Source organism: Bradyrhizobium sp. CCBAU 25360 (assembly GCF_028128695.1).
GTDB classification, from domain to species: Bacteria; Pseudomonadota; Alphaproteobacteria; order Rhizobiales; family Xanthobacteraceae; genus Bradyrhizobium; species Bradyrhizobium ottawaense.
On the sequence record NZ_LBJA01000001.1, the window covers coordinates 1 to 57,671 of the forward strand.

Consider the following 57,671-nt stretch of genomic DNA (forward strand, 5'->3'; position numbering starts at 1 on the left):
AATGGCGCAGCGGCTGGAGGCAGCCTTGCGTCGCCCGGCCGGCGAGACGGTCGCGCCTCCGGTTGCGCCCGAACCGCCTGCGCCGCCGCCACCCCGCGCCGCCCGCAGCGAGCCGCCGGCACCACCGGCCCCGCCCGCAAAGCCTGCCGCGGAAAAGACCAGCTTTGAGAATCTCGAAGACGAGATGGCCTCTCTGCTCGGCCGTCCGAAGCCGTCTTCGTGAGGCTGCCGTCCCTCCCGCGTAGAGTTGTTTTCCTTTCTGTCCTGATCGGCGCGGCATCGGCAGCGATGCCGGCGCATGCGCAGGACATCAGCATCAATCTCGGCGGCGGCGCTGGCGGCGGCGGCGTCACCGAGCGCGCGATCCAGCTGATCGCGCTGCTCACCGTGCTGTCGATCGCGCCGTCGATCCTGATCATGATGACGTCGTTCACGCGCATCGTGGTGGTGCTGTCGCTGCTGCGCACCGCGTTGGGCACGGCGACCGCGCCGCCGAACTCGGTGATCATCGCGCTGGCGATGTTCCTCACCTTCTTCGTGATGGGGCCGGTCCTGCAAAAATCCTACGACGACGGCATCCGCCCGCTGGTCGCCAACCAGATCGGCGTCGAGGACGCGCTGCAGCGCGCCTCCGTTCCCTTGCGCGGCTTCATGCAGAAGAACGTGCGCGAGAAGGACCTCAAGCTGTTCCTGGATCTCTCGGGCGAGGCGCCGCCGGCCACCCCCGACGACCTCGCACTGCGCATCCTCGTCCCCGCCTTCATGATCTCCGAGCTGAAGCGCGCCTTCGAGATCGGCTTCCTGCTGTTCCTGCCCTTCCTGATCATCGACCTCGTCGTTGCCTCGGTGCTGATGTCGATGGGCATGATGATGCTGCCCCCGGCAACGATCTCGCTGCCGTTCAAGCTGATCTTCTTCGTGCTGGTCGACGGCTGGTCGCTGGTGGCGGGGAGCCTGGTGCAGAGTTACGGAGGGTGAGGCAGGCATCGGGCGATGCGCCCCCTCCGCCCTCAGCGACCGCCTCCGCTCCCTCTCGTCATCGACGAGAACGTGGAGCCGTCGCGGGCCGCGCTTGGCGCGGCAGCCTTCCTACCGCGTCATCTTGATCTGACGCACGACGGGGATCGTCGGCAGCGAGCCGGTGTGGTCGACTTGTTCCTTGGCCTGCGGTGAGCCAGGGGCGCGGGCGGTGGCGTCGGGGAAGCGCTGCTTCATCTCGCGCAGGAAGCCGTCGAGCGTGTCGACGCTGGCAGCCAGCTTGGCGATCTCGGCGAATTCGGCACTGGAGGCCGCGGCCGGCTTGCTGGCGATGTCGAAGGCGAGACGGTCGGCGCTTTCGCTCATCAGCGGCGCGTATTTCTCGCGGAAGCGCGACAGGCCGATCGAGTCGTCGGCGAGCGCATAGCCGACGGCGGCGCGGATGATGTCGCTCTTCTCCACCGCGTTGAGCGGCTTGAAGTCGCGGAAGCGCTCGCCGTAATAGAGCTCGATCTGCTCGGCGGACTCGCGCCAGCGCCGTGCCGCCCAGAAGATGTCGGAACGCAGGCGCAGCACCTCGCGCCCGGAGACGTTGGAGACGATGTCGAGCGCGAGATCGTGACGGCCGACGTCGCTCTGCGCGCGCGCCTCCAGCAGCAGGCGCTGCTGCCTGAGCTCGCCGGAGAGGTCGCTGATGCGGCTCGCGCGCAGCGCGGTGATCGCCATGTCGGGCTTGCGGTTGGCGAGATAGATCATGGACAGGCGCGCGGCGACCTGGGCGCGCGCAGCGCCTTCGAGGCGGTGATCGACCTGGTACTGCAGCAGCTCGGCGGCCTGGTCGAGCAGGTCGATCGAGGCGAGACGGTCGGCGAGACGGCGGATCAGCTCGTCGCCGCGCCGGCCGATCGGCGTCAGCTCGCGGAATTCGTAGAACATCCCGAGCGCCTCGACCGGCGGCAGCTCGTCGCCCTTCGGTCCCAGGAAGATCTTGGTGAACAGGTCCGAGGCGAGATCCTGCGCCTGGCGCGAGGCTTCGGCGTTCGGCTGCAGCCTGGTCGCGGTGCGCGCCGCGGTGAGCGCATCGCGGTAGCGCCCGTTCTCGGCAAACATCTGCGACAGCATCTGCAGCGTCTTGACCTCGATCGCGTCGCCGCGCCAGGTCATGGACAGCGTCTCGAGCTCGCGCAGCGCGTCTTCCTTGCTGATCTCGTCGCGCTTCTGCCGCAGCGCGACCTCGAGCTGCTTGGCCTCGGCCGCAGCCGGCCGATCGGCCGAGGCGGCCGCGAACCTGTAGTCGTCGAGCGCGTCCTTGTCGTGGCCGAGCGCCTCGGCGAGCCGGCCGCGCAGCACGGCGAAGCCGGGCGCGGCCTCGGGCGAGACGCCGACCACCTCGAGCTCGCTGCGGCGCTTGGAGGCGCCGGCGTAGTCCTTCACCTCGAGTGAGGCGCGCATCGCGTCCATCGTCACGATGCGCTGGATGTCGAGCGGCAGCGAGGCAATGGCGAATTCGACGTTCTTGAATTTTTCGCGCGCGTCAGCCCATTTGCCCTGGCGAGCATAGGCGAGCGCCTTCCAGAGCTGGGAATCGTGGCTGTTGCCGATCACGGGATTGGCGAGGTCCTTCAGGCCCTGCGCCGGCCGGCCGATCAGGATGCTGGCGATCGCATGCATGATCAGCGCGCCGCTCTCCTCCTTGTTGAGCGGGTCGCTCAGCATCAGCTCGGTCACGGCCTTGGCCTCGTGATACATCGCGCGCGACATGTAGAACTGCGCGAGATCGAGCCGCGGCAGGGAACGCAGCGCCGGTTCGACGGCCGAGATCGCCGTCATCAGCTCGGCCTGGCGCGCCATGAAGTTGTCCGACTGGCCCTTGCGCCAGCCTTCGGGGCTGAAGATCGGGCGCACCGCGGTCGGCGCGCGCTCGGCCGAGATGTCGACCGGCGACAGCGTCAGTCCGCCCTTCTTGCCGAGGATCACCTTGTCGGCGCCGACCTCGACGCCGACCTCGTCGGAGTTCGGCCGGATCGCGATGCCGTGCGCGGATTCCAGCAGCGAGAGATCGACGAGATCCTGCCGCTTGATGAAGCCGCGCACCGGCCGCTGCGCGGTGACGACATAGAGCGCGTCGCCGGCATCGGGGTCGGTGAGCTTGTGCAGCAGGCCGGGATTGGCGAAGGGGATGGCGATGTTGGCGAACGCGGGGTCGGTGATGTTGCGCGACATCATCAGCGGCAGCGGCGTCGACTGGATCTTGTCGGCGAGCGTCAGCAGCCAGTTGGTCTCCTTGCCGACCTCCTCGCTCGCCAGCGAGTAGACCAGCGGGCGGGTGAGACGGATCCGCACCGCCTGCCCCTTGTCGAGCGGGATGCGGCCGACCTCGCCGATCATCGCCCCGCCCCTGGCGCGGATCGCCTCGACGTCGATCGGCTTCGGCGTATCGAACACCAGCCACACCGTGTCGCCGCGGCGGAACGCGGCCGCCGGTGTTGCGACCTGAATTGGGAACGTCACGCGCAGGCCGTCGCTGTCGCGGCGCGCATCGACGCTGGCGATCGTGGGCTGCGGCGCGGCCGGCGCCTCAACGGGCGCAGCCTTGGCGGCTTCCTTGGCGGCTTCCTTGACGGCCTCTTTGGGCGCTTCGGCAGGCGCCGGCTTGGCAGGCGCGGCCGCCGCTTCGGAAACCGGCGGCGCGGGCTTCGCAGTTTCCTTCGCAGTTTCCTTGGCAGTTTCCTTGGGCGCTTCCGGAGCGTGCACAGCCTCAGTCGCGGCAGCCGGCGCCGGTTTCGGCGCTTCAGCGGGCGGCATCGCGGCGGGCGCTTCGGGCTTCACCTCGGGCTTGACCTCGATCTTGGCTTCGCGCGCGATCGTCTCGGAGGTCGGCGGCGCGATCTCGCGATGGGCGTCCTTCGGCTTCTCGGCCGCGGGCTTGTCGGGGGCCGGTCCGTGACCGACAGGCTTCATCTGCGCGATCGCCGCCTCGGGCGTCGCGGCAGTCTTGCCCTTGTCGGGCTGAAAAGAGACGTCGACGACGTAGTTCTTCTCGTCGCGGAACGAATGCACGTCGGAATCGCCGATCAGCGCGATCTCGACATTGGTCTGATCGATGTCGGCCTTCTGCTTGATCGAGGCGACGTTCGGCGGCGCCGCGACGACCGCGTCCGCCAGATCGAAGTTGAGGTTGGCGTTGAAAGCGAGCGTGAGCTTCTGCTCGTTGAGCACGGAGGAGACGCCGACGCCGTCGGGCATCTCGAACACGAAGCGCACGAAGGTCGGCTGCACCGAGGCCCGCACGCGGATCTGCGGACGCTTCTTGGTCTCCGCCGCGGCGCGCTGCGCGCGCAACGCGCGCTCGGCCACGCGGGCGCGCTCGGCGAGCTCCTTGACCACGTCCATCGGCAGGCTCGGCGGCGGTCCCTTCCAGCCCTCCGGCAACAGGTCGACGAAAGTGCGCTCGCCGGCATTCATGGTGTTGACGGTGACGCGCCGCGCCAGCGACAGGCGGATGGCACCGCCGTCAGGATCGCGGCGCGCGGAGTTGACGTAATCGGGCGCGCCTTCGGGAACGCGGTCGACGGGAACGTCGACCGCCCGGTCGAACCGGATGATGAGGATGGAGCCTGCGGTCGTCACCTCGGAGGGAACGTCCTCGCCGAGCTTGATGACGAGACGGGCAAAGCCGCCACCGGCCGAAAAGCTCGCCTCGCCCCTGATCGGATCGGCCGCCCGGGCAGGCGCACCGAGACCGGTCAGCAGGCAGGCCGCCAGCACGCCCGCTGTTCGGACATGACGCAACAGCCCCGACGCCAAGGCGCGGGCTCGCGTCACAAATCCAGCGGCAGCCTTTCGCGCCATTGGCGGCATTTCTTCCGGTTCGGCGGTCCATGCCGGCATTAAGGCCGGCCCATGCCGTCGACTGTAGGTCTCGCCAATTAAGGACTTGTTAATGCTATATCTTGATTTGCTTTGGAGGCAGCACGCCGTGCCGCATCGAGCGTGGGCGGATCCGCCGCGTCTGAATTTGAGACGCCGATGGTTAAGGCCTCGTTAACACCTGCAAAACGGTGCCGTCGCGGTTGACCTGTCCCTTCACGGGCACCCCATAGCGGTCAAAGGCTTGGTCGATTCCAGCGTCGATTTTTCTGGCCGCCGAGATATCGCTATGGCTACCATCTGTGTCGCCGAGCTTGAATTTGGCAATCCCTCGGCCGTAGAGCGCGCTCGCAAGCTTGGGCGCGAACCGCAGCGCTGAGTTGTAGTCATGCATCGCCGCGGAGAATTGCCCCATTTTCAGATTTATGAGAGCGCGCGAATCGTATGTTGCCGCGTTGTTTGCTCCCGATCGAAGCGCAATATCGCAGTCTTCCAGCGCAGCCTGCAAAGCGCCAAGGACGGCTCGGGTCCAACAGCGTCCGCTCCGCACCGCCTCCAGCTTCGGATCAAGGCGAATTGCCTCGTCATAGTCCCGCGCTGCGCGGTCGTACGCGTTCCCTTGCAGGTGGGCCGCCGCACGGTTGGCAAAAGCGGAGCCGTAGTTCGGGTTGAGCCTGAGCGCCTCGTCAAACGCGCCGATCGCCAGATCGCGCGCCCCCGTTCTCAGATAGGCCACGCCGAGGTTGTTGAACGCTTTCGCATAATTCGGGTCAAGCCTGGTCGCTTCAACGAAATCCTTGATCGCGCGTTCGTAGTCGGCTTTGGCGCTATAGGCATTCCCCCTGTTGTTGTAGGCGACAACGAAGCCGTTCACCGCTCCCTCGCCCGCATCGATAAACGCCGTGCAGCCATCGATCCGAGCTTCGGGTGACACGCGGTCTGAGCCGTTACACAGTTCAACATTCTTGAGGGAGCTGCCCTTCTTCTGCGCCCAGCCCGACGAACTGGACAGCACAAGGACAAGAATGAGCATCACGGCCTTGATGAAACTGGCTCTTGCAATCATTTCCACACCAAGTGTCCGGCTCCGACAGCGAACGAAGCGCCAATCCTGGTCTCCCTGCCCGGCCGGCACTGCGGCATCACGGCGGCTTCGGGCCTAGCAAGTTTCTCAGCATCCCCGGCAGATGTTGAGCCTCCGATTGCTGGTTCGATCGGGCTCCGGCGCCGCCGATGTCGGCGGTTTCTTCAAGAGCTTACTCTTGCCCTCTTCGATCAGGGTCGAAATTTTGACCGACCCATCGTCCGAAATCTCGACATGCGGCGTCGTGCCTCGGATCCCCAGCGTGGCGACGGGAGTATCGACCTTCATGTCGCCGGTCTTCGCGACACCGCCCGCAACAAAAGTGAACGTTCCCCTGGCGAGATTGAATAGGGTCGCATTGGACTTGCCGGCCGGCTCATACACATAGTGATCCAACACCATGCGGGCGTTGCTCGATAAATTGAACGAGCTGCCGTCGGTAAAATTGATGCCGACGCGGCCGTCGGCCCCCGTCTGCACCACGTCACCAAGATATACGGGATCACCCGTGTTGGCCCGGCCAGGGTCACTCGAGACATTCGCCTGAACGACCACGGCGCCCGCATGTTCGATCGTGACCGAGCCTGTGGCCACCACCACCTTCCCAATCGGTTTCGATGACGAGGCAGCGACGGCGGGCTTGGCGGAATCGATTTGCGCTCGAGCCTCACTCGGCAAGAAATTGGCAAGGGCCAAAACCAGGCCGGTCGTCAAAGCGGCTATCGCAGGTCTGCACATGATCCCCCCTTTCTGAGAAGATCTCGTCGCTATCGGCGGCCCATTCTTGAACCGCGCAGCGCTGCCAGAATAACTATAATTGTTGTTTAATTTTATTAACTAGCCTAATTTATCTCCAGCGCTACACGAGCGCCACAAATTAAATACGTCTCGTTTGTCAATTTAATCACATTGGCGGGAGGGGGCACGGCGGGAATGGCGGTACGCGTCGCTCTCTCCCGCGCAATGCATCTCTCTCGATCGACTTGATTTTTTCGGCGGGCAAGCCTTCGGGGCTGCCAGCGCCCAGGAAATTTTGTCCCTTGGCGAGGGCCCCAGCAAGGTTTTGGCAGCACGCCGAGCCTGAATCGATCACCCGGGCGAGGTCTAGCCATGTTAGTTGCATCCGGCATCCAGGTTGACAGCGGGGCCGCCATGGCCCTGCCCGTCGAACTCATCGGCCATATTCAAAGAGTGATCGGTTGCTGTGCGCTTACGCGAGCGAGCTGCGTCGCCACACAGGCCGTAGCTGGTGCGCCCATCTACCGGGGCGACGTGCTGGAGACCGACGCCGACGGGCAGATCACAATCTGCTTCATCGACGGTACTTTCTTCAACATCGCCTGCAGCACTCACGTTGTGCTGAGCGAGTTTGTCTTCGACGTCGAAGGCATGCCACCTGCAGCCTTGTTCGACGTGACCCGAGGGAGCTTCAGTTTCGTACCGGGCCGGCTGGCGGAAACCGGGGCGCTCCAGCTGAATACGCCCATTGCAGGCATTCGCGCCCGGGGCCACGCGGGCGGTTTCGGGATGCTGACACTTGCAGCATTGACCTTCTCGGCCGCGCAGCATGCCGAGGCCGCGGACCCGGATGTCACATTCCTGGATGACGACTCCATTACCTACAAGGACCTTGCGCACGGCGCATTTGAGCTCGTGACCAAGGAGCGGGTCCCGCGACGCATCATCGTCGAAGATCCCGGCGAGACGATCGTCATCAAGAAGGTGGGATCCACCATCAGCGTCAATCACGTCGCGAACACGGCGGCTCGCATGGAGGAGTTGCGCGCCGCCCAACAGGATGTGCTCGCCAATCTAGGAGAACAAGGGCCCCGTGGCTCGAGCACGCCTTTCTTCGTCAAACCCCAGCCACTGCAGCCGATCAATTTCATTCAGCCGGATGCGCCCACGCTGCAGATCTTGCCGACGACGTTGCCACTCATCACTTTCGCGCTGGTGGACCCTGTACCGCCGACTCTCAGCACCGGGGCTGGGCCAATCGAGCTCGATACGGTCGTGTTTGACACATTCACGGCGACGACGGGAACCTTCAGTGCCAGTAGCACCAGCGGCGGCGGCAATCTGACCTTCGGCATCATCGGGGCCAGCGCCGGCAGTACGGTTCTGGATGGAGTGACGTACGATCTGTCGAAGACAAGTTCCTACGGGATTCTCTACGTCAACAGCACGAGCGGCGCTTATACGTTCGTGCCCGACAATGCCGCAATCAACGCGCTGAAGGCGCCTACGACCGACGGTTTCGTTATCACCGTCTCCGACGGACTCACCTCCGTCACCCAGACCTTCACGATCACCATCAACGGTGTCAATGACGCTGCAATCATCTCCGGCACCACGACCGGTTCGATCATCGAGGCTGGCGGCATCGCCAACGGAACGCCCGGCACGCCGCTTGCGACCGGCACCCTCACCGACATCGATGTCGACGATCCGCCCAATACGTTCACCGCCGTGAGTTCGCCAACCGCGAGCGCCGGTGGCTATGGCACCTTCACGATGACGGCGGCCGGCGTGTGGACCTACACCTTGGACAATGCCAACCTCGCAGTGCAGGCACTCAATGCCGGCGAGACGCTGACCGACAGCTTTACGGTGACCTCGATCGGAGGCACCCCACAGGTGGTGACGATCACCATCCACGGGACCAGTGACGCTGCGATCATTTCCGGCGCGACGACCGGCGACGTGATCGAGGCCGGCGACGTCGCCAACGCAAACCCCGGCACACCCACCGCGACCGGCACCCTCACCGACGCCGACGTCGACACGACCGCCAATGCTTTCACGGCCGTCGGATCGCCGACGGTGAGCGCCGCCGGCTATGGCACCTTCACCATGACGGCAGCGGGCGTGTGGACCTACACGCTCGACAATGCCAACGGCGCGGTGCAGGGGCTCAATACCGGCGAGACACTGACCGACACGTTCACAGTGACCACTCTGGACGGAACGGCCCAAGTGGTAACGATCACCATCCATGGCGCCAACGATGCAGCCGTCGTTTCCGGCACCACGACCGCCTCGGTGACCGAGGCCGGAGGCGTTGCCAACGCGACACCCGGCAGCCCGAGCACAACGGGCACGCTCTTTGCCTCCGACGTCGACAATCCGTCCAATACCTTCAGCGCGGTGAGTTCGCCCAAGGCAAGCACGAATGGTTATGGCACCTTTACGATAACCGCCGCCGGCGTGTGGACCTACACCTTGGACAACGCCAGCGGCGCGGTGCAGGCGCTCAATGTCGGCGGCACGCTCACCGACAGTTTCACCGTCAACGCCCTCGACGGTACGCCGCAGGTGGTGACGATCACCATTCAGGGCAGCAACGACGCCGCCCTTATTTCCGGCACCACGACCGGCTCAGTGACAGAGGCAGGAACTTTCTCGCCCGGCATTCCCGTCACGACCGGCACGCTCACCGATACGGACGTCGACAACGCTCCGAACACGTTCACCGCAGTCTCTTCGCCGGCTGCTAGCGACGGCGGATACGGCACCTTCACGATGACCGCAGCCGGCGTATGGACTTACACCCTCGATAACAACAACACCGTGGTTCAGGCGCTCGAGGCCGGCGAAACCCTGACGGACACCTTCTCGATAACTGCCATCGACGGTACGACGCAGACGGTGACCGTCGCCATTCATGGTGCCAGCGACGCAGACCCGAACGATTTCGATAACCTGGCCACCGGATCTGCCGTGATCTCAGATCCCCCCAACGTGTATGGAACGCCGGGGAGCGAAACGATTGCCGGTGGCGGCAACACAGGTCAGATCATCTACGCGGGGGCCAGCAGCGACACGGTCAATGGGACCGGAAAGGCCGACGTTCTCTATGGCGGCTCGGGCAATGACACGATCAAAGGCAATGATGGGGATGACACCATCTACGGCGGCTCGGGCAGCGATACCATCAACGGCAACAACGGCGCCGACACCATAACGGGCGGATTTGGTGCGGACCAGCTCACCGGCAGCAATGGGAACGACCGTTTCGCTTACTTGTTCGTAGCCGACTCCAACGCAAGCCAGTTCGACACCATCACCGACTTTGCATCGGGAGCGGACAAGATCGACTTGACTGCCATGGGCGCGCTTGGGTTCGCCATATTGGCCTTGAGCTCGACCAGCACGGCCGTGCCGGCACATACGATCGCCTGGCTCTATGACAGCGCGGCGAATGAAACGATCGTGTACGTCAATTCAACGGACCAGACCCTGCACGTCGGCGATTCCAGTCTGCTCGAAATCCATTTGCAGGGCATCGCAACCATCGACGCGTCGGACTTCATCACGGCGCCGGCAGCGGCACCTGTGACGGCGGCTGCCGGCGAGCTGCTCGACCCCATCGCAACCTCGCAGGGTGACGCGACCGCCGTGATGACGATCACTTCCGAAGGCTTGTCCGAGTCCGGCAGCGGCGACGGCACGCTTCTCGCTGCGGGAAGTTCGACAATCCAATCGACCGAGGCGACCACCAGCCTCGATTCGAACTGGGACCAGATCGGACAGACCGGATATTCCAGCTTGTCCAGTTCAGACGAAGTGCAAACGCTCGCGACCGAAACGCCCCGCGGCGACGCGGCAACTCCCTCAGCCGGCGGACTGTCTGTGATCGTGCAACACGTGGTCCCGCTCACCGAGGCCAGCTTTGTCTTCACCAACCCGGCCGGGCTCGACGCAGCCTCATTGGCTGGCAAGAATGGCGCGATTGCCGCAAGCGGCCAGGTGCCCGACATCGCCATGCTGAATTTTGCCCATGGCGCTGCCGGACAGCACGCCGGTAGCGGGCTTGCGCTCGGAAGCGACGCTGGGAATGACGGCGTCTCATCACCAAGAGGCGCCGCCCAGGCGGCTCATTCCCACGAAGCGGCAGACACTTCGCTCAACCCCAGCCTTCTGAAGTCATCGACCGGCGGTGCCAACCATTCGCTCTCAAGCGGGGCGGACCAGCACAACCCGTCCGGGGGAGCGTCTGGATCAAAGCCTGCCGATCCGCAGCAGCTCGGCGACTCGTTCCAGTTCCGGGATGACGCGTCGCAGGGCTCGCTGCATAGCGCGATGCTGGATCAGCTCTCGGACTTCGTCGGTCATCACGGGCACGCTGGGGAATTCCATGGATCCGAGCCGGCATTCATGCCTGAAACATCGCCGTCCGATGTCGATCCACCTTTCTCGGCAGGTACCGTTCACGGCCATGTGTCGCACGATCTGATCGTGTGACGGCCTTAAGCCGATTGCGGCTTCAATGTTGCTTGCCGGCACCTTCCGGTGCCGAGGAGCTGTCTTCGTCGAGAGAAGATTCATCATCGTTGCCGTCGTCGCCTTCTGGCGGCTCTGCATGCTGATGGCTGAGGGCGGATGTCCACGCCGATGTCATCGCCGCTATGAGCAGCCGGTTGAGGGCCTCGATGACGCGTTCTGCTGCGGACGAGTAGTTCATGGCCTCCTCCTGCGCTGCCGATTGCGACTGGCCAAAGCGTAGGACCGGGCCTTGGGCGCCACTGTACGCCACTTCACACCTGCGCGCGTCAACTCATCGCAGTCTCAGAAGATGCCGCCAGCTTCGACTGCATCCGCCGCGGGAGCTTGATCTGCCGCCTTGAGGAGTTGCTGAGCGCGCGCACTCACAACCTTCGGAGCGTTGCGGTTCGCGCGCGACTCTGAATCAGATGTGACCTCGGCGATGCGAATCGCATTGGTTAGCTTTGGGGGTAATCAATGAGCGGAGAAGCCGGTTGCATTGTGTGTAGCAGGGCAAGAGCGGTCGTAGCGATCGTTCCGATCGCCAGAGGATATGCCCTGAAAATATATGAGTGCTCCTGTTGCCATAGCACCCTGCAGCTCGTGACTCGCGTCACGAAGGCAGCGCTAATCAAGCAGCAGGTCGATACTCTTCCTCGGCTGGAGAAGCAGGCGCCTGTTCGCAGGGTGCAACAGGTCTTCGCGAACTAGACCCGCAAGGCCTCTCGCTGGGCGCCGGTCGAACTGGCCACGCGACAACGCGCCAGGTCGCGATAGCCCTCTTCGCCTCGCGCCCTCAATTCGGCTTTTGCGTCGGCTTGCCGTCGATCTTGGGCAGCTCGCCGGCCGAGGCCGACTGATCGCCGCCGCCATTGGCACGGCGGGCCATCTCGACCGTCAGCTTCTCGGCGGCCTCCGGCGACATCAGTCCCATGATGTCCGACATCTTCCGCGGCGCGATCGCCGAGGCGATCTCGATCAGCACGCCCATCTCCAGCCGGTCGAACACCCGTGCGGCGTCCTTGGGCTTCATGCCCTCGTACATGGTCACGAGGCCCTTCATGCGCTGGGCTTCGGCGGCCTTCTGCTCGGCCTGCGTCGCGGAGATGCGGGTTTCCACCGCCTTCATCTCCTCAACCTTGCCTTCGATGCGCTTCTCGGCCGACTTGAGCAGGCTCTCGCGGATGTCGATCTCGCGCTGGCGGGCCTCGATCTCCTGGCGGCGCGCCTGCAACCGCTCGAGGATCGCGCGCTCGGAGGCCGAGACCTGCGGCTGGGCTTCGTCGACCTTGACCACGGTGCCTTCCGGCTTGGTCTCCGGCGCGGCTGGCTTGGGCGCCTCCTTCGGCGCGCCATGGGTCGAGCCGGTGATGATCTCCGGCTCCTCGCGGCCGGTCGGGAAGTTCAGATTCTCCTGCGCCCAGGATTTCCTGGTCTGGTTCGGCTTGTAGTCGAACACATAGCCGCCATTGATCACGAGACCCGCCACCTTCAGCGTGGCGAGGCCTGCGACGGCAACCAGGACGACCGGGATGACGCGGATGTTACGAAAGGACTTCATACCCCTGACTTCATGCGGCAAGGCCGTTGGATCGTCGGCGCTCGGAGAAGGCTTCGGCCGCAGCCGCCACCGCCTTCGCCGTCGATGGCTTGGCTGCGGGGGCGACGACCGTTTCCGGACCGGTCATGGGGCGCGCGGCGATCGCGATCTTGGACAGCCGGCGCACCACGTTGTCGGCCTCGCCGAGCTGCTTGTAGAGCTGGTCCGACATCTGCGTCGCCGCGGCGAGCTGGCTGCCGAGATTCTCGTTGACGTCGCGCACCGCCAGCTTCAGCCCGCCGATCGCGCGCTCGGCGATCTCGGTCGCGGTGATCAGCTCGCCGATCACCGCCTTCAGCGAATGCTCGTCCGCCTTCAGCCGCGTCAGCCGCTTGTTGAGCATGACGCAATAAACGATCGTCAGCATCAGCAGGATAGCCACCAGCGTCTCGATCGCCATTCCCAGGGAGTGGTTCATGGGGCCTCCATCATCTTGTTCTGCTCGTCCACCTTCTCGAACATCGCAAGTGTCGTACTTGGCTTGCGCAAGGGTTTCGTCACGCGAATCGCGACGCGGTCGCCGACCCGGCCCATCCTCCCCTCGGTCAGCGTGACGTCGCCGCAGCGCACGGTGACGTTGGCGTCGGCGCGCATGTCCAGCGGCAGGGTGTCGCCGACCTTGAGCCGCATCAGCTGCTTGAGCGGGATGTCGGCCTCGTAGAGCACGGCATCGACGGCGATCTCGGCCTGCACGATCTCGGTGGCGAAATGGCCTTCCCAGACCGGGTCGCGGCCGAACTTTTCGCCCATGAACATCTGGAGCAGGACGCCCCGGATCGGCTCGATGGTCGCATAAGGCAGCAGCAGCTCGATGTTGCCGCCGCGGTCTTCCATGTCGATGCGCAGGCGCACCAGGATCGCGGCATTGGCGGGACGGCTGATCGCGGCGAAACGCGGGTTGGTCTCGAGCCGGTCGATCGTGAAGGTCACCGGCGACAGCGGCCGGAACGCCTGCTCGGCGTCGGCGAGCACCACCTCGACCAGCCGCTTGACCAGCTCGGTCTCGATCGTGGTGTAGGGCCGGCCCTCGATGCGGAGCTGGCTGGTGCCGCGGCGGCCACCGAGCAGCACGTCGATCATCGAATAGATCAGGTTGGAATCGACCGTCGCCATGCCGAAGTTTTCCCATTCCTCGGCCTTGAAGACGGTGAGGACGGCGGGCAGCGGGATCGAGTTCATGTAGTCGCCGAAACGCACCGAGGTGATGCGGTCGAGCGAGACTTCGACGTTGTCGGAGGTGAAATTGCGCAGGGACGTCGTCATCAGCCGCACCAGGCGGTCGAAGACGATTTCGAGCATCGGCAGACGCTCGTAGGAGACCATCGCCGAATCGATGATCGCGCGGATGCCGGAATGGTCGTCGAGGGTGACGTCGCCGACGGTGAAGCCGAGGAGATTGTCGATCTCCTCCTGCGACAGCACCCGCTCGCCGGAATTCTTGCCGCTGCCGAGATCGCGGCTGCCGTCCTCGACCATGGCGGCCCATTGCAGGGCCATGGTCTCCGACAGCTCGTTCTCGGCCGCAGCCTTCGCGGCCTCGGCGGGATCCTCCGAATCGAGCGATGCCTCCCATTGGGCGGCAATCGCATCCTGGTCCATTTGCTCGTTGCCGGCCATGACGCTAGCCCATCACCTTCCGCAGCGTCCTCACTGGATCACGACTTCCTTGAACAGCACCGCGCTGACCTGGACCGGAGCGACCGCCGCGTTGACGCGCTTGGTCAGCTCCTCCTTGAGGCGGAAGATGCCGGCGGAACCGTTGAGGTCGGAGGGGCGCAGCTCGCGCACATAGGTCTGGAAGATGTCGGTGACGCGCGGCATCGTCGGCTTGATCGCCTCGATCTGCTTCTCTTCCTTCAGCTCCAGCACGATCTTCAGCCGCAGATATTGCACGCGCTCGCCGGGCGCACCGGCGAGGTTGACCATGATGTCGGGAACGTCGACGAAGGACGGCGGCTTCGGCGGAGGCGCGGCCTCGGCATGATGCTCGTCGTCGCCGTGCCGGAAGAAGAAGAACCAGGTCGCAGCACCGCCGCCGAGAACGGCGAGCAGGCCGACGGCCATGATGATGAGCTTCAGCTTGTTCTTCGGCGGAGCGGCTTCCGCGCCCTCAGTGGCTGCGCCGCCTTCCGCTTCATTCTCTGCCATGGTCGCCGCGCCCGGATCTCTCAAAGGGGTCGAAAGAGCGAAGCCTTAAGACAAGGACGCGATACAAATGCCCCGGCGCAATGCGCTCCTCTTCATGGCAAACGCTACGGTAATAATGGTTAACGGAATCTTTCGATTGGGCCTCCACTAGGAAAAATCTGCCGGGCAGACATGGCTAACAGAACCTTTCTGCCGCCCTCCAGCGCCCCTTCAAAATCAGCAAACCACTGAAATTACGAAGTTTTCCAGGTTGGCACGGCTTTCGCTGAGAAAGGACCGAGACCCGACGGTTTGGGAGAACCCGACGGTCTCGTTCACGGGGTCCGCCAAGGCGCTTGGGAGAGCGAAATGGCAGATCCGCTCAGGGGAGATTTCCGATGCAGAACGCGCTTCTGATCGGCTTGTCACGGCAGATGACGTTGGAACGGCAGATGGATGTCATCGCCAACAACGTCGCCAATGCCAACACCAACGGCTTCAAGGCCGACCATTCGCTGTTCGAGGAGTACCTCAATTCGAACGCGCGTGAGGACAATTTCATCGGCGCGGACCGCCGGGTCTCCTATGTGCAGGACCGCGGCACCTACCGCGACATCGGCCAGGGCCCGATGGAGCCGACCAACAACCCGCTCGACATGGCGATCGACGGCAACGCCTATTTCGCGGTGCAGGCCAATGGCGGCGAGATGTTCACCCGCGACGGCAAGTTCTCGCTCAACGCCACTGGCCAGCTCGTCACCCCCGACGGCAATCTGGTGCTCGGCACCGGCGGCCCGATCACCTTCCAGCCGACCGATCACGACATCAACGTCGCGCCCGACGGCACCATCACGGTGCTCGAGGGCACCGCCAAGACCGACTCGATCCGCGGCAAGATCCGCATGGCCTCGTTCGACGATCCGACCAAGCTGACCAAGCTCGGCGCCAATCTCTATGCCGCCGGCTCCGCCACCCTGCAACCCGATGCCAAATCCAGCAGCGTGCGCCAGGGCTATGTCGAGAAGTCGAACGTGAATTCGGTCGGCGAGATGACCCGCATGGTCGAAGTCATGCGCAGCTACACCGCCATCGCCAATCTGCTCCAGCAGCAGAGCGACCTCCACAAATCGGCGATCGAGAAGCTCGCCGACGTTCCGGCCTGATTGAGGGAGAACTGACATGCAGGCGCTTCACACCGCAGCGACCGGAATGGCGGCACAGGAACTCAACGTTCAGGTGATCTCCAACAACATCGCCAACCTGCGCACCACCGGCTTCAAGAAGCAGACCGCGGCGTTCCAGGACCTGATCTACGAGCACGTCCGCCGCGTCGGCGCGCAGGCCTCGGACCAGGGCACCATCCTGCCCGTCGGCGTCGACATCGGCGGCGGCGTCAAGACCGTCGGCACGCCGCGCAGCATGACGCAGGGCACGCTGTCGCAGACCGGCAACGATCTCGACCTCGCGATGTCCGGCGAGGGCTTCTTCAAGATCCTGATGCCCGACGGCACCTACCAGTACACCCGCGACGGCACCTTCCAGATGGACAATCAGGGCCGCGTCGTCACCGCCCAGGGCAACCCGGTGCAGCCGAGCATCACGATCCCGCAAAACGCGTCCGGCATCAGCGTGAGCGAGCAGGGCCAGGTCTCGGTGACGCTGCCGGGCTCGTCGACCTCTTCGATCGTCGGCCAGATCGGCGTGACCCGCTTCATCAACAAGGCGGGCCTGCAGCCGGTCGGCAGCAACCAGTTCACCGAGACCCCGTCGTCCGGCCCGCCGCAGGACGGCACCGCGAACTCCGAGGGCTACGGCAAGATCACCCAGGGCAGCCTCGAGCAGGCCAATGTCGACGTCGTCTCGGAGATGAGCGACCTGATCGCCGCCCAGCGCGCCTACGAGATGAACGCCAAGGTGATCAGCGCCGCCGATCAGATGATGCAATCGACCACAGCGCTGTTCCGCTGAGGCAATGACGATGATCCGCGCCACCCTCGCCACCATCTCCGCCCTGCTCGCGCTGGCCCTGCCGGCAGCGGCCGCGGACGATTTCATCGCCTCGCCGACACTGCGCGCGAGCGTCACCGTGACCTCGGACGTGGTGCGGGTCGGCGATCTCATCGACAATGCCGGATCGGCCGCGCTGATCCCGGTCTACCGCTCGCCCGATCTCGGCACCACCGGCACGCTGACGGTCGCGCAGGTGCTGTCAGTGCTCCGCGCAAAGCAGGTGATCGGCGTGATGACCGGCGACCTCAAGGAGGTCCAGGTCACCCGCCTTGCCCGCACGCTCGCGAACAAGGATCTCGAAACCGCCGTCGCCTCGGCGCTCGAGCGCCGCTTCGGCCTCGGGGACGCCGCCAACATCACCGTCACCTTCGACCGCGGCGTCGCCGAGATGCGGCTGGATGCCTCCAATTCCGGCGCGCTCCAGCCGGTCGCAACCCGCTACGACGCCCGCAGCGGCCGGTTCGACATCGCCTTCGAGATCGCCAACGACAGCAATCCGACCGCGACCAAGCTGCGCTTCACCGGGACCGCGATCGAGACGGTGGAAGTGGCCGTGCTGACGCGCGACATCGATCGTGCCGATACGCTGAAGTCCTCCGACGTCGCGCTGGAGCGCCGGCCGAAGGCCGAGGTCACCGGCGAGCCGGCCTCGCGCGAGCGCAGCGTCGGCATGCAGCTGCGCCGCGCGATGCGGGCGGGCACGCCGCTTCGGGCCGCCGACATCGTCAAGCCCGACTTCGTGGTGCGCGACCAGGCCGTGACCGTCATCTTCCAGGCGCCCGGCCTCTATCTCACCACGCGCGGCAAGGCGGTCGAGAGCGGCGCCGAGGGCGACACCGTCAGCGTGCTCAATCTGCAATCCAAGCGCACGCTGACCGGGGTGGTCACCGGCCGCGGCCAGGTGACGATCCAGGGCGCGAGCCAGTCCGTGCCGATGGCGCCCGCGGTCGAGCAGACCTCCTCGCTCAAGCGCGATGAAGCGCCGGCCCCTGTCGACGCCGCAGCCCTCCTCCGGAACCTGGTGCAGGCCCCCGCGTCGCCGGCCCAGATCGCACAAGCCCAGATCCCGCAAGCTCGCGTCTCGCAAGCTCAAGCCAAGTAAGAGTTCGTCATGTCCGCTTTCAGTTCGGCTTTCCGCCTTCGTCGCATCGCGATCTCTGCCCTCCTGCTGGCCTCTTGCGCGCTGGGCGGTTGCTCCTCGATCGACCGCCTGTCGCAGATCGGCGAGCAGCCGAAATTGTCCGCGATCGACAATCCGACGGCGCAGCCGGGCTACAAGCCGGTGCAGATGCCGATGCCGAAGCCGGAAGTCGCCTCCTACAATCCGAACTCGCTGTGGCGCAACGGCAGCCGCGCGTTCTTCAAGGACCAGCGCGCCCGCCAGGTCGGCGACCTCCTCACCGTGGCCGTCAACATCACCGACAAGGCCAACATCGCCAACGAGACCCAGCGCAGCCGCACCAATTCGGAAGACTCAGGCATCACCGATTTCATCGGCGCGAAGACGCTCGGCGCGCAGGCCCAGAAGGTGCTGCCCGGCCGCATCCTCACCGCCGACTCCACCGCGTCCAGCGACGGCAAGGGCTCGGTCAACCGCACGGAAGCCTTGCAGACCAACGTCGCCGCGGTCGTCACCCAGGTGCTGCCGAACGGCAACCTCGTGGTTGAGGGCAAGCAGGAGATCCGCGTCAACTTCGAGATCCGCGAGCTCGTGGTCGCGGGCATCGTCCGCCCCGAAGACATCCAGAGCGACAACACCATCGATTCCACCAAGATCGCCCAGGCCCGCATCGCCTATGGCGGCCGCGGCCAGATCATGGACGTGCAACAGCCGCGCTACGGCCAGCAGGTGATGGACGTTCTGCTGCCCTTCTAACCCTCTTCAAGAGCTCCCACATCGTGTTCGCGAACCTAGGCGCGAACGACGATGTACTACGCGGCCTCCGGTAGCTCCCCTGCCGGAGGCCGCATGTATTTTGGGGATGGAAGCAGCTGCGCGTCGGATGGTCCCATAAGAGCGATGTCCCATCCACGTCATTGCGAGGAGCCCTTCGCGACGAAGCAATCCAGACTGCCTCCGTGGAAAGACTCTGGATTGCTTCCGCCTTCGCTCAGGCTTCGGCGGACAAGTCGCTGCGCTCGCAACAATGGCGGTGAACGCTAGCGTCACCTCACGCCGCATCGGCGACGGCGCGTATTTCCAGATGCACACCGGTCTCCTTCTGGAGCGCGTGGATCACCGCCATCAGGTTCTCGGCCGTAGGATTGCCGCGCGGCCCAACCATCCGCATCAGGCTCTTTTGCGGACGGTCGAGCACCTCGCTGAGCCGCTCGAAACCGATGGTGGCATTGATGTAGGTCCGCAGCGCGGTGCGGCCATAGTCGACATCCCCCTGCAACAGGCCCTGCATCGCCTCCAGGAACAGCGCCTCGCGAAAGGCGGGATCGCGCTCGGCCATCGCGCGGACGGTGTCACGAAAACTCCGGGTCAATGGCATCACCTATTCCCCTGTCCTGCTCTTGACTTGTAATCCCGCCATCGTCGCAGCGCCGCATCGATGTCGTTTTGCTGTCTCTGCTTGGTGCCGCCTCCCAACAGAATGACCAGCAAATTGCCATTCCAGCCGAAATACACCCGATAGCCAGGGCCGCGATTGATCTTCAGCTCGGCGGCCCCCTCCCCAATGGACTTGACGTTCGATGTGTTGCCGTCGGCCAACCGCTCGATCGCGACCGCAATCATCACACGTGCCTGCGGATCAAGTCGTTCGAGCCAATCGCGGAACGGGCTACGATCGTTGACGATATATTCTTCGATCCTGATCATTTGGTACCACACACGTTACCAATTTTCAATTTCAGAATTTTCGGATTTTAGAAATTCTTGTTGACACGCTCCGACCACCTCATTATGTTCCCGTTTCGTTCCATTCCACAAGAGGGCGTATCGCGATCGTCACGAAGCGCGGGATGGAATGCGGTGGCCGCGACGGCGTCGGCGCGCGATGTTCGCTGCAGGGCGGGAAACCGTGAGCAGCGACAGGCGCGGTACGACACGGCGCTGACAACGTCTTACGCTTGGTCTCGATGGCGAGCGCACGCCAGCCATCGAGGGGCCGGCGAAGATGTGCGCGGACGGAGAAGTCGTGTGGTCCTGACGCCCGGGGTCTGTGCGTCAAGCCTTGCGGTGATGTGGCGGCCAACCGGTGCGCGCATCGATCATCCCGCAAGGCGACGGGGGCAATAGTGCATCGCTCCCCGAGGAGAGCACGAAGGACACCGTTCAAACCATCGCGCAGGGAAGGCTGGGATGTCCCGGCGTCACCTGTGATCCACCCGTGCGCGTTTGATCCGCACACGGGATTGCGGGTGCCAGCCGGCGCCCGGCCTTCCCTGCGCCTTCTTGATCTTCAGGAGGGCAAGCCGACAACAAAGCTCGGGCCGAAGATGCCGCGAGGATGCGGAGGCGTGTCCGCGATTGCGATCTTAATGGAAAAGCCGAGATTGTTGCCGGACACTCATCCCTCGCCTGTCCGGACAAGACGCAGCGCGTCAGCGATGCGGCGCAGAGCCGGGACCCAGATAGCCGCGCAACACGCTGCTGCATAGGCCCCGGCTCTGCCGCGCACCGCTCCCTGGACGATGCTTCGCATCGCCAGGGCTGCGCTGCGCTGCGTCCGGGCACGGAGATCGCAACGCACCCTCAGGTAAACTTCACCTCTACCGCCCCCAGCCCGTCCAGTTCCATCCGCACCTTGTCGCCGGCCTTCAGCCACAGCGTCTTGACCAGGCTACCGGTGAGCACGAACTGTCCCGCGTGTAGACCCTTGCCTTCGGCGGCGAGATGGTTGGCGAGCCAGGCGAGCGCGTTGTGGGGATGACCGAGCACGTCGGCGCCGGTGCCGTGGCTGACCTCCTCGCCATTGAGGATGGCGCGACCCTTGACCGCCTTCAGGTCCGGCACCGACGAGCGCGGAACCGCCGGGGCCAGCACGCAGCCGGCCGCGAAGAAATCGTCGGCGATCAGCGTCGGGGCACCCATCGCCTCCCACTTCACGTAGCGGTCGTCGACGATCTCGATGGCGGGATGATAGGCCTCGACCGCTTCGCCGACCCATTCGGCCGTAAACGGCGCCTCGCCGGCGGCAAGGTCGCGCTTCAACCGCACCGCGATCTCGCATTCGACCCCGACCCGGACATAGTTGGAGGCGGCGAGCTTGGCGCCGGTGTCGTGCACGCCCTTCTGGAACACGCCCCCGCCGCAGGGATGCGGGATGCCGATATAGTCCTGCATCACCTGGCTGGTGCAGCCGATCTTGTAGCCGACGAGCGGCCCGAGATGCGGCAGCAGCAGATCGTGCAGCGCGCGCTGGACCTGGTAGCCCTCGGCCTCATCCATGGGGGGACGTTCCAGCGCCGCGAGCGGCGCATGGTTGCGGCGCGCCAGCGCGATCGCCTTTGCGGCTTCGAGAATCTTATCCATCGGCGCCGCCTCCCACGCTACGCAACATTGCCGCTCAGTTCAGCATCCCCGTCCGCGCCTGACAAGCGCTGGTCGGCGCTCAGCCGGGCCGAATACGGGGGGCTCCCGCCGCTTAAGGAAATATTGAGTTGGTCCGGTCTTTATGGAGCCACGCGCCAAGCCCACCCGGCCCGCGCGGAACGAGACCCTGATTGCAGCGATGCGTGAAGCCGCTGCGCCGTCGTCTCAAGATGCCGGTCGATCTCCTTGATGCGACTCGCAAAACTTCCCGCACCTGAAGTGAAGGCTTTTTCTCATGCGAACTCACGTGAGCATGCAGGATTCGACTCTAGCCCATTGATCGCGATTCACTTTTCGCGATCGCGGCAATTGGCATCGGACGACAGCGGCGTTGTGGCGGAGGAACCCGCCACAACGCTGCGTGCAATGACAACGCTTCCGTCAAATGCGTCCAAGCGCGAGGCGAATGGCGACCTCGACCGGCGAGTAGTCGCCCTCGCTCCGCTCCAGCCGGTACGGCTCGGCGAGATGCAGCGGTGGTTGCGCCAGGAAGCGCGGTCGCGTTCCCCGATGCTTCTGCGCGGCATGAACCAGGAAGGGATGACAGAGATAGACAGTGCCGGCCGCACCGGTCGCGAGCGCCACCGGACAATCGGCCCCCATCTGCTCCAGCAGCATATGCGCCCGGCCCGCATCGCCGGCTGGCGCCAGGTAGCGCGCCATCGGCAGATGCGAGCCGACCCGGATCCGCGTCGGCGCATCGTCGTCACCGACATCGGAGAACAGGAACAGCAGCAGCAGCGCTCGCCCCCGCGAGGTGATGTTGACGCGCCAGGCCGAGAAATCCTGCGTCTCGTTCGGGTTGCTGGCCTCGCCGGGAAAGCTGAGATCGACATGCCAGCCGTCGTCGCCCGGATCGTCCGGATGCGGAAACCGCACCGGAAAGGTGCCGATATCGCGTCGCGGCCGCCATCGCCCCTGCCCGACGATCTGGTCGAAGGCGGCATGGAGCACTCCGGTGTTGATGGCATCCCGGAACGGCGGGCCGCCATAATAGGGCAGCCGCACCACGGGCCGGGTCCAGCTCGCGGGATCGTGCTCGCTGCATGGCAGATCGCGCCAGATGATGACGCGGGCCGCCTCGGCGAGCTCACGGGGGAAAGCATTGTCGATCCGGACAAAGCCGTCGCGGATGAATTTAGCTATTTGCGCGTCGTCGAACGCGCGCGGATTGGCAGTCATGATGATCTCTCGAAGGCTCGCCAGCCCTCATCGTCCGCTCGCTGCGGAACCGGCTGGCTCAATCGGTTGGGAGGCCGCAAGTCGAACTTGCGGGACGCAATGCCTCCGCGACGGAGGCGCCTGCTCTCAGCCCAGGAAGAAGACCGATGCGATGTTGAGAGTGCAAATCATCATGACGGCGCGAATCTACGCGCCGGACCAGCGGCGTTCAAGCGACGCCGTGAGCCAAAAACAAAAGAGCCGCACGCGGCGGCTCGGGCTCTATTCGTCGCGATAGACCTTCTCGCGCTTCTCGTGGCGCTCCTGCGCTTCCACCGAGAGCGTCGCGATGGGCCGGGCCTCGAGCCGCTTCAACGAGATCGGCTCGCCGGTGTCCTCGCAATAGCCGTAGGTGTTGTCCTCGATACGCTGGAGCGCGGCGTCGATCTTGGCGATCAACTTGCGCTGGCGGTCGCGGGCGCGGAGCTCGATGGCACGGTCGGTTTCGGACGATGCCCGATCGGCGAGATCGGGGTGGTTGACGTTCTCCTCCTGCAGGGCTTGCAGGGTGAGCTTGGACTCTTTGAGGATCTCATCCTTCCAGGCGAGGAGCTTCAAGCGGAAGTACTCCTTCTGCCGGTCGTTCATGAAAGGCTCTTTTTCGGTCGGTCGGTAGTTTTTCAACTTTTCCAAGGGCGGCCTATCTGTCTAATCAACGACTCGCAAACGGAACGGGGTCCGTTGAGCGGGGCCTTATATAGCGGCCACCTGTGACAGACAATGTTTCCCTGAGCAACCGGTTAGCGCCCCCAAGCCCTTGCACAGGAAGGTTTATCCTGGAGGGCCCGGGGGCGGCCGAAGGCCTAGTAGCCGACCGTGAAACGCTGCCTCAGATAGGCCGGCTTTTCGATCTCATCGGCGAGCGCAACGGCGTAGTCGGCGAAGGTGATCCAGCTCTTCCCGTTCGCATCTGCGAGAAGCTGATCGGTGCCAAGCCGGAACTTCCCCGTGCGCTCCCCCTCGATGAACAGCGCCGACGGCGAAATGAAGGTCCAGTTCAGATCCTTTTCCTGCCGCAGCAGGTCGAGGAAGACCGAGCCCGCTTCCGCTTCCGCCTTGTATTGGGCCGGAAAATTGGGAGTCGTGACCAGTTTCACGCCCGGCGCGACTTCGAGGCTGCCGGCGCCGCCGACGACGAGGTAGCGACCAACCTTGGCGTCCTTCGCCGCGCCGATCAGCTTGCGCGCATCGCTGGCCAGGAAGTGCACGGAACTCACGGCGACGTCATGCCCGGTCCACAGCTTGGCAAGCCCCGCCTGGTCGAGCACGTCGCCCTTGGTCGGCGTGACGTTGGGCAGGGCCGCGATCTTCTCGGGGTTCCGGGCGATGGCCGTGACCGCATGGCCGCGGCGGGACAGTTCCTTGGTGATTTCCGACCCGGCCCGACCCGAGGCGCCGGCAACTGCGATTTTCATGGAAGGCTCCTTTGCTTCTGTGGTAACTAACAGTGACTAGATATCGCAAAGAATGCTGGTGTTAAGAGAGCACGTTGTGCTTACCTGATTACGCAAGGGTAACCGCCACGCACCGCGAGCGACGAAAACGGATTCCGAGGACCGACGATGAAACCCGACGTCTATGCAGCGAACTGCCCCACCCGCCAGATTCTCGATCGCATCGGCGACAAATGGGCGGTGCTGATCCTGCTGCTGCTGCGCGAGGAGCCGATGCGCTTCAATCAGTTGCGCCGCACGATCGAAGGCATTTCGCAGAAGATGCTGAGCCAGGTTCTCAAATCGCTCGAACGTGACGGCCTGATCAGGCGCCATGCGATCGCGACCGTTCCCGTCACGGTGGAGTATTCGATCACGCAGCTCGGGCTGACGCTCGCCGGCGCAGTCGATCCGCTGCGCGATTGGGCCGAGCAGAATCTGAAAGACGTTCTCGCCGCCCAGCGCCGCTACGACGCGCAGCAGAAGGAGGAAGCGGCGTAAGGGGCGCTTTCTTGGTAGTGCCGCACGCTCATTCTAAATTCCGCTGTCATGCCCCGGCTCGACCGGGGCATCGAGTACGCTGCGGCTTCTCGATTCGAAAACGACTGTCGCCCGGTCAAGCCAGGGCGACGACAGCCTGCTAGGCCCGTCCGGCCTTGGCGAGCTCAACCTCGACGCGCAGCTCGATCTCGGAGAGCACCGCATCGAGACCAGGGTCGCCGGAGGATGATTTCAGGTTCGCCGCAGCATCGCGCAGGCGCATCACGGTCGAGGCGTCGAGATTGCCGGCCAAGAGCCCCATCTTGAGATCGTCGAGCACGTCGAGCGCGGTCCTGCCGCGGGTGACCGAGCGCTTGCGGCGCTCGACCGGGTCCTCCTCGACGCCCTGCAGCGCCAGCAACCCGTCGATGTTGGTGGCGGCCTTCGGTGCGGCAGCGCTCCGGGTCTCCTGCGCCGACGAGGTGTCAGGCAACACGAAGGTGCCGGAGCCGGTCCGCCTGGCCTGGTTGGCCGGCGTTCCAAGCGTCGTGCCGTTCGGTCCGTAGATGCGCATCGGAGGGAATCCGGGTGATCGATGCGGTCACCTTCGCCGTCTTATGGTTAACGGCGCGTAAACGGCCCGGCAAAATCTGCCGACGGGCGGCAGTTTCGCTCCTCAGGGACAACGCCGGCTGACACCGGTCGAAACAGATTTATTCAACCTATTCAGCGGCCTATCCCCGCCGCCCCGGGTTGGCACAGCCCTCGCAAGGACAGCGCCGGACCAGCTCGTCATGGGAGTGTCGTGCAGGTCCTTCCGATTTGAGGAGCCTTTTGAGGATCCTTGGGGAGCAGAGGATGCCAAGCGTTCGTTGGGTGAGGATTGTTGGGGTGGCCTGCGCGGCGCTGTCGGCGCTGGTGCTGTCGTTCGCGCCGGCGGCTGCGACCTCGCGCATCAAGGATCTCGCCAATATCGAAGGCGTGCGGCAGAACCAGCTGATCGGCTACGGCCTCGTCGTCGGCCTCAACGGCACCGGCGACACGCTCAACAACATCCCCTTCACCAAGCAGTCGCTGCAGGCGATGCTCGAGCGCATGGGCGTCAACATCCGCGGCGCCACCATCCGCACCGGCAACGTCGCAGCCGTCATGGTGACCGGCAATCTGCCGGCCTTCGCCACGCAAGGCACGCGCATGGACGTCACCGTCTCCGCGCTCGGCGATGCCAAGAACCTCCAGGGCGGCACCCTGCTCGTCACCCCCCTGTTGGGTGCCGACGGCAATGTCTACGCGGTGGCGCAAGGCTCGCTCGCGATCTCCGGATTCCAGGCCGAGGGCGAGGCGGCCAAGATCGTGCGCGGCGTTCCCACCGTGGGACGCATCGCCAACGGCGCCATCATCGAGCGCGAGATCGAGTTCGCGCTCAATCGGTTGCCGAACGTGCGCCTGGCGCTGCGCAACGCCGATTTCACCACGGCCAAACGGATCGCGGCCGCGGTCAATGACTATCTCGGCGTCAAGACCGCCGAACCGATCGATCCCTCCACGGTGCAGCTTTCGGTCCCGCCCGAGTTCAAGGGCAACGTCGTCGCCTTCCTTACCGAGATCGAGCAGCTCCAGGTCGACCCCGATCTCGCCGCAAAGATCGTCATCGACGAACGCAGCGGCATCATCGTGATGGGGCGCGACGTCCGCGTCGCCACCGTCGCGGTCGCGCAGGGCAACCTCACCGTCACCATCTCCGAGAGCCCGCAGGTGAGCCAGCCCAACCCGCTGTCGCGCGGCCGCACCGTGGTCGCGCCGCGCAGCAGCGTCACCGTCACCGAGGACGGCAAGAAGCTGGCCGTCGTCAAGGACGGCGTCTCGCTCCAGCAGCTCGTCGACGGCCTCAACGGCCTCGGCATCGGTCCGCGCGACATGATCAGCATCCTCCAGGCGATCAAGGCCGCCGGTGCCATCGAAGCCGACATCGAGGTGATGTGATGCAGACCGGCACGATCAACACACCGCGCCTTGCCACCTCGTCGGCCTTCTCGGTCGAGAGCCGCAACGGCCGGCCCGATTTCGAGCTCGCCGCCGCCCTACAAAAGGTCTCGCCGAAGCAGCAGGCCAGGGCGCAGAAGACCGCCACCGACTTCGAGGCGATGTTCCTCAACAGCATGTTCTCGCAGATGACCTCGGGCCTGAAGGGCGAAGGCCCGTTCGGCGACACGCCCGGCACCGGCGTGTGGCGCTCGATGCTGACCGAGCAATATTCCAAGAACTTCGCCAAGGCCGGCGGCGTCGGCGTCGCCACCGAAGTCTACCGCACCCTCATCATGCAGCAGGCGAAAACGATCCGCACGGCATAAGGTCAAACGAGATGAACCATTTCAACGCCTCACGTCAGCAGCTGCAACAGCGCCCGAACACCGCGCCCGGCAGCGCCGAGGCGCGCAAGCTCGCCGAAGACCTGATGGACGCGATGAGCGCCCTGCTCGGACTGATCGAGCGCGAGACCGAGCTCGTTCGCGCCGGCAAGGTCCGCGAGGCGATGACGCTCGAGAGCAAGAAGCAGGAGCTGTCGCGAAACTATGTCGGCGCCGTCAGCCAGTTGAAGGCGAACCAGGCACAGCTCGCGAAATCCGCGCCGGAGCTGCTCTCGACGCTGCACCGGCATCACGATGCGTTCCGCGCGATGCTGCAGGTCAATCTCACCGTGCTCGCGACCGCGCACGCCGTCTCCGAAAGCGTCGTGCGCGGCGTCAATGCCGAGATCCAGAAGCGCAACGTGCCGAACACCTATACTGCCGCAGGTCGCCGCGCAGCTCCTGGTCCGCGTCACATCACGCCGCTCGCGGTCAGCCGCTCGCTCTGAGCTGGGCGCGCACAAAAACAACCGACAATTTTACGAAAAACCGCGCGGCGAAATCGTCGCGCGGTTAGTCACGTTTCCTTACCGGGTCTTCAGTCCTGGTGTTCCATGGTTGCGTTATTAGAGGGGTTGGGATTTGACTCACGTTAGGCAACCAGGAGGCTGCCATGAGTACAGATTTCAGCATCAGGCCGGTGGGGATCCCGGCACCCGTGCAGATCGTAACGACGTCCAATGCGGCGGCGAACGAGGCTGTGCAAACCGATCTTCCGGTGAACCAGACGGTCGCCGCGACGGATACGAGCGCACCCGTGCGCAACGATCTGCCGAACCACGAGAACGTCTCGCGCCAGGTCGTATTCGACCAGGCGTCGGCATCCATGGTCTTCCAGGTCGTCAACGACAAGACCGAAGCGGTGGTCAACCAGTTCCCTGACGAAGCGATGCTGCGCCGGCGGGCCTATTTCCATGCATTGGATATGAAGTCCGAGCCCTCGCGTCCGCTCAGCACGGACGTCAGCGCCTGACGATCGGGAGATCGGCAACGACGCTCTGCGTCTGACGGCACCGGTCAGCGCGAAATTCGTGTTTCCGAAGGACAGTTAGTCTGGGATTCTCGTGATGCGGCCATCACGAGTCGCCGTCACGGTCGCCCGGACAGGCCCGCGGCGATATTGCGGTTGATCTCGATCAGCGGACGGAAGTGATCGAACTGCGGGCTCATCTGCAGCGCGGCGGTCTGGCTCAGCACGAACACGCTGATGTTGGCGATCTTCTGCCGGACGTCGATCGGCTGCGGATTGTTGTCGCGCATCGCCTCGCTCAGGAAGATGGTCCAGAGCTTGCGGTTGAACATCAGCGCCTGCATGGTCTGCTCGCTGAGCGGATCGGCGTTGTTCACCGCATCCTGGAGCTTGTTCGCGGCCTTGAGCAGGGTCTGCGCCTCGATGTCGCGAGGAGATGCAGTGGTCGTTGCAACGCGCGCGTAAGCCGAGGCAGCGGAATTCGACATCAATCACACCCTGGAGGTTACCTAGCGCGTTGGACGCGCTTAAGGATTTCTTTCCCAACCCTAGGCAGCACCGCTTAAGATTTGCTTACATGTGTGCTTGGAAGCACTCCGGATAATTACGGGTCGCGGAGCTCTTCGTCAGCGCAACGCTAGATCCACGCACGCACGATGTAAACTCGCTCGCGTGATGCGTGTCGATCTCAGCTAATCTTGTCCTAGCGATCTCCCTCAAAAGAACGGCGGAGCGTTAGCCCCGCCGCGATATATCGTGTGGCGATCTTGCGCTGCGAGATTAGCGGAGCAGCTGCAGCACGCTCTGTTGCGACTGGTTGGCCAGCGACAGCGCGGACACCGCGATCGACTGGCGGGTCGACAGCGCCTGGCTGTTGGCCGCTTCCTCGTTGGTGTCGGCGAGGGTCAGATTCGACGAGCCGGTCTGCAGCACGTTGATCAGGTTCTTGGAGAAGTCCTGACGCACCTGCACGATCGAGAGGTTCGAACCGAGCGAAGATCCTTCCGAGCGCAGCCTGCTCGAGGCGGCATTCAGGCTGGCCAGCACCTTGTTGGTGGCGCCGTTGTCGATGAAGTCCGTGCCGGGAACGAGATTGCTGAGGCCGAGGCCGGCCGCGTTGAACACGACGCCGTTGATGCCGAGCGTGGAGCTGCCGGTTTCGTTGAAGACCAGCTTCAGCGTGTCGCCGTTGAGCAGGTTGATGCCGTTGAAGGACGAGTCCTGCGACGTCGTGTCGATCTGCGCCAGGATGTTGTTGAACTGGCTGACCAGGCTCGAACGCGCCGTCTGCGCGACGGGATCCTGAACCGGCGGCTGTGCAGTGGTAAAGGCGAGCACGCCGGTGAGCGTACCACCGACCGCGCCGCCCGCGGCAGTCGAGCCAAGGGTCGAGGAGGCGTATTCGTTGACGGTGGTGACCGTCAGCACGCCGTTGGCGTCGATCGTCGCCGTCAGGTGGTTGGCCTGCAGCTGCACATTGAGCTGGTCGAGCGTCTTGACCGTACCGTTGGTGCCGTCGCCGAAGGTGACGTTCACCGGCGTACCGCCGTTGAAGGAGGAGAAGGTCAGAGTCTTGCCGCTGACACCGCCAACACCGGAGGTCCGCGCAGCGGTGAAGGCGGTCGCCGTTCCCGTGTTGCCGCTGAGACCGAACGCGCTGAGCGCGTTGCCCGTGCCGGTGATCGAGAGATCGGCGTTGATGCCGGTGGAGAGCGCAAGTTGACCGCTGCTGTTGACCGACGACGGGATCTGGCCCGCGGTGGTCGACAGCGCCGCCGCGCCGTTGAAGATGCTCGCGGTCTTGACGCCAGTGGCAAGGTCGACCGCGTTGAGCAGGTCGGTCAGCGTCGCGCTCTGGATATAGACCGTCGAGTTGCCGTTGCCGTCGGTGACGATGTTGCCGCTGACGCCACCCGACGTGACGCTCGCCGCCGATTGCGGCGTCTGCGCGTTCTTGAACGTGATGGTGTGACCGTCGATATTGAGCGTCGAGCCGTCCTGAACGAGAGAGCCGAGCGAGCCGGCGGTCGTCGACCGGTTCGCGGTCACGCTCGCATTGCCTGCGCCGGTCGCCGCGGTCAGACCGAGCTTGTTGAGGAAGTCGGCCTTGCCCGTCACGCTCAGATCGGCGCCGGTCGAGCTCTTCAATGTAACAGCGCCCGCCGTGATGGACGATGCCACCTGAAGCGTACCGACGGGACCCGCCGAACCGCTGACCGCGATGGTCGCCGCGCTCGCGCTGATCGTGGCGGTCTTGACGCCGCTGGCGAGGTCGATCGCGCTGAGGACGTCGTTGATGGTCGCACCGGGCGCAGCCGCCGTTCCCTCATAGACGATCGAATTGCCGTTGCCGTCGGTGGCGATATGCCCGCTGGCGTCGAGGCCCCAGCCGGTCGGTTGCGTGCTCGGAGCGATGCCGGTGCGGAAGGTGATGGTCTTGCCGTTCACCGTGATGGTGTCGCCATCCGCAGGCGCACTCCCGAATGTGGTGGATGCGGTGGTGCCGACCAGTGTGGCGGTGCCGGAGAGTGCGGTGGTGCCGTCGGCCGCCGTCGCGGCGAACCCGACCACCGTACCCGCGCTTGAACCCAGCGACGCGCCGAGCGCCGCAGTCCCGGTGACCGGGGTCGTGCCACCGGCAGCACCGGTATAAAGCACGTTGCTCTTGGCGGTCGCGCTCGCATAGGAGGTCGTGCCGCGCAGGTCGGCCGGCGTCGCACCGGGAATGGTGGTGGAGACGTTCGACTTGGTGGAATAGCCGACCGTGGTCTGCAGCGCCTGGTTGGCGATCGATTTCGCGCTGTCGATCAGCTTCTGCAGCGAGGTGATGCCGGTGTTGGCGGCCTGCAGCACCTGGACACCGTTGTTGATGCCATCGAGCAGGTTGCTGATGTCGCTCGCCCGGTTGTCGAGCCCCTGCGCCGTGAAGAAGTTGGTGGGATTGTCGAGCGCGGTGTTGACCTTCTTGCCGGTCGACAGCCGCTCCTGCGTCGTGGCCAGCAAGTCGGCCGTCGACTGCAGCGACAACAGGTTCTGGCGAACGGACGCCGAGAGAACGATGTTGGACATTGGCGAGTCTTCCTCTTGAACCGGATACGAATCGGCCGCGCGGTCTGCAAAGCGGGCTTTTGTCCAGTCTTAGGGGGTCTCCTTTAAAGTATGGTTAACGCCGGTTTAAGGGATAGGGTTAATGGCCGATGAACGCCCCTGCCCGTCTCCGGACGCAAAAAAGAGCGGCGGGACAGATAGCCCCGCCGCCCAATTTACTTAGTGATTTCAGTCGCTTATTAGCGAAGCAGCTGGAGCACGCTCTGCTGCGAGGTGTTGGCCAGCGACAGCGCGGAGACCGCGATGGACTGGCGGGTCGACAGCGCCTGGCTGTTGGCCGCCTCGACGTTGGTGTCGGCCAGGGTCAGGTTGGACGAGCCGGTCTGCAGCACGTTGATCAGGTTCTTGTTGAAGTCCTGACGGATCTGCACGACCGAGAGGTTCGAACCGAGGCTCGAGGCTTCCGAGCGCAGCGTGCTCGACGCCGCGTTCAGATTGGTCAGCACCCGGTTGGACGCCGCGTTGTCGATGAAGTCGACACCGACGGTCAGCGCGGCGAGGCCCAGACCCTTGGAGTTGTAGGTCACGCCGGTGATGTTCAGGCTCGACTTGCCGGTCTCGTCGAACACCAGCTTGAGCTGGTCGCCGTTCAGGAGGTTGACGCCGTTGAACGAGGAGTCCTGCGAGGTCGTGTCGATCTGGTTCAGGATGTTGTTGTACTGAGACACCAGATTGGCACGCGCCGTCTGTGCGACCGCATCCTGCACGGGGGTGGAAGCCGTCGAGAACGTCAGCGCTGAAGTGAGCGTGCCGCCGATCGCACCGCCGGCGGCCGTGGAGCCGAGCGTGGATGAGGCGTAGTCATTGGACGCCGTGATCGTCAGCAGGCCGTTGGCGTCGATCGTCGCCGCGAGGTTGTTGGCCTGAAGCTTCGTGTTGAGCTGATCGAGCGTCTTGACCGTGCCGTTGGTACCGTCGCCGAAGGTGACGTTGACCGCCGTGCCACCATTGAAGGAGGAGAAGGTCAAGGTCTTGCCGCTGAGGCCGCCGATACCGGAGGTGCGGGCGGCGGAGAAGGCCGTTGCGTTTCCGGTGTTGCCGGCGAGGCCGAACACGTTCAGCGCGTTGCCGGTGCCGGTGATCGACAGGTCGGCGTTGATGCCGGTCGAGATCTTGAGCTGGCCGGACGTGTTGATCGTCGAGTTCGACTGGCCGGTGGCGGTCGAAAGCGCCGCGACGCCGCTGGCGTTGATCGTCGCGGTCTGCACGCCTGTGGCAAGGTCGATCGCCTTCAGCACGTCATTGACCGTACCGCCCTGCAGATAGACCGTCGAGTTGCCGTTGCCGTCCGTGACGACGTTGCCGTTCGCACCATACCCGCTCGGAACGCTCGGAGCTCCGGTCGTGCCCGGGGTCGGCGCGTTCTTGAAGATGATGACGTGGCCGTCGACGTTCAGCGTCGAACCATCCGCGATGGTCGCACCCAGCGAGCCCGCGGTCGTAGTCCGGTTGACGTTCAAGCTGGCATTGCCTGCACCCGAAGATGTGGTCAGGCCGAGAGACTTGAGCAGGTCGGCCTTGCCGGTGACGCTCAGATCCGCGCCCGTCGAGCTCTTCAGCGTGACGGCGCCGGCACCAACGCTCGAAGCGGTCTGGTTGAAGCTGGTGGCGAGCGTCGCAGCACCCGCGGTGATGGATGCCGTCTTGACGCCGCTGGCCAGATCGACCGCGGTCAACAGATCGCTGACGGTCGCAGCCGGCGTGCCCGCCGTGCCGAGATAGACCGTGGTGTTGCCGTTGCCGTCGGTGACGAGGTTGCCGCTGACGCCCGAGCCGGACGGAACGCCAGTCGACGCCGGAGCAGAGCCGGAGCGGAAGGTGATGGTCTTGCCGTTCACGGTCAGCGTGTCGCCGTCGGCGGGCTGGGCGTTGCCGAGCAGGCCGGTGGCGGTCGTGCCGTTGGTGGCGATCAGGGTGATGGCGCCGGTCAGGGCCGTGGTGCCGTCGCCGGCCGTTCCCGCAGTGCCCGTGAAGGTGCCGATGGTGGCGCCGAGGGTCGTGGTGCCGTTCGCCGCCGTGGTGCCGCCGGCCGTGCCGTTATACAGCACGTTGCTGCTCGCGGTCGCGCTGGCGAAGCTCGTCGTGCCGCGCAGGTCGGCCGCCGTCGCGCCGGCGATCGTGGTGGAGACGTTGGACTTGGTGGAGTAGCCGACCGTGGTCTGCAGCGCCTGATTGGCGATCGACTTGGCGCTGTCGATCAGCTTCTGCAGCGAGGTCAGGCCGGTGTTGGCGGCCTGAAGCACCTGCACGCCGTTGGCGATGCCGTCGAGCAGATTGTTGATGTCGCTGGCGCGGTTGTCGAGCGACTGTGCCGTGAAGAAGTTGGTGGGATTGTCCAGGGCCGAATTGACGCTCTTGCCGGTCGACAGACGGTTCTGTGTGGTGGCGAGGAGGTCGGCGGTGGACTGGAGAGAGAGGAGGTTCTGACGAACCGACGCAGAGAGAACAATACCTGACATGACTCTTACCCTTCTGGCTTACGCGTCTTCGTTCGATCGCTTCGGATCGAGTGACGGGGCCAGCGTGCCGCGACATGGCTAACAAAGGGTGAAACGAGCATCGCCTGCGTAAGCGCCGGTTCACCATGAGCGGGCGGGATGCGCGGAGCGAGATGGCAATCAGCCTGAAATCATTGGCAATTCTTTGCGCTTACGCTCCATTAACCATAACCGCTGGTTACTTTTCGGAGCGTCATCTGCCCTCTCAAAACCTCGGGCGATCAACAAAAAAGCGGCGGGGCCGAGGCCCCGCCGCCCTAACGTCTTGCGATGTCGTCCGCTTGTTAGCGGAGCAGCTGCAGCACGCTCTGCTGCGACTGGTTGGCCAGCGACAGCGCGGAGACCGCGATCGACTGGCGGGTCGACAGCGCCTGGCTGTTGGCCGCCTCGACGTTGGTGTCGGCCAGCGTGAGGTTGGACGAACCGGTCTGCAGCACGTTGATCAGGTTCTTGTTGAAGTCCTGACGAACCTGCACGATGGTCAGGTTCGAGCCCAGAGCCGAGGCTTCCGAACGGAGCGTGCTCGAGGCGGAGTTCAGGTTCGTGAGCACCTTGTTGGTGGCAGCGTTGTCGATGAAGTCGACACCGCTGGTCAACGCAGCGAGGCCCAGACCCTTGGAGTTGTAGGTCACGCCCGTGATGCTCAGGCTCGACTTGGCGGTCTCGTCGAACACCAGCTTGAGCTGGTCGCCGTTCAAGAGGTTGACACCGTTGAACGAGGAGTCCTGAGCAGTCGAATCGATCTGCTGGAGGATGTTGTTGTACTGGTTGACGAGATTCGCACGCGAGGTCTGCGCAACCGTATCCTGGACGGGGCTGGAAGCCGTCGAGAACGTCAGCGCCGTGGTCAGCGTGCCGCCGATCGCACCACCCGCGGCGTTCGAACCGATGGTCGAGGACGCGTAGTCGTTGGTGGTCGAGACCGTCAGCAGGCCGTTGGCGTCGATCGTCGCCGTCAGGTTGTTGGCCTGAAGCTTCGTGTTGAGCTGATCGAGCGTCTTGACCGTGCCGTTGGTGCCGTCGCCGAAGGTGGCGCTGACCGCCGTGCCGCCGTTGAAGGACGAGAAGGTCAAGGTCTTGCCGGTGATGCCGCCGACGCCCGAGGTGCGCGCCGCGGTGAAGGCGGTCGAGGTCCCGGTGTTGCCGGCGAAGCCAAGCGCATTTAACGCGTTGCCGGTGCCGGTGATCGACAGATCGGCATTGACACCGGTCGAGATCTTGAGCTGACCCGAAGCATTGATCAACGAGTTCGACTGGCCGGTGGCGGTCGCAAGCGTCGCGGTGCCGTTGGCATTGACCGTCGCGGTCTGCACGCCGGTGGCAAGGTCGATCGCCTTCAGCACGTCGTTGATCGTGCCGCCCTGCAGATAGACCGTCGAGTTGCCGGCGCCGTCAGTGAGAACGTTGCCGTTCGCACCATACCCGCTCGGAACGCTCGGAGCACCGGTCGAACCCGGGATCGGCGCGTTCTTGAAGGTGATGACGTGACCGTCGACGTTCAGCGTCGAACCGTCCGCGATCGTCGCACCGAGCGAGCCCGAGCTCGTGGTCCGGTTGACGCTCACGGTGGCGTTGCCGCCGCCCACAGACGTGGTCAGGCCGAGAGACTTGAGCAGGTCGGCCTTGCCGGTGACGCTCAGATCCGCACCCGTCGAGCTCTTCAGCGTGACGGCGCCGGCACCAACGCTCGAAGCGGTCTGGTTGAAGCTGGTGGCGAGCGTCGCAGCACCCGCGGTGATGGATGCCGTCTTGACGCCGCTGGCCAGATCGACCGCGGTCAACAGATCGCTGACGGTCGCAGCCGGCGTGCCCGCCGTGCCGAGATAGACAGTGGTGTTGCCGCTGCCGTCGGTGACGAGGTTGCCGCTGACGCCCGAGCCGGACGCAACGCCAGTCGAGGCCGGAGCAGAGCCGGAGCGGAAGGTGATGGTCTTGCCGTTCACGGTCAGCGTGTCGCCGTCGGCGGGCTGGGCGTTGCTGGCCAGGCCGGTGGCGGTCGTGCCGTTGGTGGCGATCAGGGTGATGGCGCCGGTCAGGGCCGTGGTGCCGTCGCCGGCCGTGCCCGCAGTGCCCGTGAAGGAACCGATGGTGGCGCCGAGGGTCGTGGTGCCGCTCGCCGCCGTGGTGCCGCCCGCCGCGCCGTTATACACCACGTTGCTGCTCGCCGTCGCGCTGGCGAACGAAGTCGTGCCACGCAGGTCGGCCGCCGTTGCGCCCGAGATGCTGGTGGAGACATTGGACTTGGTGGAGTAGCCGACCGTGGTCTGCAGCGCCTGATTGGCGATCGACTTGGCGCTGTCGATCAGCTTCTGCAGCGAGGTGATGCCGGTGTTGGCAGCCTGCAGCACTTGCACACCGTTGGCGATGCCGTCGAGCAGATTGTTGATGTCGCTGGCGCGGTTGTCGAGCGACTGTGCGGTGAAGAAGTTGGTGGGATTGTCCAGGGCCGAGTTGACGCTCTTGCCGGTCGACAGACGGCTCTGCGTGGTGGCGAGAAGATCAGCGGTGGACTGGAGGGAGAGCAGGTTCTGACGAACCGACGAAGAGAGGACGATACCGGACATTGAGTGTTACCCTTCTGGTACGCAACGCAACAAACAAACTTCGATTAGGATTAATCGATGCCGGGACGGTGAACGCAGACGGCTAACAAAGCATGAAGCGTGTCGCTCCAGTCCTTCCGCGGATTCACCATGTGCGCGATCGGAGCCGGACCGCGCTTCGTCGTATCATCATGATCACATGATGCTTTTTGGTGCAGCGGCGACGCGTTTGCCACTTGTCAACCATAACTCAGAGTGAGCAATTCGCTGGACTCGAACGCATCGTCCCGACTTGCCAAGCGGCGTTCTGATGCCGACCCAAAAAGAAAGCGGCGGGGCCGAAGCCCCGCCGCCGGATCTTGCTTGCGATGTCGTCCGCTTGTTAGCGGAGCAGCTGCAGCACGCTCTGCTGCGACTGGTTGGCCAGCGACAGCGCGGAGACCGCGATCGACTGGCGGGTCGACAGCGCCTGGCTGTTGGCCGCCTCGGTGTTGGTGTCGGCCAGCGTGAGGTTGGACGAACCGGTCTGCAGCACGTTGATCAGGCTCTTGTTGAAGTCCTGACGAACCTGCACCACCGAGAGGTTCGAACCGAGGCTCGAGGCTTCCGAGCGCAGCGTGCTCGACGCGGCGTTCAGGTTCGACAGCACCTTGTTGGTCGCGGAGTTGTCGATGAAGTCGACACCGCTGGTCAACGCGGCAAGACCCAGACCCTTGGAGTTGTAGGTCACGCCGGTGATGCTGAGGTTCGACTTGCCGGTCTCGTCGAACACCAGCTTGAGCTGGTCGCCGTTCAACAGGTTGACGCCGTTGAACGAGGAGTCCTGCGAGGTGGTGTCGATCTGGTTCAGGATGTTGTTGTACTGAGACACCAGATTGGCGCGCGAGGTCTGCGCAACCGTATCCTGGACGGGGGTGGAAGCCGTCGAGAACGTCAGCGACGAGGTCAGCGTGCCGCCGATCGCACCACCCGCGGCGCTCGAACCGATGGTCGAGGACGCATAGTCGTTGGTGGTCGAGACCGTCAGCAGGCCGTTGGCGTCGATCGTCGCCGTCAGGTTGTTGGCCTGAAGCTTCGTGTTGAGCTGATCGAGCGTCTTGACCGTGCCGTTGGTGCCGTCGCCGAAGGTGACGTTGACCGCCGTGCCGCCGTTGAAGGACGAGAAGGTCAAGGTCTTGCCGCTGATGCCGCCGACGCCCGAGGTGCGGGCCGCGGTGAAGGCGGTCGCAGTCCCGGTGTTGCCGGCGAGGCCGAGCGCGTTCAGCGCGTTGCCGGTGCCGGTGACGGACAGGTCAGCATTGACGCCGGTGGAGAGCTTGAGCTGGCCGGAGGCGTTGATCGACGAGTTGGTCTGGCCGGTGGCGGTCGCAAGCGTCGCGGTGCCGTTGGCATTGACCGTCGCGGTCTGCACGCCGGTGGCAAGGTCGATCGCCTTCAAGACGTCGTTGATCGTGCCGCCCTGCAGATAGACCGTCGAGTTGCCGGCGCCGTCAGTGAGAACGTTGCCGTTCGCACCATACCCGCTCGGAACGCTCGGAGCACCGGTCGAACCCGGGATCGGCGCGTTCTTGAAGGTGATGACGTGACCGTCGACGTTCAGCGTCGAGCCGTCCGTGATCGTCGCACCGAGCGAGCCCGAGCTCGTGGTCCGGTTGACGCTCACGGTGGCGTTGCCGCCGCCCACAGACGAGGTCAGGCCGAGAGACTTGAGCAGGTCAGCCTTGCCGGTGACGCTCAGATCCGCACCCGTCGAGCTCTTCAGCGTGACGGCGCCCGCACCAACGCTCGAAGCGGTCTGGTTGAAGCTGGTGGCGAGCGTCGCAGCACCCGCGGTGATGGATGCCGTCTTGACGCCGCTGGCCAGATCGACCGCGGTCAACAGATCGCTGACGGTCGCAGCCGGCGTGCCCGCCGTGCCGAGGTAGACAGTGGTGTTGCCGCTGCCGTCGGTGACGAGGTTGCCGCTGACGCCCGAGCCGGACGCAACGCCAGTCGAGGCCGGAGCAGAGCCCGAGCGGAAGGTGATGGTCTTGCCGTTCACGGTCAGCGTGTCGCCGTCGGCGGGCTGGGCGTTGCTGGCCAGGCCGGTGGCGGTGGTGCCGTTGGTCGCGATCAGGGTGATGGCGCCGGTCAGGGCCGTGGTGCCGTCGCCGGCCGTGCCCGCAGTGCCCGTGAAGGAACCGATGGTGGCGCCGAGGGTCGTGGTGCCGCTCGCCGCCGTGGTGCCGCCGGCCGCGCCGCTAAACACAACGTTGCTGCTTGCGGTCGCGCTGGCGAAGCTCGTCGTGCCGCGCAGGTCGGCCGCCGTCGCACCGGCGATGGTGGCGGAGACGTTCGACTTGGTGGAGTAGCCGACCGTGGTCTGCAGCGCCTGGTTGGCGATCGACTTCGCAGAGTCGATCAGCTTCTGCAGCGAGGTGATGCCAGTGTTGGCAGCCTGCAGCACCTGCACGCCGTTGGCGATGCCATCGAGCAGATTGTTGATGTCGCTGGCGCGGTTGTCGAGCGACTGGGCGGTGAAGAAGTTGGTGGGATTGTCCAGGGCCGAATTGACACTCTTGCCGGTCGACAGACGGTTCTGCGTGGTGGCGAGAAGATCAGCAGTGGACTGGAGGGAGAGGAGGTTCTGGCGAACCGACGCGGAGAGGACGATGCCTGACATAACTCTGTTACCTTTCTGGTAAACGACGCAACTGTTACTCGTCTGCTTGGATCGAGAGTGACCCAGCGACCGGCGGACCGTGGCGCCGAGACCTCTAACGAAACATGAAATGAAATCCGTGCCTTTGCCGGGTTTCGCGTGATTCGGCCGGGGACGCCGCGCAAGATCGCCGCGCAGCCGCAAGGGTACCACCTTGAAAATATTGCGGTTTCCCGCGTGAACGGCGGGAATTTACAGGTCGTTAACTAATTCCGAGCGAGAATCACGTCTTAATAGGCCGCAACGAGCGCTCGGTTACGAAAGCGTTGATGGAGAACAGGCAATGGCCCTCAAGGTCGAGCTCAGACCGCACGAACGCATCATCGTCGGCAACTGCGTGATTACCAACACGGACCAGCGCGCGCGCCTCCTGATCGACGGCGACAACGTGCCGATCCTGCGCGAGCGCGACATCCTCACGCCGGAGACCGCGGATTCGCCGGCGAAGCTCGTCTATCTGGCGGTCCAGCTCATGTACATCTCGCCGGATCCGCAGAGCCAGCACGGCACCTATTTCAACCTGGTGCGCGATATCGTCACCGCGGTGCCGAGCGCCTGGCCGATCATCGAGGGCATCAACAACAACATCCTGAACGGCGACCTCTACCGGGCGCTGAAGGATGCCCGCAAGCTGATCGCCTATGAAGAGAAGCTGCGGAGCCAATTCGAGGCCACCCATCCCCAGACGGAAGCGGCCAAGGACGTGAGCTCCGCCGCCTGACCGCGCGCGTTCGCGCGGCCGCCACGCGAACGACCCAGTCCGCAAACGACAACGGCCCCGGATCGTCTCCGGGGCCGTTGTCGTTTCAGCCATGCACCAGTGCTATTGCGCCGCGAGCGGCGGTGCCTCGACCTCGATCATCCCGTCGCCGCACCGCCGGCCGCCGAACTCCAGCACAGCCGCGACCAGCGCATCGATGTCCGCCTCCTCGGTGCGGTGATTGACGATCGCGGCGCGGATCGCAAACCTGCCGCCCAGCGTCGTGCTCGAGGGAGCTGCTATTCCGGACTCCTGGATGTCGGCGACAATCTCGCGATTGACCGCATCATCGGCACGATAGCGGAAGCAGACGATATTGAGGTTGACCTGCGCCAGCAATTCCAGCCGCGGTTCAGCCATTACGCGGGCCTCCAGATATTTCGCCAGCGCGCAGCTTCTCGTGATCGTCGCACCCAGCCGATCGGTGCCGAATGTCTTCAGCGTGAACCACGTCTTCAGCGCACGGAAGCCGCGCGACAGATCTGGGCCGAGATCGCAGGGCCAGACCGCGCCCGCCGCAAGCCCCCTCGCCTCGCGGCGCAGATAGGCCGCGGGCTGCGCGAAGGCCTGCCGATGCAGCTCGCCGTCGCGCACCAGCAGGAAGCCAGCGTCGTAGGGCACCTGCCCCCATTTGTGAAAGTCGAGTGCAATGGAATCTGCGAGCTCGATGCCGCCGAGCAGCGGCGCGAGCTCGGGCGAGAAGATCGCGAGCGCGCCGAAAGCGCCGTCGACGTGAAACCAGATTCCCTCCTCGCGGCACAGCTCCGCGATCGCCTTGAGGTCGTCGATCGCGCCGATGTCGACGGTGCCGGCAGAGGCAACGACCAGGAACGGCGTGAAACCGACCTCACGATCGATTGTGATCTGCGCGCGCAGCGCGGCTACGTCGATGCGATGATCGGCATCGACGCCGATCTTGCGCAGCGCGTCGGTGCCGAGCCCGGCGATGTCCATCGCCCTGGAGACGCAGCCATGCGCGGCCTGCGACGTATAGGCCGTCAGCAGCGTGCCGTCATTGCCGATGCCGTATTGCCGCGCCAGCGTGCCGAGCGCAGCGTTACGCGCCACCAGCACCGCCATCAGATTGGCCATCGACGTGCCCGTGACGAAGATGCCGCTCGCACTGTCCGGAAACGCGAACAGGCGGCGCATCCAGTCGACGATCTGGCGCTCGACCTCGATCGGCATGTGGTCGCGTCCGCCGAGATTGGCGTTGAGGCCGGCTGCGAGCATGTCCGCGATCATGCCGACCGCGGTGCCGCCGCCATGCACCCAGCCCATGAAGCCGGGATGGACGTTGCCGATCGCATACGGCGCGACGTGATCGGCGAATTCGCGGTAGACCTCGGCGAGGTCGCTCGCCTCGCGCGGCACGTCGGCCTTGAAGGCCGCGCGGGTCGCATCGGGAATCGGCTGCCAGACCGGACGCGCCCGAACGTTGGCGATGCCGTCGATCGCATCGTCGAGCATGCGATGGGCGAGCGCGCGAAATTCGCTCCAGTTCTGCGGGTCGAGCGAGGCGTGCGCGACGGAGCTTTGCGCGTTGCGGATGATCTCGTTCATGCTGCACTCCCCTCGCCGGCTCCTGCATGCCGCGACAGCATCGCCGAGAACGCCGCAAAGATCTTTCGCATCTGTGGCGGCTTGTAGGGAAACACGACCGGCGAATCCATGTTGTGCACGACGGCGGTGTTGTCGGCCTCGAACACCAGGAGCTCGCCGTCCTGGTTCTCGGCGCAATCGACGATGAAATAATCGAGGCCGACACGCCTGCTCATCTCGTCGAGCGCGCGTCCGTGGCGCGCGGCGAAGGCGTGATCGAAGTCGCGCATGAAGATCGCTTCTTCTGCCCGCTTCTCCTCGCTGAACGCCATGTAGGCGTTGAGATACCAGATGTCCCAGCGGTCGGCGATCGCCATGTGGCAGGCGTAGGGTTTGCCGTCGACCATCGCGAGACGATATTTGCGGTAGAGCCCGTCGGGATTCACATAGTCGACGAAGCGCGCGACGAAGAAATCCTGCTCATCACGCTCGGCAAGGTAGGCTGCGAGCGCGGCCGCATCGTGGAGCTTCGCGAGTCCGACGCCGGCATGCGATCCGCGCGGCCGCGCGATCATCGGAAAGCGCAGTTCGGCCGCGATGTCCCGGCAGGCGATCTGCCCTCGCGAAAGCTCGGACAATTGCGCGCGCGTCGCGTGGATGGTCGCGGGAATGTCGAGACCCGGCACGCCGGCCAGCAGCCGATGCAGCTTGTCGCGATCGAGATTGCCGATGCGATCGGGACGATTGAGCAGCGGCCGCGGCCAGTGCGGCGCGGCCTTCTCGATCGAGGCGAGCGCCTCTCGGCACTCCTCGGAATCGGAGGCGACCACGATGGCGACGTCGTGCTCGGGCAATTTCTCCGGCAGACCGACGCCCTTGACCACGTAGAGCGTCAACAGCTCGATGTCGGAGCCTTCGAGCAGAAAATCGATCGGCGTGTTGCCGCCCATGTCGATGTCGGCTGCCAGCGCGAGCACGCGCAAGCCCGGCTTCGGAGCAGCGCCCGGCGTGCGAAACAATTGGTGGAAGCTCAGCACCTCCGACTGGATCGCAAGCCCCTGATCCTTGTCACCGAGAAGCTGGGTGATCAACGACAGATCCAGCCCTTCGCCCGCCAGTGCGGTCCCCGCCGCGATCCGCGCCAGCAGCTGGTCGCGCAACGGATGCAGGTCGACGCCTTCGAAGGCCTGGCGCGTCAGCTGCGCAAAGCCGATGCGATCGGCGTAGTTCGCCGCCATCATGCGAAGCGGCGCGGAAACCGGATGCTGCATCTCACACCTCGAACGCGGAGTTTACCGGCACGGCCGCAACCGCGCCACGGTCGAGCAGTAGCTCGATCTTTACCAGGACATGGGCGATGCGATCGAGAATCTGCTGCACGTTGCGTTGCGCCTGCGCGACGTCGGGCGACCAGGCCTCGGTCACGAGCCGTGCGCCGACGCAGAGGCGCAGCACGGCCTGCGGTGCCTCGTCCTGCCGCTCCAGCCGGACCGGCTGGCCGATCAGGCAGCGCTGCACGGCGACCTGCCGGTCCGCCGCACTGCCGCCGATCGCCTCGTTCATGTCACGCGCCAGCGCCCGATGAACGGCCGCGGTCTCGGCGATCGAGACCGGCTTGCCGTCGCGCAGCAGGATGAACGGAAAGATCGTGGTTTGTGCAAATTCCTCATCATCCACGCCGGCGGTCCCGATCGCGGATGGGACGGGGCGAAGCGAGGGCGACAGCGCGATCATGCTGTCGATGCCGGCGGCGAGCTCGGCGAGCATCTCGGCGCGGAAAGCCCCTGATACGGCGTAGTAGCGGCCGATCTCGGCCAGCGCCGCTTCCCAGCGCAGCCATTGACCGAAATTCGGACGGCGTTCGAAGCGCGAACGCAGCGCCGTCCAGGCCACCGGCCAATCGCAACGGCCGGCATAGTCGAAGATACCAGGCGCAATCCCCTCGACCCGGTCGAGCGACCGCGAAAGGCCCTTCGGCACCAGCACCGCGCCGCTGAAGGCGGGCCCACCGAAGAATTTCGAGCCTGTCATCAGCACCATATAGCCGCGGTCGAGATAAGAGCGCAGCCGGCGGCGGCCGAGCCGGGCCTGGCAGGCGTCAACGACGATCTGGACCTTGCGCGGCCAGCGGCGCGCCATCTCGTCGAGACAGGCCGCGCTCGGTGCGCGCCAGCCGAGCTTCGATGCGTCCATGATGTGGAGCAGCACGGGCGCGCCTTGCGCGATCGTGGCCTCGATCGCATGCAGCACCGCGGCATCCGCGTCCGCGCGCATCGCAATCCCCGGCGCGGTCCCGAGCAGCGGCAATGCGAGACTGGCGCCGGCGAGCCCCGCAACCGCACCGTCCTTGCGAACCGCGAGGCCGCTCGCCGTCATGGAGCTGAAATGGTGCCCGCGGGCGGTGTGGATCGTCCCGCTTCCGGTCTGGTCGGCGCCGACCACGATCGTCACCGGCGGCGCGCCGAGCACCGCGCGCGCCAGGAACAGGGCGTGGAGCTGGGAGTCGGTGCCGGAGGGCGAGAACACGACGTCGACGCGCGGCGAGAGCTGGAGATGGCCGCGCAGCTCGTCCCGCATGTCCTCGCAGCGCGCGTCGAAGGCGACCTCGACCTCGTCGAACAGGCACTTGTGCATCAGCTCTTCGCGCGCCAGCGCGGCACGGTCGTAGGCCATTTGCGAGATCGTCGATGCGGTCGAGGAGGCGAAATTCCAGATCTCCGGCTCCGGCGAAGCCGCGCAGCCATAGCCGTTGACGCGATCGCTGGCGTCGAGCGCCAGCCGCGGATCACCGCCGGAGACGAGCAGCGTGTCCAGTGGCGTGAAGAGATCGCGCAGGCGATAACGCGAGCCGCCGTCGGGGGCGCGCTCCTGACCTGACAGACGGGATGCGCCGGCGCTCATCCCGGAAGGCTCACGCCGCATCGGCCGCCGCCGCGGGCGCCGGCGCGAATTGCGAGGCGATGTCGCCGTGGAATACCGACGGCCCGACGTGATCGAGCGAGCTCTGGATATCGGCCCAGATCTCGCCGCCGATATCGGTCCAGCGCTTGCAGAAGGCGAAGTCCTCGGAAAGATACGTGCCGGTCGCCGGATCGATCATGCATTCGAACAGCGCGAAACGGTTCTGGCTCGCCGCCAGCGTATCGTGCGAATGCTCGCGGAAGAACTGCAAGGCCGCATAGTCCGGATGGCGGCACATCGCCTCCAGCGCCTGGCGCCGGATCATCAGGAAGCCGGTGCCCGCATAACGCACCCGGGTGAAGCCGTTGACCACGACGATGCGATCGGGGTCCTCGATCTCGAGCACGTAATCGAGCGAGGCGGCCGGCACGTCGGTGCGGCCGGCGTCAATCGCACGCTTTGCCTTATCCCAATTGACCCGCTTGATCGGATAGCAGCCGGCGACGACGTCCGCGCCGCATTCGATCAGCCTGAACACCTGCTCCGGCTTGAAGCCGATATCGGCATCGATGAACAGGAAATGCGTCGCCCTGGGATCGTCCAGGAACATCGCGACCAGATTGGCCCGCGCGCGGGTGATCAGCGCATCGCCGTCGCGCAGCAGCACCTTGAGCTCGAGATTGGACATGCCGTGCACGGCCCGCTGCAGCGCGAAGATCGAGCTCGCATAGATGCTCGACACCTGCCCGCCGAAGCACGGCGTTGCCACTACCAATTGCATCCTGTCCGACATCGGCAGCTCCGCCCCGCTCCAATCCTCACCAAGAGGTAAAGAGGCATGGTTAACGGCGCCTTAACGCATCCTTACAGGAACTTGACGAGCGACAGCTGCGCGAGGTTCGAGGTCACCTGGTAGGACGCCTGGAGCGCGTTCTGCAGCGCCAGCAGCTGGCTCGCGACCTCGTCCGGCGAGGCCGATTCCGCCTGGTCGATGATGGTCTGGAGCTGCGCCTTGGCCTGGGTCTGGCGCGTGCTCGCGTCCTTCATCGTGTTCTGGGCCATCGCGATGTCGGTCTGGATGTCCTCGATGCGCTGCTGGCCGGGCTGCTGGGTCAGCGCCTGGGTGGTGCGCAGGCTCAGCGCGGCGACCTGCCCGCCCGAATACTGCCCGGTCGGCGAGGTCGAGAAGGTCCCGAACACCGCGATTGCCTGCAGCTGCCGGCGGATCGCGTCCTCGTTCGCCTGGGCGCCGTACTGCACCGTGACGGAATCGTCGACCCGCGCCATCGCGGTGGAGCGCGCCGGGCCGGGCCCGTCATTGCCGGTGTACCACTTCACGGTGTTGGCCGAGCCGTTGACCAGCGTCGTCGCCGAGCTCGCGGGCGAGGAGCCGACGCGCAGCGGCGGCTGCGTCGCGGTCACCGGCGTCGCGCTGAAACCGAGCGAACCGAGCGCGCCGGTATTCGAGCTCGTGATGTTCAGGCTCGCCGCATCGTCCGTGTTGATCGTGATCGAACCGCCATGGATTGTCGACGGCTTCGACGTCCCCGTGATCGCGTCGATCTTGCTCATCAGCGTCTGGACGCTGTCGCCGACGTTGAGCTGGTTGCCGGTCGCGCCCGAGGCCACGAAGGTCAGCGTGGTGCCGTTGACGGTGATGGTGTCGCCGGCGACGAAACCCGGCGAGATCGAGTCCGTGGGGCTCGCACCGGACAGCGCCGTCGCTCCGCTGATCGGTACGAGTGGGCCCGCCTGGCTGGTCTTGGGCGTGCCGATCGCAGAGCTGGCGGTGTTGAAGAAATTGTCGCCCGCCGTGACCGCGGATGCCGCCACCAGCGAGGTGCCCGCGAGCTTCTTGATCGCGGTGTTCAGCGCCGTGTTGAGATTCGTCGCGGTGTTGGCCGGGTTGACGGGGGTGCTTGCGTCGATCGCGAAGCTGCCCACCGGGGTCGGCGTAGCCGTCGAGGCGGTCAGGTCGATCTGCTCGGTCGAGCCGTCCGGCAAGGTGAACTGAACGCTGAGCTTGTCGCCGTTGTTCGGATTGAGGCCGTTGAGATTGACCGAGAACGACACCGGCGAGCCGCTCGGACCGGTGATGGTGGCGCCCGTCAGTGTCGAGGAGACCGCCGCGACCTTCAGACCGAACGGCGAACCGGCAACGTCCTCGGACACCTGTATCGCGCCCGACGGCAGCGTCGACTGCACCAGACGACCCATCCCGTCGCCGAGGTCGGCGGCCTGGCGCTCCGCCATCACGGTCTTGAACCCCGCCTGCGTCGTGGTGCCGTTGATGATGTCGCCGGCATCCGCGACCGACTGCGTGCTGACGGCGGTCCCCGAGAACAGATAGCGGTTGCCCGTCTGCGTGTTGAGCACGCCGACCATCGAGCCGAACTGGGCGGCGGCGGTGTTCTGCGCGATGGTCTGGCCGTTGACGTTGAGATCCTGCGCGGTGTTGGCCGCGCCCGTCTGCACCGTGCTGCGGATCTTGGTCAGCGACTGCAGCGCGGTGTTGGCGAGGTTGATGCTGACATTGACGTTGGTGATCGTGTCGGTATAGGCGGCGATGTTGGAGAGCTGCGCGCGCCCGGCGATCGCAAAGCCCTCGTTGGTGCCCATCCCGGAATAGTTCTGCGACAGCTTGCCGGTCGAGAGCTGCGTCGACAGGTCGGTGAGCTGCTGATTGATGTTGCGGATCTGCGAGCCGAGAATCGACGAAGAGTAGTTGATGCTGCTGATCGACATGTTTCAGAGCCCTGTTACTTGTTACACTTGAGCCTGGAGCAACGTATTCATCATGCTCTGCACCACCGACATGACGTGGGCGTTGGCGGCATAGGCATTCTGCAGCTGGATCAGGTTCGACATCTCCGAGTCCAGATTGACCTTGGAGGTCGAGTCGAACTTGGCCTGGAGCGTCGAGACCACGACGCTCTGGCCCTGCTGGAGCTGGGTGGCCTGGGTCGCGGAATTGGCCTGGACGCTCAGGAACTGCTGCAGATAATTCGAAACGCTGCCGGTGAAGGGCTGGCTCGCCGAGCCGAGACCGCTCGTTGGCGAATAGGAGAACACCGCCGAGGTGAGCTGCGAGTAGAGATAGTCCGAACGCGCGGTGTCACCCGAAGGCGTCACCGGCGAGGTGTTGTACACCGACATCCTGGTCGGGTCGTTGACCAGCTGCGTGTTCACGGCGATGCGTCCGGCAAGGCCGGTCATCTGCGAGCCCGAGGCGGTGATCGCGCCGGTGTAGAGCGCCTGTCCGCCGTCGGTGAACAGCGGCAGTTGTGGATTGCCCGAGGTCAGCGACGAGATCGTCTTGGTGATCGAGGACGAACTGACCTTGGCAAGGCCGCTGTTGTCGTCCGTGATCCGCAGCGTCGTGGCGCTCGCCGGCGGCAGCGCGGCGGAGAACGTCAAATGCGAGGTGGGGAGCGCCGTGTTGAGCGCCGAAGCGATCGCGCCCATGCCGCCGGAGAAGTTCACGCCGATCTGCATCGGATTGGCGTTGGTGGCGTTCTGCAGCGGCAGCGCCGCCGGATCGGTGACGTTGACAAGGGTGACCTGGCGCTTCGTGTTGGTCGCCGTATCGGTGTAGGTGAAGGTGGCGGTGTTGCCCGGCAGCGCCCCGGCAAGGTCGATGTCGAAGCCGGCCGGCGGGCCCGACACCGTGGTGCCGGCGGTGGTCTTGTCCGACAGCGCGCTCGACATCGTGGCAGCGAGCTGGTCGATCTGGTTCTGCGCCTGCACCAGCGTCTCGTCGCGCAGCTTCAGATCGGCTGCGATCTGGCCCGAGGAGACCACGTTGTTGGCGACCACGTCGACCTTCGAGCCGTTCGGCAGCACGATGTTGAGCGCGCCGACGCCGGACTTGGCCGGATCGATGTTGTAGAGCGAGGTCGCCGACAGCGCGCCGGCGGAAGCAAAGGTGAATTGCGAGGCGAGCCCGGCGCCGACGAGCTGGATGCCCGTCGTGGTGTAGATGTTGGCCTGGTTCGAACCGTCGGTGGTGACGCGGACGTCGACATATTTCGACAGCGTGTTGATGGCCTGGTCGCGCTGGTCCATCAGCGTCGCGGCCGAGGGATCGTTGGCCGACAGGCCCTGCAGCTTGGTGTTGATGTCGGCGATCTGCTGCATGGCGACGTTGGCCGCTTGCGCCGAGTTGCCGAGATCCTGCTCGACATTGGAGCGCAGCGACTGGATGCCCTTGGTGGTGACGTTGAGCTGCGTGGCCAGCGCCTGCGCCGCACCGAGCGCCACGGTTTGCGCCGATGAGGCGCCCGAGCTGGTCGACAGCGCCTGCAGCGCCGTGGTGAACTTGTTCAGCGCGGTTTCGAGCGTGCCGCTGTTGCCCGGCGTGCCATAGACATTCTGAAGCTGCTTCAGGATGTTGGCCATCTGATCGGCGTAGCCGCTGCCGCCGGTCTCGGTGCGCAGCTGGTTCAGCACATAGGTGTCGAGCTCCCGGCTGACGCCGGTCGTCATCGCCGTCGAGCCGAAATCGCCGGTGGTGACCTCGATCTGGTTCGGGGTCTGGACGACGTAACCCGGCGTCTGCGCATTGGCGACGTTCGAGGAAACGATCGAGAGCGCGGCCTGGTTGGCACGCAGACCGCTCATCGCACTGGCGAGGGCTGAACTCAAACCCATGTTACTTGCCGCCTTTGGTTACGTTACGCGCCGATCAGCGCAACACGTTCAAGAGGTCCTGCACCATCGAATTCGCAGTCGTGATCACCTTGGTGTTGGCCGAATAGGCCTGCTGGGTCACGATCAGCTTGGTGAATTCGTCGGCGATGTCGGTGTTGGATCCCTCCAGCGACGAGCCGCTAATGGTGCCCGAAGCGCCGTCGATCGCGTCACCCGACTGCTCGGTCGCGGCATAGGCACCGCCGTCCATCGCCTTCAGATAATTGGTGCCGTTGAAGTGCGACAGCTGAACCTGAGCGAGGTTGAGGTTCTGGCCGTTGGAGAAGGTGCCGACCACGATGCCGTTGTTGTTGACGGCGACCGAGCGAAGCTGACCGGCGGCATAGCCATTCTGCGTGATGGTGTTGATGGTCACCGCGCCGCTGGTGCTGGCATATTGCGTCAGTCCGCCCGAGGAGATGTTGAAGGCGACCGAGCCGAGCGACTGACCGCTGACGCTGACATTGTTGATGGTGATGCCCGAGCCGCTCGGCGAGGTCAGCGAGCCGTCGCTGGCAAAGGTGAACGTCTGGCCGGTATTGACCCAGCCGACGGTCGTGCCGGTGGCGTTCGGATCGGTCTGGTAGAACAGGTTCCAGCTATCCGAATGACCCGCGCCCAGCGAGGCGCTGTCGGTCTTGGCCCAACGCAATTGCAGGTTCACCGGCGTGCCGGCGGCGTTGTAGGCTGTCACCGCGCCGCCGCTGATCGATTCCTTGGTGAAGGTCGCGATGTCGTTGCCGATCACGCCACCGGTGCCGGCGGTGCCGCCGCCGTCGCGGTTCTTGGTGATGGTCGAGGTGAAGCCGAGCGCCGAGAAGGCAGCGCTGTTGGAGCTGGACACCGAGAGGTTGGAGACGGTGCCGGTGTTCAGCGTGATGACGCCGCCGCTGCTGACCGACGATCCCGAGGCGCCGGAGAGCGCGTCGATCTTGCCGAGCAGAGTCGTGACATTGTCGGTGGTGAGGATCTGAGCGGCGCTGGGAACCGTAGGCGGCGAGACGAAAGTCAGTGTCTGGCCGTTGACGGTGATGGTATCGCCGGCGGCGAAGCCGGACGAGAGCACCTGGGCGCCACCGGCGGTCGCGCTGCCGCTCAGCACCGTTGCACCCGAGATCGCGGGCGAGGACAGCACGTTGCCGCCGCGGGTTACGCTGCTGATGCCGAGCGCGGTGGCGGCCGTACCGCTGCCGACCGCCACGTCGGTGCCGGTGCCGCTGGAGATCACGATGTTGCCGCTGGCGGAGAGCGAGGCCGTGACGCCGGCGCCGCCCGCAGTCTGGATCCCGTTCAGGATGTCCGCGACCGTCGCCGTGGTGCCCGCGCCGAGACCGATCGTGGTGTTGTTGCCGACGGTCGAGACCGTCGTGCCGCCGTTGAACGTGATGGTGTTGCCATTGATGGTCAGCGTCTGGCCGCTCAAGGCGGTGAGGATGCTGGAGGCGAGATGCGTGCCGACCGCGTTATCGAGCGATGTGGTGGTCGAGGCCACCGCCGACGAATTGTTCTGGAGTGCGACCGTGCCCGTGCCCGTCGTCGACGAGTAGGCCGAACGGACGTTGCCGGTTGCAGCCGCGCCGGACACCAATGCGTTGGCATAGGGCGCGGGAGGTGTGCCGACCGGCAGCGGGTTGGCTGCGAAATCGGACGGGTTCAGCCCGCCGGCCGCCAGCAGCGTGCCGCTCGACGCGGTCGTTTTCGCCACCGTGTTCGGCTGGGTCGGCAGGTTCGCAGCGTACTGGATCGAGGTGGTCGCCTGCGCCGGAATGAAGTTGTTCTGGAATTGCAGCACGTTTGCCACGCTGCCGGTCGGGTTACCGGTCTTCGGATCGACCGTGACGCCCATCAGGTAATAACCGGCGCCGTTGACCAGATTGCCGTTGGCATTGAGCTGGAAGTCGCCGCGCCGCGTGTAATAGGTGACGCCGGTGAAGACCGGCACGTTGTCGACGACGCCGCTCGCCTTCTGGATCGAGAAGAAGCCGTCGCCGGTGATCGCCATGTTGGTGGCGACGGTGGAGCCCGAGATCGTGCCCTGCGTGGTGATGGTGGCCTTGGCGTTGGCCGTCACGCCGCCCGCGACCTGCTTGCTCGGGACCGAGGAGTCGGGGATGAGATCGACGAAGCTGGTGCCGATGCCCTTGTAACCGGTGGTGGATGAGTTCGCGATGTTGCCGGAGATGTTCTGCAGCGCGTAGGACTGCGCCTGCAGGCCACCCACCGAGGTGTTCATTGCATCGAAGATACCCATAACTTTGTCTCCAAATCCGATCTCGGCGGCGGGTCGACATGGCCGCAGTCGAAGGAGACAGTCGCAAGGGCTATGCCAATGCGGGTATCTTCAGAAAATCAATGACTTAACAAAAAAGCCCCGGCCTGATGACCGGGGCACATTTGCCGGGACCGGCAACAATTGCCGGGACCCATCGTCGTTCCGGTGCGAGCGTCAGCATCGAATTCTGGTGCGCAATTGCGTACCTGAGAACCTCGAGATTCTCAGGTGCGCAAGCGCGCACCATAGCTCGGTCCTGCGGACCGCCCCGGAATGACAAGGTGAACTCTACGTCGCTGACGCCGCCGCGGGGTGGAAAACCAGCCCGAAACCGTCGATGCAATAGCGCAATCCGGTCGGCTTCGGACCGTCGTCGAAGACGTGGCCGAGATGGCCGCCGCAGCGCCGGCAATGCACCTCGGTGCGAACCATGCCGTAGGCCCGGTCTTCGGTCTTGCCGACATTGCCCTCGATCGGCTGGTAGAAGCTCGGCCAGCCCGTACCGCTCTCGAACTTGGTCTCGGACGCGAACAGCGGCAGGTCGCAGCCGGCGCAGGCGAAGGTCCCCTTGCGGTGCTCCTTCAAGAGCGGACTGGAGCCGGGCCGCTCGGTGCCGTGGTTGCGCAGAATCTCATATTGCTGCGGCGTGAGCTGGGCGCGCCATTCAGCCTCCGTCTTCGTGATCTCGAACTTTTCCGCGGCTTTCTCGCCAGCCTCGGCGGGCGTTGCTCTCAGCCAGCGGAAGGCCCCAAGGCCGAACAGGCCGGCGGCAGTCGTCAACAGGATGCGGCGGTCAAACATCTCATTCTCCGTGCGCGGGCAATCCACGCCCTGAGATACGGGCTTCTGTCGGCCGAAGTTACACGTCCGGGCGGAATTTCTCTCAACTTATTGGGAGACGGCGCCATCATGCGAGGCCGGTTCCACAACCTGCTCTGCCTCCCGGGCCGGGCGTTTCGGCGGCGGGGCCGGTCGCGGCCTGACGCCGGACGGTGGGCGGCGCGGACCAGTGCCGGCGGCCCGGTTGGCCTCGGCAAGCCGCGCCTCGCGCTCCCTGTCCTTGACCCTGGCACGCTCGCGGTAGCGGGCGAGCGAGCCTGCGGCGGCGGAACTCGCCCTGCCCCAGATCCCGACCAGCTGGCCCGCGACCCGCCCCGTGGCGCCGCCCGCCCAGACCAGCTCGAACGGCGAGAACAGCTTCCAGCGCTCATCCCCCCACAGGATGCTGCGCGCGATCATCTGCCCGGCCATGGCGGAGGTGTTCATGCCCTGGCGGCCGAACCCGCTCGCCACCCACAGGCCTTTGCGCAACTGGCCGATCTGCGGCATGCCGTGCACGGTCTGGCCGGTGGCGCCACCGAACATATCAGTGACCTCGACATTGCCGAGCTCCGGAAAGATCGTACGTATCCGCCGCCTGACGCTGCCTGCAAAGCGCTGCGGACGCGCGGCCCAGGTGGTCTCCGGGCTCTCCCACATCAGCCGGTCGCCGTCGACGATGCGGAAATGGTCGACACCGTCGGAATCCATCACCGCTCCCTTGAAGGCGATGATCTCGTGCACGCGCTCGCCGAGCGGCGCGGTGATGCCGGCATAGCGCCAGACCGGCAGCAGCGTCTCCGACAGGCGCCGCAAGGGCGCGCCGAGATGGATGTTGCCGGCAAGCACGATGTGGGTCGCGCGCATACGCGCCGACGGCGTGACGATGCGTTTGCGGATGCCGGAATGATCGATGCTGACGACCGGCGTGTCCTCGAAGATGCGGGCGCCTGCCCGCCGCGCCAGCGCCGCAAGGCCGTGCACATATTTGCGGCCGTCGACCTGGAACGCTTTGGGATAATACACGCCGTGGAAATAGCGATCGGTCCTGAGCACCTCGCGGACGCGATCGACCTGCCAGCCTTCGACCTCGGTGTCGAAATCCTCGTTCAGCATCTGCAACCGGCTGATCAGACGGTCGCCGGCGTCGACGTTGGAGACCTCCAGCACGCCATTGCTCGGGGCGATCCCCGGCATGTTCTCTTCCGTGGCGTTGGCGCGGACGAACTCGGCCCCCTCCTTGGACAGCGTCCACAATTCACGCGCGTCCTCGAAGCCGATGCGCTCGATCAGGTCGGTGAGCGGCAGCGCAAAGCCCGGCAGCACAGTGCCGAGCTGGTTGCCGGAGGCGTTCCAGCCGATATGACGGCCTTCGAGCACCGCGACGCTGGCCCCGAGCCGGGCCGCCTCCAGCGCGATGGAGAGCCCGGCAAGCCCGGCACCGATGACGCAGATGTCGGCGTCGAGATCGAACGACAGCCGCACACGGTCGCGAAAGCCGGCTTCTTCCTGGGACACGCTTGTGAAAGTCTCGCTCATGCCGTTTTCTTAGAGGACTGAGCGGGCGCTTGTCACCTTGTCCTCACCCGCGTCTGTACATTATCAGCGACCGTAACGATTCGAGAATGCCATGCGCCGTTTGATGCTGCTGCGTCACGCCAAGACCGAGACCGACGCGCCGAGCGGCCGTGACCAGGACCGACGGCTCGATGATCGCGGCCACAAGGATGCCGCCCGGATCGGCGACTGGATCGCCGCCCACCCGCCCTTCCCCGAGACCGTGCTGGTGTCGCACGCCGTCCGGGCCCGGCAGACCTGGGACATCGCCTGGGAGGCGATGAAGGACCGCGTCCCGACGCCGCAGGTCGAGATCCTGCCGGAGCTCTACGGCGCCGATCCCGCGCAGATCCTGGAGTCCATTCGCACCGCAACCGCCCCGGCCGACCCGAAGCAATTGCTGCTGGTCGCCCACAATCCCGGCATGCACGAGGCCGCCTTGATGCTGATGGGCGGCGGCGATCCTGATGGCGCCAGGGCGCTCGCTGACAATCTGCCCACCGCGGGGCTTGCGATCTTCGATTTTGACGTCAAGGATTGGGGTGACGTGGCCTACCGCCGCGGCAAGCTGGTGCTGTTCACCAGCCCCAAGCTGCTTCGATCGGGATGATCGCGACGACCGGCAAAAGTTGCTGACTGGAAGATTTGGAGGCGCAGATGTTCAAGTCCATCCTCGTGCCCATCGACCTCGCCGACACCGACCTCGCCAAGCCGGCGATCGCGACCGCGGCAACGCTGTCGCAGACCTGGAGCGGCCAGGTGCGCCTGCTCAACGTGCTGCCGATGACGCCGGTGATGCTGGCCGAATACGTGCCGGCCGATTTCGACGAGCAGCAGCGCCAGACCTCGGAAGAAGCCCTCGCCATCGTCGCACGCGAATCCGGCATCGAGGCTTCCCGCATCTCCAGCGTGGTGCGCCAGGGCGGCATCTACCACGAGATCCTGGAGGAAGCCGTGCACATGAAGGCCGATCTGATCGTGATGACCTCGCACCGGCCGGCAATGCGCACCTACTTCCTCGGCTCCAACGCCGGACACGTCGTGCGCTACGCCAAGTGCTCGGTGCTGGTGGTGAGGCACTAGGCTCTGACCTATTCCCGTCATTGCGAGTGTGACGATGCTGGTGTGCGTCGGAAACTCCGCTCTCGTGCCCCGGACGCAGCGCAGCGCTACTTCAGCGGTGCGCTGCAGAGCCGGGGCCCATGCATCGGCGGATTGCGTGGCCTGCTAGGTCCCGGCTCTGCGCAGCAACGCGAAGGGCGTTGCAGCGCGTCCGGGACACGCGAGCTACCAGACCTTGCGTTGCCCGACGGGCAAAACACACCGTCTATCGGTCAACGTGCGGTGGCCAAAATATTCCACTTTACCGAAATTCGGAAATCACGTATGTGTCGCGACAACCCGGCCCAAGGAAGAGGGGCGTATCGCGATCGTCACGAACGCGGGCCGGGCGGCGGTGGACGTGGGTCACATCGGCGCGAAGGGTTTTGCAGGGCGGGTAACCGTGAGCGAAGACCTCGCGCACACGACCGGTGTGATCGGCGTACGGCAAAACCGTGTGGTCCTGACGCCCGGGGTCTGTGCGTCAAGTGTTGCGGTGATGGGTGTCGTCCAACCGGACGCATCCGTCAGCCATCCGCAAGGCGACGGGGGCAATAGTGCAACGCTCCCCGGGGAGAGCACGACATAAGCCGTAAAGCCACTGCGCAGGGAAGGCCGGGATGTCCTGGCTACACCTGTATGCCGCTGTGCAGATTTCCTTACTGCAACATCGCACAGTGGACCGCGGGTGCCAGCCGGCTCCCGGCCTTCCCTGCGCCCTCTTTCAATTATGAGGGTGAAGAGATGAAGCAAAGCTCGGGCGAGCTGCGCCGCGAGGATGACGAACCATGTCTATCGTTGAACAAAGGTCTCGTGCCCCGGACGCAGCGCAGCGCCTCTTCGGCGGTGCGCTGCAGAGCCGGGGCCCATGTGGCAGCACGCGTTGTGGCCCTCTGGGTCCCGGCTCTGCGCAGCAACGCTTACGCGTTGCAGCGCGTCCGGGACACGAGAGAGTTCGCCTCACAGATACCGCGTCAGTTCGGCCTTGACCTGCCCGTAGACGGCGTCCTCGATCTGGCTGCGCGTGATCCCGATGTCGCGCAGGGCGCGGTCGTCGAGTTCGTTCAATGTCTTCACCGCCGAGCGGCGCTCGAGGCGGTTGAACAGCGCATAGGCGCCTTGGGCGAGCGTTGCAAAAAATCCGCCCGTTGAGGATGGGCGTAAACTCCGCCCGGCAGTTTGCGAGATCGTGGTCATGTTTCTTCTCCGGCCTGTTGTCCCGCGCGGCGAAGCAGGTGCCGTTGGCGCCGACGCCGTCAGCGTCTGCACCTCATTTGCCGTCGGATTGCTCTCGCTCTCCTCGGCTCAATCGTGGAACTTGATGGAACTTAAATGCTCCAGTACACTGCTCGGAGCAAGTAAAACATTGCTCTCGGTGCAATAATGTCAAAGTTCGAGTACGTGAAGCTTGCCGATGCCATTGCCTCGGATATCTCTAACGGCACGTTAAGGCCCGGCGATCGGCTGCCGCCGCAGCGCAATTTTGCCTATGACCGTGGCATCGCGGTCTCGACCGCGAGCCGGGTTTATACGGAGCTGCTTCGTCGCGGGCTCGTCGTCGGCGAGGTCGGCCGCGGCACCTTCATCTCCGGCGACATCAGGCGCGAGGTCGAAGCATTGAGCGAGCCGCGCGATGCGCGGATCGATTTCGAGGTCAATTATCCGCTATTGCCGCAGCAATGGGCGATGATCGCCAAGAGCCTTGCGGGGCTCGAGCGCGTCGACGCGCTCGAATCCGCGCTGCGCGTCTCGACCAGCACCGGCACCAAGAGCGCGCGCAACGCGGCCGCCGCCTATCTCGCGCGCAAGGACTTCGCGCCGCAGGCCGAGCAGATCGTCTTCACCGCCAACGGCAAGCAATCGCTCGCCGCCGCGCTCGCGGCGCTCGTCCCCACCGGCGGCCGCTGCGGCGTCGAAGCGCTGACCTACCCTTACGTCAAGAGCATCGCGGCGCGGCTCGGCATCACGCTGGTCCCGATTCCCATGGACGAATTCGGCGCACGTCCCGATGCGATCCAGAAAGCGCATCGCGAGGCGCATCTGTCGGCGCTGTATCTGCAGCCCATCATTCAGAACCCGCTCGGCGTCACCATGAACGCGACGCGGCGCGCCGACATCATGCGCGTCGCCGAAAAGCTCGACCTCACCATCATCGAGGACACCGTCTACGGCTTCCTCGCCGACGACACGCCGCTCGCCGCGCTCGGCCCGGACCGCTGCATCGTGATCGACAGCCTGTCCAAGAAGGTCGCGCCGGGCCTTGCGCTCGGCATCCTCGTCGCGCCGCCTCACCTGCGCGAGAGCGTGATGAGCGCGGTGCGCACCGGCGGCTGGATCGCCTCCGGCCATGCGCTGGCGGCCGGGCAGCGGCTGATGGCCGACGGCACCGTCGCCGAGCTGACGCGGCTGAAGCGAATCGACGCCGCGCGGCGGCAGCAGACCGCCGCAAGGCTGCTGGCCGGCTACCAGCACGCGGCCGATCCGCGCTCCTATCATCTCTGGCTGACGCTGCCGCCGCACTGGCGCTCGCAGACCTTCGTCGGAGCAGCAGCGAGGCGCGGCATCGCGCTGACGCCCTCCTCCACCTTCGCGATCGCCCATGGCCATGCACCGAATGCGGTGCGCCTCGCCCTCGCGCCGCCCACCTTCGAGCAGCTCGATTCCGGCCTGCGCACGCTCGTCTCGCTGCTCGGCACCAAGGAAGAGGATTTCGACTCCACGGAGTAGCGATCGGTCTAAGGCAGCAGGGCCTTCGGCACCTGATCGAAGCTGTATCTCTGCGGCTGGTTGCGCCGGACGAAGCCGCCGACCTGCCAGGCGAACAGCGCGGCAAAGCCGAGGATGAACAGCGCGCCGGCGAACTCGCCGCTCACGAGGGCGCGGATCAACAGGCCCGCCATCGCCACCGTCAGCACCGCCAGGAACGCCAGCACCGCCGCATAGGCCGTGCGGCCGAGCCCCGCCGTCAGCACCGCGCGGCTGCCCGCCTTCGCCATCCGGGCGTGCAGCGCGAGGATGAACGCGCGAAAGCCGTTGTCCTGCGGCGCCATCAGTGCCGCGGTCTGCCAGCTCGTCGACAGGATCGCGATGCGGCGGCCGCTGCTGTGAGTGACATCGGCGCGAAAGCGGTGCTGTTGCATCGACACCGGGCGGAACGACAGCCGGATCGCGCTGATCTCGTCATAAGGCCA

At 65.1% G+C, this 57,671-nt stretch carries 46 protein-coding genes and 1 pseudogene (1 of these 47 running past the window's edge); 16 read left to right on the forward strand and 31 right to left on the reverse strand.

The genetic code is table 11. The features are described from left to right. Positions 1 to 223, forward strand: a pseudogene (locus XH81_RS00005) (flagellar biosynthetic protein FliO); the annotation flags it as partial. After that, on the forward strand, positions 220 to 978 hold the full coding sequence (gene fliP, locus XH81_RS00010) for a flagellar type III secretion system pore protein FliP (protein WP_028142765.1): 759 nt from the start codon (positions 220 to 222) through the stop codon (positions 976 to 978). The pseudogene XH81_RS00005 and the gene fliP, both read left to right, overlap by 4 nt. Positions 979 to 1,089: 111 nt before the next feature. On the opposite strand, the gene XH81_RS00015 is transcribed toward fliP, so the two are convergent. The 3 genes from XH81_RS00015 to XH81_RS00025 form a co-directional block, all read right to left on the reverse strand. After that, positions 1,090 to 4,830 (reverse strand): hypothetical protein, encoded by a 3,741-nt coding sequence (locus tag XH81_RS00015; RefSeq protein ID WP_049824217.1) that lies wholly within the window; start codon positions 4,828 to 4,830, stop codon positions 1,090 to 1,092. A gap of 181 nt (positions 4,831 to 5,011) precedes the next feature. Further along, positions 5,012 to 5,914, reverse strand: a complete 903-nt coding sequence (locus XH81_RS00020) for a tetratricopeptide repeat protein (protein WP_063615325.1) — start codon at positions 5,912 to 5,914, stop codon at positions 5,012 to 5,014. Between the two features lie 105 nt (positions 5,915 to 6,019). Then, positions 6,020 to 6,646 (reverse strand): FecR family protein, encoded by a 627-nt coding sequence (locus XH81_RS00025; protein WP_312017544.1) that lies wholly within the window; start codon positions 6,644 to 6,646, stop codon positions 6,020 to 6,022. 396 nt (positions 6,647 to 7,042) lie between these two features. Here XH81_RS00025 and XH81_RS00030 point away from each other — a divergent pair, with 396 nt between their 5' ends. Continuing rightward, positions 7,043 to 11,176, forward strand: a complete 4,134-nt coding sequence (locus tag XH81_RS00030; protein ID WP_244626219.1) for a VCBS domain-containing protein — start codon at positions 7,043 to 7,045, stop codon at positions 11,174 to 11,176. A 22-nt stretch (positions 11,177 to 11,198) separates the two neighbouring features. Here XH81_RS00030 and XH81_RS00035 read toward each other — a convergent pair whose 3' ends face one another. The 5 genes from XH81_RS00035 to fliL form a co-directional block, all read right to left on the reverse strand. Further along, complete coding sequence (locus XH81_RS00035) at positions 11,199 to 11,396, reverse strand: hypothetical protein (RefSeq protein WP_018321856.1); 198 nt, start codon at positions 11,394 to 11,396, stop codon at positions 11,199 to 11,201. Between the two features lie 597 nt (positions 11,397 to 11,993). Next, positions 11,994 to 12,758, reverse strand: a complete 765-nt coding sequence (locus XH81_RS00040; RefSeq protein ID WP_028142760.1) for a MotE family protein — start codon at positions 12,756 to 12,758, stop codon at positions 11,994 to 11,996. A 10-nt stretch (positions 12,759 to 12,768) separates the two neighbouring features. After that, entirely contained in the window at positions 12,769 to 13,215 is a 447-nt protein-coding gene (locus XH81_RS00045; RefSeq protein ID WP_028142759.1) for a DUF6468 domain-containing protein, read from the reverse strand. Beyond that, on the reverse strand, positions 13,212 to 14,414 hold the full coding sequence (fliM, locus tag XH81_RS00050) for a flagellar motor switch protein FliM (RefSeq protein WP_018321852.1): 1,203 nt from the start codon (positions 14,412 to 14,414) through the stop codon (positions 13,212 to 13,214). Before fliM ends, XH81_RS00045 begins: the two co-directional genes overlap by 4 nt. Positions 14,415 to 14,444: 30 nt before the next feature. Next, the gene (fliL, locus tag XH81_RS00055; RefSeq protein WP_028142758.1) at positions 14,445 to 14,945 is read right to left on the reverse strand and encodes a flagellar basal body-associated protein FliL; all 501 of its coding nucleotides are present in this window, start codon (positions 14,943 to 14,945) and stop codon (positions 14,445 to 14,447) included. 377 nt (positions 14,946 to 15,322) lie between these two features. Here fliL and flgF point away from each other — a divergent pair, with 377 nt between their 5' ends. The 4 genes from flgF to flgH are packed head-to-tail and all read left to right on the forward strand — an operon-like array spanning position 15,323 to position 18,810. Next, a complete protein-coding gene (flgF, locus tag XH81_RS00060) occupies positions 15,323 to 16,087 on the forward strand; it encodes a flagellar basal-body rod protein FlgF (RefSeq protein ID WP_028142757.1) in 765 nt (254 codons plus the stop codon). Positions 16,088 to 16,103: 16 nt separating this feature from the next. Further along, complete coding sequence (gene flgG / locus XH81_RS00065; protein WP_028142756.1) at positions 16,104 to 16,892, forward strand: flagellar basal-body rod protein FlgG; 789 nt, start codon at positions 16,104 to 16,106, stop codon at positions 16,890 to 16,892. Positions 16,893 to 16,902: 10 nt separating this feature from the next. Then, positions 16,903 to 18,036 carry a flagellar basal body P-ring formation chaperone FlgA gene (gene flgA / locus XH81_RS00070; RefSeq protein WP_028142755.1) on the forward strand — a complete coding sequence of 378 codons (1,134 nt, stop codon included), beginning with the start codon at positions 16,903 to 16,905 and terminating at the stop codon, positions 18,034 to 18,036. A gap of 9 nt (positions 18,037 to 18,045) precedes the next feature. After that, a complete protein-coding gene (gene flgH / locus XH81_RS00075) occupies positions 18,046 to 18,810 on the forward strand; it encodes a flagellar basal body L-ring protein FlgH (protein WP_028142754.1) in 765 nt (254 codons plus the stop codon). 295 nt (positions 18,811 to 19,105) lie between these two features. Here flgH and XH81_RS00080 read toward each other — a convergent pair whose 3' ends face one another. From XH81_RS00080 to XH81_RS00105, 6 genes are all read right to left on the reverse strand, one after another. Further along, positions 19,106 to 19,432, reverse strand: coding sequence for a helix-turn-helix domain-containing transcriptional regulator (locus XH81_RS00080; protein WP_028142753.1), 327 nt, complete (start codon positions 19,430 to 19,432; stop codon positions 19,106 to 19,108). Then, the gene (locus XH81_RS00085) at positions 19,432 to 19,761 is read right to left on the reverse strand and encodes a type II toxin-antitoxin system RelE/ParE family toxin (RefSeq protein ID WP_038971602.1); all 330 of its coding nucleotides are present in this window, start codon (positions 19,759 to 19,761) and stop codon (positions 19,432 to 19,434) included. The genes XH81_RS00080 and XH81_RS00085 overlap by 1 nt, the downstream gene beginning before the upstream one ends. Positions 19,762 to 20,637: 876 nt before the next feature. Further along, on the reverse strand, positions 20,638 to 21,417 hold the full coding sequence (locus XH81_RS00090) for a 2-keto-4-pentenoate hydratase (RefSeq protein ID WP_028142751.1): 780 nt from the start codon (positions 21,415 to 21,417) through the stop codon (positions 20,638 to 20,640). 441 nt (positions 21,418 to 21,858) lie between these two features. Next, entirely contained in the window at positions 21,859 to 22,659 is an 801-nt protein-coding gene (locus XH81_RS00095; protein WP_028142750.1) for a phytanoyl-CoA dioxygenase family protein, read from the reverse strand. A 261-nt stretch (positions 22,660 to 22,920) separates the two neighbouring features. Continuing rightward, entirely contained in the window at positions 22,921 to 23,286 is a 366-nt protein-coding gene (gene dksA, locus XH81_RS00100) for an RNA polymerase-binding protein DksA (RefSeq protein ID WP_008554760.1), read from the reverse strand. A 215-nt stretch (positions 23,287 to 23,501) separates the two neighbouring features. Further along, positions 23,502 to 24,113, reverse strand: coding sequence for an NAD(P)-dependent oxidoreductase (locus XH81_RS00105; RefSeq protein ID WP_028142749.1), 612 nt, complete (start codon positions 24,111 to 24,113; stop codon positions 23,502 to 23,504). A gap of 147 nt (positions 24,114 to 24,260) precedes the next feature. Between XH81_RS00105 and XH81_RS00110 the strand changes: the two genes are divergently transcribed. Then, positions 24,261 to 24,632 (forward strand): winged helix-turn-helix transcriptional regulator, encoded by a 372-nt coding sequence (locus XH81_RS00110; RefSeq protein ID WP_028142748.1) that lies wholly within the window; start codon positions 24,261 to 24,263, stop codon positions 24,630 to 24,632. Positions 24,633 to 24,771: 139 nt separating this feature from the next. Here XH81_RS00110 and XH81_RS00115 read toward each other — a convergent pair whose 3' ends face one another. Continuing rightward, a complete protein-coding gene (locus XH81_RS00115; protein WP_018321841.1) occupies positions 24,772 to 25,185 on the reverse strand; it encodes a flagellar assembly protein FliX in 414 nt (137 codons plus the stop codon). A 284-nt stretch (positions 25,186 to 25,469) separates the two neighbouring features. On the opposite strand from XH81_RS00115, the gene XH81_RS00120 reads away from it, so the two are divergent. The 4 genes from XH81_RS00120 to XH81_RS00135 all read left to right on the forward strand — a co-directional run bounded on the left by XH81_RS00120 (position 25,470) and on the right by XH81_RS00135 (position 27,992). Then, positions 25,470 to 26,594 carry a flagellar basal body P-ring protein FlgI gene (locus tag XH81_RS00120; protein ID WP_028142747.1) on the forward strand — a complete coding sequence of 375 codons (1,125 nt, stop codon included), beginning with the start codon at positions 25,470 to 25,472 and terminating at the stop codon, positions 26,592 to 26,594. Continuing rightward, the gene (flgJ, locus tag XH81_RS00125) at positions 26,594 to 26,962 is read left to right on the forward strand and encodes a flagellar assembly peptidoglycan hydrolase FlgJ (protein ID WP_028142746.1); all 369 of its coding nucleotides are present in this window, start codon (positions 26,594 to 26,596) and stop codon (positions 26,960 to 26,962) included. Before XH81_RS00120 ends, flgJ begins: the two co-directional genes overlap by 1 nt. 11 nt (positions 26,963 to 26,973) lie before the next feature. Continuing rightward, entirely contained in the window at positions 26,974 to 27,468 is a 495-nt protein-coding gene (locus XH81_RS00130; protein ID WP_028142745.1) for a hypothetical protein, read from the forward strand. A 164-nt stretch (positions 27,469 to 27,632) separates the two neighbouring features. Next, a complete protein-coding gene (locus tag XH81_RS00135) occupies positions 27,633 to 27,992 on the forward strand; it encodes a hypothetical protein (RefSeq protein WP_028142744.1) in 360 nt (119 codons plus the stop codon). A gap of 116 nt (positions 27,993 to 28,108) precedes the next feature. On the opposite strand, the gene flaF is transcribed toward XH81_RS00135, so the two are convergent. The 5 genes from flaF to XH81_RS00160 all read right to left on the reverse strand — a co-directional run bounded on the left by flaF (position 28,109) and on the right by XH81_RS00160 (position 38,800). Next, a complete protein-coding gene (flaF, locus tag XH81_RS00140) occupies positions 28,109 to 28,477 on the reverse strand; it encodes a flagellar biosynthesis regulator FlaF (protein WP_008554779.1) in 369 nt (122 codons plus the stop codon). Between the two features lie 292 nt (positions 28,478 to 28,769). Next, positions 28,770 to 31,058 (reverse strand): DUF1522 domain-containing protein, encoded by a 2,289-nt coding sequence (locus XH81_RS00145; protein WP_028142743.1) that lies wholly within the window; start codon positions 31,056 to 31,058, stop codon positions 28,770 to 28,772. A gap of 218 nt (positions 31,059 to 31,276) precedes the next feature. Further along, positions 31,277 to 33,556 (reverse strand): DUF1522 domain-containing protein, encoded by a 2,280-nt coding sequence (locus tag XH81_RS00150; protein WP_038974412.1) that lies wholly within the window; start codon positions 33,554 to 33,556, stop codon positions 31,277 to 31,279. 323 nt (positions 33,557 to 33,879) lie between these two features. Next, a complete protein-coding gene (locus XH81_RS00155) occupies positions 33,880 to 36,159 on the reverse strand; it encodes a DUF1522 domain-containing protein (RefSeq protein WP_095425750.1) in 2,280 nt (759 codons plus the stop codon). Between the two features lie 361 nt (positions 36,160 to 36,520). Next, the gene (locus XH81_RS00160) at positions 36,521 to 38,800 is read right to left on the reverse strand and encodes a DUF1522 domain-containing protein (RefSeq protein ID WP_109866597.1); all 2,280 of its coding nucleotides are present in this window, start codon (positions 38,798 to 38,800) and stop codon (positions 36,521 to 36,523) included. A gap of 322 nt (positions 38,801 to 39,122) precedes the next feature. Between XH81_RS00160 and flbT the strand changes: the two genes are divergently transcribed. Next, complete coding sequence (gene flbT, locus XH81_RS00165) at positions 39,123 to 39,560, forward strand: flagellar biosynthesis repressor FlbT (protein ID WP_028144338.1); 438 nt, start codon at positions 39,123 to 39,125, stop codon at positions 39,558 to 39,560. Positions 39,561 to 39,662: 102 nt separating this feature from the next. Here the strand turns inward: flbT and XH81_RS00170 are convergent, their stop codons facing one another. The 9 genes from XH81_RS00170 to XH81_RS00210 all read right to left on the reverse strand — a co-directional run bounded on the left by XH81_RS00170 (position 39,663) and on the right by XH81_RS00210 (position 53,361). Beyond that, complete coding sequence (locus tag XH81_RS00170) at positions 39,663 to 41,162, reverse strand: pyridoxal phosphate-dependent decarboxylase family protein (RefSeq protein WP_028144337.1); 1,500 nt, start codon at positions 41,160 to 41,162, stop codon at positions 39,663 to 39,665. Next, positions 41,159 to 42,412, reverse strand: coding sequence for an ATP-grasp domain-containing protein (locus XH81_RS00175; protein WP_028144336.1), 1,254 nt, complete (start codon positions 42,410 to 42,412; stop codon positions 41,159 to 41,161). Before XH81_RS00175 ends, XH81_RS00170 begins: the two co-directional genes overlap by 4 nt. A gap of 1 nt (position 42,413) precedes the next feature. After that, positions 42,414 to 44,063, reverse strand: coding sequence for a hypothetical protein (locus tag XH81_RS00180; RefSeq protein ID WP_028144335.1), 1,650 nt, complete (start codon positions 44,061 to 44,063; stop codon positions 42,414 to 42,416). Further along, positions 44,053 to 44,835 (reverse strand): hypothetical protein, encoded by a 783-nt coding sequence (locus XH81_RS00185; protein WP_028144334.1) that lies wholly within the window; start codon positions 44,833 to 44,835, stop codon positions 44,053 to 44,055. The genes XH81_RS00180 and XH81_RS00185 overlap by 11 nt, the downstream gene beginning before the upstream one ends. Before the next feature lie 71 nt (positions 44,836 to 44,906). Then, positions 44,907 to 46,787, reverse strand: a complete 1,881-nt coding sequence (locus tag XH81_RS00190; protein WP_028144333.1) for a flagellar protein — start codon at positions 46,785 to 46,787, stop codon at positions 44,907 to 44,909. Positions 46,788 to 46,808: 21 nt separating this feature from the next. Next, complete coding sequence (gene flgK, locus XH81_RS00195; RefSeq protein ID WP_028144332.1) at positions 46,809 to 48,692, reverse strand: flagellar hook-associated protein FlgK; 1,884 nt, start codon at positions 48,690 to 48,692, stop codon at positions 46,809 to 46,811. A gap of 34 nt (positions 48,693 to 48,726) precedes the next feature. Continuing rightward, positions 48,727 to 50,982 (reverse strand): flagellar hook-basal body complex protein, encoded by a 2,256-nt coding sequence (locus XH81_RS00200; protein ID WP_028144331.1) that lies wholly within the window; start codon positions 50,980 to 50,982, stop codon positions 48,727 to 48,729. A 309-nt stretch (positions 50,983 to 51,291) separates the two neighbouring features. Then, a complete protein-coding gene (msrB, locus tag XH81_RS00205) occupies positions 51,292 to 51,804 on the reverse strand; it encodes a peptide-methionine (R)-S-oxide reductase MsrB (RefSeq protein ID WP_028144330.1) in 513 nt (170 codons plus the stop codon). A gap of 87 nt (positions 51,805 to 51,891) precedes the next feature. Next, positions 51,892 to 53,361, reverse strand: coding sequence for an NAD(P)/FAD-dependent oxidoreductase (locus tag XH81_RS00210; protein ID WP_028144329.1), 1,470 nt, complete (start codon positions 53,359 to 53,361; stop codon positions 51,892 to 51,894). A 91-nt stretch (positions 53,362 to 53,452) separates the two neighbouring features. Between XH81_RS00210 and XH81_RS00215 the strand changes: the two genes are divergently transcribed. Together XH81_RS00215 and XH81_RS00220 are read left to right on the forward strand one after the other, a co-directional pair. Then, a complete protein-coding gene (locus XH81_RS00215) occupies positions 53,453 to 53,989 on the forward strand; it encodes a SixA phosphatase family protein (RefSeq protein ID WP_028144328.1) in 537 nt (178 codons plus the stop codon). A 47-nt stretch (positions 53,990 to 54,036) separates the two neighbouring features. After that, a complete protein-coding gene (locus tag XH81_RS00220) occupies positions 54,037 to 54,462 on the forward strand; it encodes a universal stress protein (RefSeq protein ID WP_026201824.1) in 426 nt (141 codons plus the stop codon). Positions 54,463 to 55,440: 978 nt separating this feature from the next. On the opposite strand, the gene XH81_RS00225 is transcribed toward XH81_RS00220, so the two are convergent. Then, positions 55,441 to 55,677 (reverse strand): DUF1127 domain-containing protein, encoded by a 237-nt coding sequence (locus XH81_RS00225; protein ID WP_026201826.1) that lies wholly within the window; start codon positions 55,675 to 55,677, stop codon positions 55,441 to 55,443. Between the two features lie 186 nt (positions 55,678 to 55,863). On the opposite strand from XH81_RS00225, the gene XH81_RS00230 reads away from it, so the two are divergent. Then, the gene (locus XH81_RS00230; RefSeq protein WP_028144327.1) at positions 55,864 to 57,207 is read left to right on the forward strand and encodes an aminotransferase-like domain-containing protein; all 1,344 of its coding nucleotides are present in this window, start codon (positions 55,864 to 55,866) and stop codon (positions 57,205 to 57,207) included. Positions 57,208 to 57,215: 8 nt separating this feature from the next. Here the strand turns inward: XH81_RS00230 and XH81_RS00235 are convergent, their stop codons facing one another. Then, positions 57,216 to 57,671: the 3' portion of a hypothetical protein gene (locus XH81_RS00235; protein ID WP_028144326.1), read on the reverse strand. 132 nt of this gene lie beyond the right edge of the window; the window shows 456 of its 588 coding nt (coding positions 133-588); the start codon falls outside the window, past its right edge — the gene reads right to left on this strand; its stop codon occupies positions 57,216 to 57,218.

Excerpts from the sequence above, each read along its gene's own strand:
- XH81_RS00095 (WP_028142750.1), bottom strand. The coding sequence starts at position 22,659 with ATGACTGCCAATCCGCGCGCGTTCGACGACGCGCAAATAGCTAAATTC.
- XH81_RS00115 (WP_018321841.1), bottom strand. The coding sequence starts at position 25,185 with ATGCGCATCTACGGACCGAACGGCACGACGCTTGGAACGCCGGCCAAC.
- XH81_RS00130 (WP_028142745.1), top strand. The coding sequence starts at position 26,974 with ATGAACCATTTCAACGCCTCACGTCAGCAGCTGCAACAGCGCCCGAAC.
- XH81_RS00150 (WP_038974412.1), bottom strand. The coding sequence starts at position 33,556 with ATGTCAGGTATTGTTCTCTCTGCGTCGGTTCGTCAGAACCTCCTCTCT.
- XH81_RS00160 (WP_109866597.1), bottom strand. The coding sequence starts at position 38,800 with ATGTCAGGCATCGTCCTCTCCGCGTCGGTTCGCCAGAACCTCCTCTCC.
- XH81_RS00180 (WP_028144335.1), bottom strand. The coding sequence starts at position 44,063 with ATGCGGCGTGAGCCTTCCGGGATGAGCGCCGGCGCATCCCGTCTGTCA.
- XH81_RS00035 (WP_018321856.1), bottom strand. The coding sequence starts at position 11,396 with ATGAACTACTCGTCCGCAGCAGAACGCGTCATCGAGGCCCTCAACCGG.
- fliM (WP_018321852.1), bottom strand. The coding sequence starts at position 14,414 with ATGGCCGGCAACGAGCAAATGGACCAGGATGCGATTGCCGCCCAATGG.
- XH81_RS00030 (WP_244626219.1), top strand. The coding sequence starts at position 7,043 with ATGTTAGTTGCATCCGGCATCCAGGTTGACAGCGGGGCCGCCATGGCC.
- fliL (WP_028142758.1), bottom strand. The coding sequence starts at position 14,945 with ATGGCAGAGAATGAAGCGGAAGGCGGCGCAGCCACTGAGGGCGCGGAA.
- XH81_RS00080 (WP_028142753.1), bottom strand. The coding sequence starts at position 19,432 with ATGCCATTGACCCGGAGTTTTCGTGACACCGTCCGCGCGATGGCCGAG.
- XH81_RS00200 (WP_028144331.1), bottom strand. The coding sequence starts at position 50,982 with ATGGGTATCTTCGATGCAATGAACACCTCGGTGGGTGGCCTGCAGGCG.
- XH81_RS00090 (WP_028142751.1), bottom strand. The coding sequence starts at position 21,417 with ATGGATAAGATTCTCGAAGCCGCAAAGGCGATCGCGCTGGCGCGCCGC.
- flgJ (WP_028142746.1), top strand. The coding sequence starts at position 26,594 with ATGCAGACCGGCACGATCAACACACCGCGCCTTGCCACCTCGTCGGCC.
- XH81_RS00120 (WP_028142747.1), top strand. The coding sequence starts at position 25,470 with ATGCCAAGCGTTCGTTGGGTGAGGATTGTTGGGGTGGCCTGCGCGGCG.
- XH81_RS00185 (WP_028144334.1), bottom strand. The coding sequence starts at position 44,835 with ATGTCGGACAGGATGCAATTGGTAGTGGCAACGCCGTGCTTCGGCGGG.
- dksA (WP_008554760.1), bottom strand. The coding sequence starts at position 23,286 with ATGAACGACCGGCAGAAGGAGTACTTCCGCTTGAAGCTCCTCGCCTGG.
- XH81_RS00220 (WP_026201824.1), top strand. The coding sequence starts at position 54,037 with ATGTTCAAGTCCATCCTCGTGCCCATCGACCTCGCCGACACCGACCTC.
- XH81_RS00190 (WP_028144333.1), bottom strand. The coding sequence starts at position 46,787 with ATGTCGATCAGCAGCATCAACTACTCTTCGTCGATTCTCGGCTCGCAG.
- XH81_RS00170 (WP_028144337.1), bottom strand. The coding sequence starts at position 41,162 with ATGAACGAGATCATCCGCAACGCGCAAAGCTCCGTCGCGCACGCCTCG.
- XH81_RS00145 (WP_028142743.1), bottom strand. The coding sequence starts at position 31,058 with ATGTCCAACATCGTTCTCTCGGCGTCCGTTCGCCAGAACCTGTTGTCG.
- XH81_RS00105 (WP_028142749.1), bottom strand. The coding sequence starts at position 24,113 with ATGAAAATCGCAGTTGCCGGCGCCTCGGGTCGGGCCGGGTCGGAAATC.
- XH81_RS00020 (WP_063615325.1), bottom strand. The coding sequence starts at position 5,914 with ATGATTGCAAGAGCCAGTTTCATCAAGGCCGTGATGCTCATTCTTGTC.
- XH81_RS00210 (WP_028144329.1), bottom strand. The coding sequence starts at position 53,361 with ATGAGCGAGACTTTCACAAGCGTGTCCCAGGAAGAAGCCGGCTTTCGC.
- flgF (WP_028142757.1), top strand. The coding sequence starts at position 15,323 with ATGCAGAACGCGCTTCTGATCGGCTTGTCACGGCAGATGACGTTGGAA.
- XH81_RS00085 (WP_038971602.1), bottom strand. The coding sequence starts at position 19,761 with ATGATCAGGATCGAAGAATATATCGTCAACGATCGTAGCCCGTTCCGC.
- msrB (WP_028144330.1), bottom strand. The coding sequence starts at position 51,804 with ATGTTTGACCGCCGCATCCTGTTGACGACTGCCGCCGGCCTGTTCGGC.
- XH81_RS00015 (WP_049824217.1), bottom strand. The coding sequence starts at position 4,830 with ATGGCGCGAAAGGCTGCCGCTGGATTTGTGACGCGAGCCCGCGCCTTG.
- flgA (WP_028142755.1), top strand. The coding sequence starts at position 16,903 with ATGATCCGCGCCACCCTCGCCACCATCTCCGCCCTGCTCGCGCTGGCC.
- XH81_RS00175 (WP_028144336.1), bottom strand. The coding sequence starts at position 42,412 with ATGCAGCATCCGGTTTCCGCGCCGCTTCGCATGATGGCGGCGAACTAC.
- XH81_RS00155 (WP_095425750.1), bottom strand. The coding sequence starts at position 36,159 with ATGTCCGGTATCGTCCTCTCTTCGTCGGTTCGTCAGAACCTGCTCTCC.
- XH81_RS00230 (WP_028144327.1), top strand. The coding sequence starts at position 55,864 with ATGTCAAAGTTCGAGTACGTGAAGCTTGCCGATGCCATTGCCTCGGAT.
- flbT (WP_028144338.1), top strand. The coding sequence starts at position 39,123 with ATGGCCCTCAAGGTCGAGCTCAGACCGCACGAACGCATCATCGTCGGC.
- XH81_RS00215 (WP_028144328.1), top strand. The coding sequence starts at position 53,453 with ATGCGCCGTTTGATGCTGCTGCGTCACGCCAAGACCGAGACCGACGCG.
- flgG (WP_028142756.1), top strand. The coding sequence starts at position 16,104 with ATGCAGGCGCTTCACACCGCAGCGACCGGAATGGCGGCACAGGAACTC.
- XH81_RS00135 (WP_028142744.1), top strand. The coding sequence starts at position 27,633 with ATGAGTACAGATTTCAGCATCAGGCCGGTGGGGATCCCGGCACCCGTG.
- XH81_RS00040 (WP_028142760.1), bottom strand. The coding sequence starts at position 12,758 with ATGAAGTCCTTTCGTAACATCCGCGTCATCCCGGTCGTCCTGGTTGCC.
- XH81_RS00110 (WP_028142748.1), top strand. The coding sequence starts at position 24,261 with ATGAAACCCGACGTCTATGCAGCGAACTGCCCCACCCGCCAGATTCTC.
- flaF (WP_008554779.1), bottom strand. The coding sequence starts at position 28,477 with ATGTCGAATTCCGCTGCCTCGGCTTACGCGCGCGTTGCAACGACCACT.
- flgK (WP_028144332.1), bottom strand. The coding sequence starts at position 48,692 with ATGGGTTTGAGTTCAGCCCTCGCCAGTGCGATGAGCGGTCTGCGTGCC.
- flgH (WP_028142754.1), top strand. The coding sequence starts at position 18,046 with ATGTCCGCTTTCAGTTCGGCTTTCCGCCTTCGTCGCATCGCGATCTCT.
- XH81_RS00045 (WP_028142759.1), bottom strand. The coding sequence starts at position 13,215 with ATGAACCACTCCCTGGGAATGGCGATCGAGACGCTGGTGGCTATCCTG.
- XH81_RS00225 (WP_026201826.1), bottom strand. The coding sequence starts at position 55,677 with ATGACCACGATCTCGCAAACTGCCGGGCGGAGTTTACGCCCATCCTCA.